The organism is Desulfacinum infernum DSM 9756, assembly GCF_900129305.1.
GTDB classification, from domain to species: Bacteria; Desulfobacterota; Syntrophobacteria; order Syntrophobacterales; family DSM-9756; genus Desulfacinum; species Desulfacinum infernum.
Genome location: NZ_FQVB01000004.1, coordinates 1 through 56313 on the forward strand (window position 1 = coordinate 1; position 56313 = coordinate 56313).

The window sequence follows — 56313 nt, forward strand, 5'->3', positions numbered from 1 at the left end:
GGACCCGTTTTGTCACCTGCTACGGGTTGGTCAACGAATTGGTGGAGGCCAGGCAGGAAAGGTTGCTCCAGCGGCTGATTCAAAAATACGTTCGTTACGACCTGCTGATTCTCGACGAGCTGGGCTACATTCCGTTTTCCAAGGAAGGTTCGGAGTTGCTGTTCCAGGTCCTGGCGGAACGTCACGAGAAGGGGTCGGTGATCATCACAACGAACCTCGGGTTCGCCGACTGGACCCAGGTCTTTGGGGATCCGACCATGACGGCCGCCCTGTTGGATCGTCTCACCCACAGAGCCTACATCATCAACTGCAGTTGGGAGAGCTACCGCCTGAAGCAGAGCCTGAAATCCAAAGGCGGAGCCCGAAACGGTCTGCAGGGAGGGGACAAGGGAAAAACGATGCTCCCCAGGCGCAAGATTACGGATCCTATCCCGGGCCCTGAAGGGGACCAGCGGGAACCCACATGAGTCACCAAGTTGAGCTCCGGGGTGGACGACTTGGGTTTATCGCTTTAGGAGCTCAAGAGGGGCAGAGACCTTTTACCACACCGGGGGCTCCCCGAAAAGGATGCGCCAGGAGGCAGAGGCCGGAGAAACTTCGGTCGCCCTAAGGGCTCCCTTCGTTTCTCCGGCAGTTCACACACGGGTGGAAGGCAGGATGATTCGCCCCTTCTCATCCTCAATGACGCATGGCTCAGGGTGGTCAAAATTGGGTTATCACAGATGGTCAATTTTCGGTTGTCACTCCGACCAGAGTCATGACGGCATTTTTGAACTGGAATTCAGCGCCTTTGGGACCCTCAACCTTTGACGTGATCACCATCAGGGTTCTGGCAATCACGGACATGATGACCACCGCGAACAGTTCCTGCCGGATGCTGTTAGGCGTTTTGCCATGAAACTTCTCGATCTCGAGCACGACCTTCTCGCTTCTGTAGTGGTCTTCTATCGCCCATCGGCGGAAATAAAGCTCAATGATCTCCTCTTTGGGGAATCCGGCTTTGTGGAGCAGATTGGTGAGGAGCACCGAGATCTTTCCTTCGGGGCTCACCAGCCGGATCATTCGCAGTTGGATGACGCCGGCTTTCTTGCGCTGCCGGGTGCTGAGCCCTTTGAGGTAGTTGTTGGAAGGGGTGATGCAAATGTAGTCTTCCTGCCGGCCGCTGCGAACGAAAGCCTCGACAGCTGGGAAAGTGCCTTCGGCCGGACACCGGAACAGGAAGTAACCGTCGTAGTTGTCTCTGAGATAGCTGATGAAATCGAAACTCGGGTATCCGCGGTCGAATAGCAGCACACACCCGGACGGGACAAACGGCAACAGGTCCCGAGCCTGTTCGCGTTCAGATCCATGGATGCTCACGACACTTCTGGCGATGGGAAGACGCCTGAAGACATCATAGGCGGTGGTAACCAGGCACTGAGGACAATGACCACGTCCTTCATGCTGGAGGCCACTTTTGGGATCGAACTCACTTCTCATCTCCTCTGTTGCCGGAAGGTCGTACTTGGAGCCATCGAAAGCGATGACCGACATGGAATGCCACAGATACGAAGGATGACGAGGATAGAAGCTGTAGGCCAGCTCAACGGCACTTTGCAGGATGTGCCTGAAAAGGGTCCAGCAAACCTTTTTCCGAGCCTTAGTGAGGCTGCTCCTATGGATTTGATCGGCTTCGGGCCAAAGGCCGCTTCTCTTGGCAGCCCTGAAGAATTCACCCGATTTGATGTCCACTCCCTTGCTCTTTCCACCGCCTACCAGCGAGAGGATAAAGACGATGAGCTTGGGAAAGGGAAGCTTGCGAGACCGGGTGAAATCTTTGGCGGAGCGTTTGGCATCGGGGGCAATCTTTTTGGGGATAAGGCTTAAAAAACTCGCAAGAACAGAGGCGATTTGGCATGCATTTTCATGGCAGGTTCTGTGCCATGATGCTCATCTCCTTTCCCAATTTTTTACTGTAGGATCGATGTCTTGCTGCCGTCTTTGACAGAAACCAGTATTGCACATTTTGTGGAGAATTGCAATGAAATATTTATGCATTTCAGCGTCTTATGAAAATTACACCCTTAGCGCTGACCCTTAAGTCAACAGCATTGGCCCCCTGCCGCCAGGGGCATGTTTGCCGTTCAGATCGTTCTCGGCATCCTGTTTCTGGCCTTCGGGCTGGTTATCCTCTTTTTTGCCTCTGAAGGCGAGGCCCGGCCTTTCATGGCCTTGTTCTCAGTGATATGGACGGCGAGCTGCCTTGCCATCATTTTCAACGCCGTCCGCGCCTTGCGCTTGGTAAGAAAGGGCAGGATCCAGGTAGCGGAAATGGAAGAGACCGAGCGGCAAGACAGCCGAGATTTCGCCAGGAAACTGCGGGAGCTGGAGGCCCTGCGGGCCGAGGGAATCCTGACCCAGGCGGAATACGAAAACAAGCGGGCCCAGATCATGGGGGAACGGTGGTGAGGAAGGGTATTCCAACGGCGCACGGGTCCTTGGGGCAAAGGGTGCTCTTTTCCGCCTTCGCAGTGCTGGTCGCGGTCATGGTGAGCGCCTGCGCCCTCAACGCCAACTTGGAAAATGCCAGGCAGGAGGCGTCCCGCCGCAATGCGGCCCTGAAAAAGAAGCCTCGGCAAGACGAGGGCGCCAGCACCGCCATCCACAGCCACTGGAAGGAGGAGGTGCTCGGAGTGACAACCGAAAATTGACCATCTGTGATAACCGAATTTTGACCACCCTGAGCCATGCGTCATTGAGGATGAGAAGGGGCGCTTCATCCTCCTTCCACCCGTGTGTGAACTGCCGGGGAAACGAAGGGAGCCCGTAGGGCGACCGAAGTTTTCTGTCAGGCACTAATGACATTGATTTGTTCCTAACAAACCTTCCAAGAGTCCTTGACATTTCAGTCCGGTGGGTGCTAGACGGGACCCGTTAGCCAACCCAACGGTAGGTAGAATTATGGAGCCCCATCTCTTCTCCCCCGCCCGCAACCCGTCGGACAACGTCACCAAGCGCGAACTCTACCGCGTGGCCGCCCGCCTCTTTAAGGAAAAGGGCTACCGCGCCACGTCCATGCAGGACATCGCCAACGCCCTGGGCATCCAGAAGGCGTCCATCTACTACTACATCCGCACCAAACAGGACCTGCTCACGGCCATCGCTCGGGCCGCCATGGAGATGCTCGTGGCCGAAGGGGAGCGGATCGCCGCGGCGCCCCTCCCCCCTGAAGAAAAACTCCGGGAGCTCCTCCGAAGCCACGTACGGCTCATCTGCAGCAACTTGGACCTTTTCACCGTCTCGCTTCGGGAATTCACCCCCGTCAACGCCGGGGACCACTGGCGTGAGGTGGTGGCACTGCGGGACCGCTACGAGGCGCTGCTGCGCGCCATCCTCCGGGAAGGCATGGAAAAGGGCGTCTTACGGCGCCTGGACGAAAAGCTGGTGGGCTTCGCCTTCCTGGGCATGGTGAACTGGACGATCCGCTGGGTGGATCCCGCCGGCGAAAAGAGTCCGGAAGAGATCGCCGCCGCCTGGGAGGACCTTTTCCTGCACGGGGTCAGGGCTGAAGGGGGCGGAGCCGCCGTTCCGCCCAACGCCCGCAATGGGTGAATGGGCCCGCCGAAATCACCCCCAACAACAGCCTGGGAGCGGAGGGGAGCCATGAACTACCAATACCTGGACGTGGAACGCGACGGCCATCTCCTCACGGTCACCATCGCACGGCCGGAAGCCATGAACGCCCTGCACCCGCCCGCCTGCCGGGAACTGGACCGGGTCTTCAACGACTTCCAGGACGACCCGGACCTTGTGGGTGGCGATCCTCACGGGCCGCGGCGACAAGGCCTTCAGTGCCGGAAACGATCTCAAGTGGCAGGCGGAACACGGCGCCGCGGCCCTTCGCCGCGAGATCGACTCGCTGCGGGGCGGCTTCGGCGGCATCACCCGAAGGACCGACTGTTTCAAGCCCCTCATCGCGGCGGTGAACGGCCTGGCCCTGGGGGGCGGCTTCGAACTGGCTCTGGCCTGCGACGTGATCGTCGCCGCCGAACATGCCCAGTTCGGCCTGCCCGAACCGAGGGTGGGGGCCATGGCCGCGGCGGGAGGCGCCTTGAGGCTGCCGCGCCAGATTCCCTACCACGCGGCCATGGGCTTGCTGCTCACGGGCCGCCGTCTTTCGGCCAAGGAGGCCCGGGGCCTGGGCCTGGTGAACGAGGTGGTGCCCGCGGCGGAACTCATGGCCTGCGCCCGGCGGTGGGCTGAGGACATGCTGGCCTGTTCGCCCCTTTCCCTGCGGGCCACCAAGGAAGCGGCGCTCAAGGGGCTGGAGATGCCACTGGGGGAGGCGCTTCGAACGGTCTTTCCCGGCATGGAGGTGCTGCGGTCTTCCGAGGACTACATGGAAGGGGCCCGGGCGTTCGCTGAAAAGCGAAGGCCCGTCTGGAAGGGCCGCTGATCCCGGGGCGTCTTTTTTTTCTTTGCTATTCTACCGTATGGTCGGTCGTATCACGCCGGCCCCCAAGAATCTCGCACAGGAAAGGATGCGCACCCATGGATTTCACCATCCCCGAGAACCTTCGCATGATGCAGGAAACGGTCCGCCGGTTCGTGGAACGGGACCTGGAGCCCATCAGCCGGCAGGTGGAAGACGAGGACCGGATCCCGGAAGAGACGGTCCGGAAGATGCGGGACCTGGGCCTTTTCGGGCTGGCCATCCCCGAGGAATACGGCGGCTTGGGCCTGGGCGTTCTGGGAGAATGCCTCGTCTACCAGGAACTTTCCAAGACCAACGCCTGCTTCCGGAGCCGCATCGGCACCAACAACGGCATCGGAAGCCAGGGGATCGTGATCGACGGCACGGAGGAGCAGAAACAGAAGTACCTGCCGAAGCTGGCCAGCGGGGAATGGACCGCCTGCTTCGCCCTCACGGAACCGGAAGCGGGATCCGACGCCGCCGCCATCCGCACCCGGGCGGAACTTAAGGGGGACCACTGGGTCCTGAACGGCAAGAAACACTTCATCACCAACGGGGACATCGCCGACGTGGCCACGGTCTTCGCCGTGACGGACCCCCAAAAACGCGCCCGGGGCGGCATCACCGCCTTCATCGTGGAACGGACCTTTCCGGGCTATTCCGTGGGGACCATCGAGCGGAAGATGGGCCTTCGCGGGAACCACACGGCGGAGCTGGTCTTCGAAGACTGCATCGTGCCCCGGGAGAACGTGATCGGCGGTGAGGCCATGGTGGGCCAAGGCTTCAAAACGGCCATGAAGGTCCTGGACAAGGGACGCCTCACCATGGGGGCGTCCGCCGTGGGAACGGCGGAAAAGCTTCTGGAGCTTTCCATCGACTACGCCAAGCAGCGGGTGCAGTTCGGAAAGCCCATTGCGGAGTTCCAGGCCATCCAGTTCATGCTGGCGGACATGGCCACCCAGATCTATGCGGCCCGCAACATGCTTTACCACGCCGCGTGGCTCCGGGATCAGCGCGGCACGGCCGTGGTGCGCGAAGCGTCCATGGTCAAGCTCTTCTGTACCGAGATGGTCAACCGGGTGGCGGACATGGCCGTCCAGATCCACGGCGGCATGGGCTACATGAAGGACTATCCCATCGAACGGTTCTACCGGGACGTGCGGCTCACGCGGATCTACGAGGGAACCAGCGAGATCCAGAGGCTGGTGATTGCGCGGGAGCTTCTCAAGTAGGCGAAAATCGACACGGAGAAGGACAAGGCCATGGAAATCAAAAGGATCTTCGTCATGGGGGCGGGCCTCATGGGGAGCGGCATCGCCCAGGTGGCCGCCCAGGCGGGTTACTCGGTGAGCCTGTGCGACGTGAGCCGTGAGGCCCTGGAGCGGGCCCTGAACAACATCCGCTGGTCCGTGGGAAAGTTTGCGGAAAAGGGGCGGGTGACCGAGCCCGTGGAGACGATTGTCGGGCGAATCGAGCCCACCCTGAAGGTGGATCCCGCCGGGGAAGCGGACTTGGCCGTGGAGGCGGTCTTCGAGAACCTGGAGGTCAAGCGGGATGTCTTCCTGCGGCTGGACCAGGTCCTTCCCGCCCACGCCCTCCTGGCCACCAACACCAGCGCCATTCCCGTCACCCAGCTGGCCGCAGCCGTTTCGCCGGGACGGAGGCCGAAGGTGCTGGGGCTTCACTTTTTCAGCCCGGTGCCCATGATGCAGGCCGTGGAGGTGGTGCGGGCCATGACCACCAGCCAAGAGGCCTTCCTGGCCGGGCGGGATTTCGTCCGGAGCCTGGGCAAGGAGCCCATTCTGGTGCACAAGGACGTACCGGGCTTTCTCCTCAACCGCATCAACTTTCCTGCCACGCTGGAAGCCATGCGGCTGGTGGAGGCGGGCGTGGCCACGGTGGAAGACGTGGACAAGGGGCTGCGACTGGCGGCGGGCCGGAAGATGGGCATCTTCGAGACCGGGGACATGGTGGGGCTGGACGTGACCCACGGGGCCCTTCTGGCCATCTTCGAGGAAACCCGGGATCCCCGCTGGTATCCGCCGGCGATCCTGCGCCGTAAGGTCCAACTGGGCCAGCTGGGCAAGAAGACCGGCCGGGGCTGGTACGTCTACGACCAAGAGGGGAACCGGATCGGACCCGCCGACGTGTGAGGAGGATTAGAGGATTAAGGATTAAAGGATTAAGGGGCGGGGCGTCATGGCCAGAGCTTGAAGATGCCCATGAGAACGGTGAGGAAGGAAAAACCGATTCCCAGGGTCTATTGGACGGTGAGGAAATGCTTGTCCATGGCCTGGAACCATTGATCCACGGCCTCGAACCGGGCATTCATTTGCCTTTGGAGGGCTTCGAAACGTTTGTCGATGACCTCGAAGCGCCTTTCTGCGGCTTCGAATCGGGCCACCTCGATTTCCCTCAGGTCCATAAGGGAAAGCTCTCTGGAACGGCGTTCGTTTTCCTGGATGAAGGCAGCGATCTTCTCGGCGAAAAGCTCGTCCGCTTCTCTTCTCAGGATCTGCTGCACGAGGACGGCGATCTTTTGCTCCAGCCCGGCGTCGTCTGTTTGATGGGATACGGCCATGGATGCCTCCAGCGGGGAAATACGTGCAAGTCGGTGGATACACACTCGAGCTATGCCACGGAGGGCCGCGTCCGGCAAAGCGATCGAGCGAGGGACCTCCGTCGCCGCACAACGAACAAGAAAATCCGAAGACAGATAACCGGCAACCGGTCACGAATCACGAGTTACGGAAGATAGCTCACGGATTACGGACAACGGAGAACGGTCATGAAAGACGTGGTGGTGGTGAGCGGGGTGCGGACGCCGGTGGGCCGCTACTTGGGAGCCCTTCGGGACGTGGAGGCCTACGACTTGGCGGCGGTGGTGCTCCGGGAAGCGATCCTCCGGGTGGGGATCGAAGCGGACCAGGTGGACGAGGTGGTCCTGGGGCAGGCCTACCAGAACGGCGAGTACGTAAACATCGCCCGCATGGCGCTCCTCAAGGCCGGCTGGCCCGAATCCATCCCAGGCATCACCCTGGACCGGCGCTGCTGCACCGGCCTGGACGTGGTGCGCTACGGCGCTCTCCTCATCCGCTCAGGAGACGCCCGGGTGGTGGTGGCGGGCGGCGTGGAAAGCATGAGCAACGCCGAATTCTACCTTCCCGGCCATATCAAGTGGGGCGTGGGAGGCCGGAAGGGCATGCCACGGGGTCACGGGGATTTGTCCATCTGGGGCCTTCCCTTCTACGACCGGATCCAGCGGGCCCGGGTCATGTCCCAGCCGGAAGAGCGCTACGGCATCCTGCCGTCCATGATGAGTTGGGCGGAGACCGCGGCCCGGGAAGAGGGCATCAGCCGGGAGGCGTGCGATGCGTGGGCCGCCGAGAGCCACCGAAAAGCCTGTGCCGCCTGGGACCAGGGGCGGTTCGCCCGGGAGGTGGTGCCCGTGGAGGTGCCGGGTCCCAAGGGGCCGCCGGTGGTGCTGGACCGGGACGAAACGCCCCGTGCCGACGCCACCCCGGAGAAGCTGGCGCGGCTCAAGCCGGTGCTGGGAGGCGTCTGCACGGCCGGCAATTCCTCTTCGGAAAACGACGGCGCCGCCGCGGTGGTGCTCATGGACGCCCGCACGGCGAAAGAGTGGGGGCTTCGGCCCATGGCCCGCGTCGTCTCCTGCGCGGTGGCGGGGTGCGATCCCCGGCGCACCTACGAGGCGGTGCCCAAGGCCGTGAACATGGCCCTGGAGCAGGCGGGGCTCGACCTGGAGGCCATGGATCTCATCGAGGTCCAGGAAGCCTTCGCGGCTCAGGTGTTGGCTGACCTGAAGCAGATGGGGATCGGCCCGGATCGATACGACCGGGTGAACGTGAACGGCAGCGGCATTTCGCTCGGCCATCCCATCGCCTGCACGGGCGTGCGCGTCCTGGTGACCCTGCTCCACGAGATGCGCCGGCGCGGCGTGCGCTACGGCCTGGAATGTATCTGCGGCGGCGGGGGGCTGGGCATTGCGGCCATTTTCGAACGGGTTCCGAGTTGATCAGGCTTGTCTGATCGATCTGGTCTAAGTATTGTGGACCCCAAAAATGAGACACCATGTTAAGGTGTATCTTGCGGAGAAAGGGGGGTCCGATGAAGCGGAAAAGGTTCAGCAAGGAATTCAAGGCGAAAGTGGCCCTGGAAGCGCTCAAAGGCCAGCGGACAGCGGTCGAACTGGCTCAGGAGTTCGGGGTCCATGTCAATCAGATCAATCTGTGGAAGAAACAGCTGGTTGAAAACGCAGCCGAGCTCTTTGACCGTCGGGAGGCCAAGAAGGAAAAGAAAAGGGAAAAAGAGCGCGAGCGTCTTTACCAGAAGGTTGGCCAGCTGCAAGTCGAGGTGGACTGGCTAAAAAAAACGACCGGGTATCTCGACTGAGTGTGTCCGAAAAGCGAGCACGGATCGAACCCGATCATCCCGAACTGAGTGTGAGCCGCCAATGTGAGCTTTTGGGGCTTTCCCGTGCGAGTTACTATCGCCGGCCGAAGGAGGAATCGGCGAAAAATCTTGAGCTTATGTGTCGTATCGATGAGATCTATACAGCGTATCCTTTCTATGGAAGTCGCAAGATCCGAGATCACTTGCGCCGCATGGGTTACAAGGTGAACCGCAAAAGGGTGCAAAGACTCATGGGCGAGATGGGCCTGGTTGCGGTGGCGCCCAAGAGGAAAACGAGCATTTCGAATCCTTCTCACAAGATATACCCGTATTTGCTGAGGAATCTTGAGATCAACCGGGTCAATCAGGTTTGGTGTAGTGACATCACCTACATACGGCTTTCCGGAGGGTTCGTCTACCTGACCGTGGTGATGGATTGGTATTCGCGCTATGTGCTTTCGTGGGAGATTTCGGTGACGATGGACGACAGCTTTTGTGTCAGCGCCCTGGAACGGGCCTTACGACGGCACGGCTGCCCTGAAATTTTCAACACGGATCAGGGCTCGCAGTATACGGGCGACGCCTTCACGGGTGTTCTCAAAGACCACGGGATCCGGATCAGCATGGACGGCAAAGGGCGCGCCATGGACAACATCATGGTGGAGCGATTGTGGCGGAGCCTGAAGTATGAAGACATTTACCTTCGTGATTACGAGACGGTGGAGGATCTCATCCAAGGACTTCGGAGGTACTTTGAGTTTTACAACAACGAACGTCCCCATCAGAGCCTGAAGGGCAGAACACCGGCGGAGGTTTACCAGGGGAAAGCCCTAGAGAATGCGGCATGAATGGAGCCTTCCGAGCCGTCGCGGAGGGCCGCCTCCGACGAGCCACGGTTGGGCCCATTCTCGGCGCCCCTCCGCGACTCGGTCTTCTGGCAAGGGGACGTCCCTTGGGGCACATTGAAAAGCCGGGTACTCAATCCGAGACCAGGTGCAAAGGAAACAGGAAGCGGGAGCGTCAAGAACCGAGACAACACCTTAAATTTCTCCAAACGTTGTCTTGACAATGGGGTCCACCTTAAAGAGGCAACATAGCGAAGCCACCAAAGAAGGAGAACGAGCATGTCTGACGTAGTGTTGATGGAATACCGAGACGGGGTTGCATGGATCACTCTTAACAGAGAAAAACTGTTTAACGCGATCAATACGGCCATGATGAAGACCCTGGTTTCCCGTCTTAAAGAAGCGGAAGCGGAAAAAGATGTGGGGGTAGTAGTGATTACCGGAGCCGGCAGAGCCTTTTGTGCCGGCGGCGACCTGGAGGAGATAAACGCCCTTGGTACCGCCCCGATTGATGACCGGCGAGGTTATTTGAACCTTTTTAGGGAAATGATCGTAACCATCAGGAGCCTGTCCAAGCCGGTGATCGCCGCCGTCAATGGCTATTGCATCGGAGGCGGAAACGAACTGAACGTTGCTTGCGATCTAAGTATCGCATCAGAAAAGGCCAAATTCGGCCAGGCTGGGCCGCGCGTCGGATCGGTGCCGCTGATGGGAGCTACCCAGATCATGCCTTTGCTGGTTGGTGAAAAACGAGCCAAGGAGATCATCTTTCTGTGCCGAACCTACAGTGCGCGGGAAGCGGCAGAGTTGGGCTGGGTTAACAAAGTAGTTGCCCACGATGACCTGGTACCAGAGACGCAAAGGTGGTGCGATGAGCTTCTGGTTATGAGTCCCACCGCATTAGCTATGGCTAAGAGAAGCCTCAACGCCTTTTACCAGCTGGCCTACCAGTCCATGGAAGAGGGTATGGAAGGACTCGCTTTGTTTTGGGGAACGGATGAATCACGGGAAGGAATACTGGCCTTCAAGGAGAAACGGAAACCGCAATTCAGAAAATATCTTTGAGGATGCGAGAAAAGATCATGAAAGTTGTTGCGATCAACGGTAGTCACCGGAAAGGGAAAAACACCGCTGCCATGCTGCACCTTGTTTTGGAGGGGACTGAAAAGGGCGGTGTTAAGGCGTAATTACTGGAATCTGTGGATTATCGGATCGATTACTGTACATCGTGCAACCAGTGTTTGCGCAAGCCGCAATGTTCCATCGAGGATGATGACATGGTGCAACTGGCCGATAAACTGCAATCCGCGGATGCCATCGTTAGCGGCTCTCCCGTGTATTTCCGCAATGTCACCGGCAGACTCAAGGTATTTATGAATCGAACCCGTTGGCTCCACATGAAGAAGAACCTTCTCGAAGGCAAACTCGGGGCGGCGATAGCTCACGCGGCATTACGAAAATGCGGCCAAGAAATGACCCAGCTACTTATCGAAGGTTTTTTGCTCTCCCACGGTCTTCACATCGTTGAAGCATGCGAACCGAACCGGCCGATCTAGAATTCGGCAATAATGGGAACCATGTTCGATGGGCTGAACGAGGGCCGGTTTCGCTGGAAGAAAAACGTGTTGGAGGATGAGTTGACGGTGGAAATGTGCCGGGCGCCGAGGCGAAATCTCTTGGGCAAGTCAGGCTTATTGAAACAATAAAGAGCCGGGAGAGGGCGTAACAACATCCGACATGATGGGGTTAGCGGAAAAGGGGGTGTGATGATGTTTGAACTTAATGGCAAGGTGGCCATTGTGACGGGAGCGGCACGTGGCATCGGCAAGGCGATTGCGCGGGTACTTGCCGTCCAGGGGGCGCAGGTGGTTGTGGCGGATATGCTGGAAGAAGAAGGACAGCAAACGGTGAAGGAAATAACTCGCGACGGCGGGCGGGCCAAGGCTGTTGCCGTCGACGTGACGGATCTTGACCAAGTGCAGGCCATGGTGCGCCAAACCAGGAACACCTTCGGCCCTGTGGATATCCTGGTCAACAATGCAGGCTGGGACAAGATGCAGCTCTTTACTGAGACCACGCCGGAACTCTGGGACAAAATCATCGCCATCAATTACAAGGGAGTGCTCAACTGTGTTTCCGCCGTGCTGCCCGAGATGATGAAAAGAAAGCAAGGAAGAATCATCAGCATCGCTTCTGACGCCGCCCGGGTGGGAAGTACGGGAGAAGCCGTCTACGCTGGAGCCAAGGGAGCGGTGATCGCCTTCAGCAAATCCATCGCCAGGGAAGTGGCCCGCTATCAAATCACCGTCAACGTGGTCTGTCCCGGCCCGACCCCGACCCCTCTCGTGGAAGGAATGATCCAGGAAAGTGAACTGGCCAAAAAGGTTTTTCCCGCCATGGAAAAGATCATTCCCCTGCGGCGCATGGGAAAGCCAGATGAGATCGCTGCGGCCGTCGTGTTTCTCGCTTCCGACGATGCCGCCTTTATCACCGGGCAGACGCTTAGCGTCAGCGGCGGCCTGACGATGGCGTAATCTTCTGCCCCAGTTGGCGAATAATCTTCCCGTCAGCAATGACTTTGCCGGGATTACTTTTATGGAGGGCTCCATGGATCCATTGTTCAATCCACGATCGGTGGCGGTTGTAGGCGTTTCGGCGTCAAAAGACAATCTCGGCAAGAACATCATCAAGAATCTTTTGAATTTCGGTTATCAGGGGAAAATCTATCCGGTAGGGACTCGAAGCGGTGAGGTAGAGGGATTCCGTATCTATTCTGCCATTACAGAGATTCCCGACGCCGTCGACGTGGCTGTCATCCTGACACCGGCTCGATTTGTTCCAGAAATCGTGGCGCAGTGCGGCAGCCGGAACGTTCGTTGGGGTGTCATCCAGACGGCGGGCTTTCGGGAATCGGGTACTGGCGGGATCGCATTGGAAAAAAAACTCGTTGACGCGGCCAATCGCCATGGAGTCCATTTCGTCGGCCCCAATTGCCTGGGAGTGATGGATACCACCACGGGGTTTTCAGTCCCGTTTATCGTTTTGCCCTCCGTTTATCGTACGGGGAACGTGGCAATCATGGCGCAAAGCGGCGGCATGGGGCTTTCCCTTGCCGAAAGGTTGAACACCTCCGGCGTGGGGTTCGGAAAGTTCGTGAGTCTTGGAAATAAACTCAACCTCGACGAAGTGGATTACTTGAAATATCTCATGGAAGACCCGAAAACGAATATCATCTATTTTTATCTGGAAGATTTTAAAAGGGGTCGAGAATTCGTCCAACTGGCTGTCGAAAGCTCGAAGCCCATCATCCTTCATAAGTCCAACACTTCGCCTGTCAGCCGAACGATTGCCCAGTCACACACGGCTGCCCTGGCCACGGATGACCGGGTTGTGGACTATCTCACACGGGCCGCAAACATTGTCCGGGTCAATTCGGTATCAGAAGCGATCCAGGCAGCCAAAGCCTTCTCCATGCCGGAGCTTAAAGGGAAAAACCTCGCCGTGCTTTCCCGTTCCGGCGGCCACGCCGTGGTGGCGGCGGATGCCTGTGGCGAGTTCGGCTTTTGCTTTCCGCCGTTAGGAAAAGAGGTGCTCCAAGAGATTCGCCGTCATGCCAGAGCAGGTGTGATCCAGCTTGGGAATCCCCTGGACTTGGGAGATATTTACGATCTGAACGTCTACTTCGGTATCGTTGAACAAGTCTTGGAACAACCAGATATCGACGGCATTGTTCACGTCCATGTGTCGCATATGGCTGAAGAACAAGATGCCACTCGGAAACTGCTGGGAGAGTTGGGGCGGCTTGCCGATAAATACCGAAAACCCATTGCCGTTGTTCTTGAGATACCGTTCGACCAACGAACAATGATAGAAAAGAACGGTGATTACCCCTTCTTTTTTGATGTTCGTGAGGCCGTTCAGGCGTTGGCCATTCAGCACGAGCATCATTCGAAACGACAGAAGGAGCCGTTGTTCGTGGTAGGAGAAGGAGATAAACATCTCTGGTTTGACGAGGCAGCGGCGTGGCTGAAGTCTCGTCAAGAATCAGGACAGCAACCCATGGCCCACGATGCCCTTGAGCTTCTCGAAATCCTGCAAATTCCCACAGCACCATGGAAACTTGCGACATCCCTGGAGGGGGCGCGGGAAGCAGCCGAACAAGTGGGCTATCCGGTGGTGCTGAAAGCGGTTGGTGCATCTCTCCTCCATAAAAGCGATCGAGGCGGCGTGGTCGTCAACGTTGAGGATTCGGCCGCTCTAAAAAGAGCTTGGGATGAACTGATTTCATCGTTCAATGACCTAGAAGGAATCCTTGTTCAGAAAATGATTTTCGGGATGCGGGAGATGATTGCGGGTGCCAAACGCGATGCCACCTTCGGTCCGGTAGTGCTCACAGGGTTGGGGGGGATCTGGGTGGAGGTGCTCAAGGACGTTTCCATACGTCTTGCGCCCGTCGACCGCAACCAGGCTATGGAAATGATCAGCGATCTTTCCGGTGCCGTCTTGCTCGAATCTTATCGCGGTCTGAAACCGGCCGACACAGCCTTGGTCGCCAAGGCCTTGGTGCGCATTTCACAGCTGATAGATCGTTTCCCCGAGATTCGGGAAGTAGAGATCAACCCCATCCTTCTATGTGATCAAGACGGAGCCGGCGTAGCCGTGGATGCGAGAGTTCTGCTGGAGATGAAACACGATGAAAATCCTGTTCTGTGATGCTGCCTTTGAAGATGCACGAAAGAATCTGGAACGCTACCTTCCCGAGGATACCATACTTTATTGCCCGAAAGAGCAGATCTATTCCCTTATCGACCAGGTGGATGTCGCCATTCCCCTCATGTCCAGACTAGACAGGGATCTCATTTACAAAGGCGGCAGGTTGCGCCTGATACAGCAGTTTGGGGTTGGCCTTGAGGGCGTAGACCTGGCGGCGGCAAGAGAAAGGGGGATCTCCGTTGCCAACGTTCCCAGCGATAAAACCGGCAACGCTGCATCGGTGGCTGAGTGGGTTATTTTTCTGATGCTTGCTCTTGCCCGGGATTTTCCCAGCCAATTGAAAAATATTGCGGAGAGAAAACTGGGAGTACCGACCGGGAAAACACTCTTCGGCAAAAAAGTCGGGATCGTGGGCATGGGTAATCTCGGCAAGGCCATCACGTTTCGGCTTAAGGCGTTGGGTATGCAAATCCTGGCGCTCAAAAGGCATCCCGGAGAATGTGAGAAGCTTTACGAACTTGTCGATTTTTTAGGCGGTCCAGATGATCTCGACAAGCTTTTACAGGAGGTGGATTTCCTTATTCTCGCCGTTCCCCTCACTGCGGAAACGAAGAACCTGATCGGCAAATGCGAATTCAGTTTGATGAAGCCGAACGCCTACCTCATCAATGTTTCAAGAGGGCCGGTCGTCGATTACCTAGCTTTATTGGAGGCACTCGAAAATCGTCAGATCGCCGGGGTCGGACTCGATGTCTTTTGGAGCGAACCCATAGATCCGAACGATCCTCTTTTTCGCTACAATGTGATCGTCTCCCCGCACATTGCCGGTGTTACCGACCTGTCCCTCGACTCCATCGCCAAGGAGGTGGCGGAAAACATCGATCGCCTTAGACTTGGTAAACCACTCAACTATGTGGTTTCTTGAAAAGAATACTGGGTACGCTGATTTTTCGTGCGATAGCCTGGTGGCATAGGGGAACCATCGGTTGCCGTACGATCGTATACTTGGTTCATTTTCGGCTCTTTGCTGTTTTGTGTGGAAATCGGCAAAAGACCGATGCTGTCAATGGCTAATTATTTTGACCCTTTTGGGGACAACCATTTTGACCCACTTAGGACGAAAAAATCAGCCTTGTCCTTTTTGTCTCAATCGATAGCTATCCCCTCCCACTCCGATCAATCGGAATGAACGGTGGTTGAAAGCGGTTTTGGCTGCCCTTACATATGGTGATTGGCGCCTCCGGAGTCCCTGCAAAGTGCCGAAAGTATAGCTCTTCGTATCAAATGTATTGCGGAAGCACCCGCTGCCGGTAGGCGTGCCGGATTGATCGGCCGAGAACAGGGTCTTCCATCTCGAACTCGAAGAGTTCACCATAAACGATGCCTTCGAGGGCCGGAAAAGTCCCGCAAAAAAGGCACAGGGAATCGAGGCCAAGGCCGTCACCCGTGGGGATCCCCTCGAGGATTTCCAAGACACCCAGGTTGTCGCCCAGCGTTCCTTCCTGATAGAGCCGTCGATTGCCTTCACAGGTCATCCACGACCTCAGAATGATCCGATCCAAGTGATTGCGTACATCTTCGAGATCCCAGACACCCGGCGCCACGGGCTTGGCGCACATCTGCTTCGATGCCGGAATGCCGTATTTTTCGAAGTCACGGTCCGTATGGTCAGAGCCGACTCCCACAAAGATTCGATCCTTTTTTCGAAAGAGGACGCACTCCACCTCGCCTGAAGCCATTCCGCCGATCACGTCGATGGTTTCGCCGGTGGTGAGCAGCATGGCAGAGAGGTTCATGTAGGTGGGGGTTCGGGAAGGTGCCGGGACGCCGAGCTTACCCAGTTCCTCGATGTGCTCCTGAAGGCGGGCTTTGTCTTTACCTACCCAACCGGCGACGACGAGCCTCGAAATGTCCAGGGAAAGGGCTTCTTTTCCGCGAAGAGTTTCCAGTTCCAGGCGCAGGGATTTGTGAGTCATGCTAGGTTTCCTCCCTTGTTGGGTGAGCACGGCTCTGAATCGCCGTTGGAGAAAGCGGCGACGGACCGTCAGCCGACTGTGCGGGCGAAGTGGAGCGCCAGGCCCGGGAAAGCGACCAAGACTCCGATCATAACCAGGATCATCAAGACAAATGGAAAGGCTCCGATCATTACATCGCTGATGGAACCGCTACGCCGCACGCCTTGTACGACGTAGAGGTTGAGCCCCACGGGGGGTGTGATGAGCGCCATCTCAATCAAGAGAATCAGCAGGACGCCGAACCATACGGGATCGTAGCCCGCTCCCGTGATGACCGGCGTCACAATGGGAACGGTGATGACCATGAGCGAAAGGGTTTCCACGAAAAGTCCCAGCACCAGGTACAAGGCGATGATGACCAAAAGAGTTTTGAAAGGGGAAAGTCCAAGATTGTTGACAAACTGCCGAAGCGTCTCGGCCAGCCCTATGGAATCGAGGATAAAGTTAAGAAAGTTGGCGGCGATGAGGATCAGCATGATCATGGCGGTGGTGCGCATGGTCCCTTCAAATACGCGCTTGAAAAACCCAAGAGAAACCGCCCGGTAACGAAACGCAAGGAGAAGGGCGGCGATCACTCCCAGAGCCGCCGATTCCGTTGGGGTCGCCCAGCCGGCATAGATGGACCCGATGACCACGAGGAAGATGAAAAGAACCGGCAAGAGGTCCTTGAGGCTCTCGATGCGATCAGACCAACGCGCGGAACGGCGCGAGCCGCCGAGTCTGGGGTTTATGGAGCAGGCGATGAGAATGCAGATCATGAAGAGAAGAGCAAGGATGAGGCCTGGGACGATCCCGGCGATGAACAACTGCGGGATGGAGGTGTTGGTCAAAAACCCGTAGACAATAAGATTGATCGAAGGAGGAATGAGGATCCCCAGGGTGCCGCCTGCCGCGATCGAGCCGGCAAAAAGTCCCTCCGGGTATCCATACCGGCGGGCCTGGGGGAGGGCCACGGTGGTAATAGTGGCTGCCGTGGCCACGCTGGATCCGCTCGTCGCGGCAAACATGGCGGAGGTGCCGATATTGGCGTGCATGAGGCCGCCGGGAAGCCAAGAGAGCCACAAGTCAAGGGCTCGATACGTGCGGGCCGCAATGCCCGCCTGAAGGAGGATCTCTCCCAAAAGCACAAACAAAGGAATGGCGAACAGAATAAAATCCGTGCTCGCTGTCCACGCAATCTCACCCATAGCCCTGTAAAGGGGAAAGGGCGAGAAAATCTGTCCCACAAGGAGACCCAGGGCGGCCAGAGCTGCAGCAACCGGGATGCTCAACAACAAGAGGCCAAGTAGAAAGACAAGGATCGTGGTAATCATGAGATCTCTCCACCCATCGAAGCGCGCGCTGCTCTGCTTTCGTCCTCGATTTCCTCATCAAGCGTGGAGGCTCCGTACAATTTTCGGGCAAGATCGCTATTCCCACGAAGGAGGGCCGAAAGCGTGGCAACGAACAGAACCAAGATAATGAGCGTAAAGAGAATAAGCCCGGCAAACCAAAGACCCTGGGGAATCCACAAGGGTGTTGCGAGGGGCGTGTTGGCCATGGAATTCTTCAAGAAAGAAGTCTTCACCACCTTATAGGAGTAATGACTCAAAACGATCATAATGAAGAGAAAAAGGCCAAGCGAGGCCAGGTCCAGAGCGTGTTGAAAGGGGCGGGGGAGGCGAACATAGAGAACGTCAATCCGTATGTGCCCCTTCTTCAAAAGCGCGAACCCCAAGGTCCAGCTGCAGCAGATGGCCAGTGTGTAGCTGGATATTTCGTCAGCGCCGCCCATGGAAATGGCAAATCCTTTCCGGAGTGTCACTTCCACTGCTATGAGGACCGCCGTCGCCAGCAGGAGAATTCCACTGATCCATGCTGCGCCCGTGGCGATCTTCTCGCTTATGCTCAGTAGGCGATTCATCGGGTTTCCCTCGTGGGCAACGTCGTGAACATTACGAAGGGCTAAGTGGACAGCCGTTTTGATTCGGACTGCAAAAATGGAAATCGCCGACGCCCAGCGGCCACTCTGAAGCCCTGCCGCCGGGCATCGGCGAGAAACGCTTGGTTACTATTCGATTTTGAATCCTACCACCTGACCGATGGTCTCATTCCATTTGCTCACGGCGCTGGAATCCACCTTCTTGGACCAGGCAGGAAGGACGGCCTCCACGAGCAACTTCTTCGCCAGTTCCCGATCCCCTTCGGAAATGGGAACCAGTTCCAACTTGTTGGGCGTGCCGTGGGGACACTCACCACCGCTAAGGCAATCAAGGCCCTCCTGGGTTTCTTTCTTGGTGACCTCCCATGCGGGGTCTTCCAGCTTTTCCTTGATGAGGCTTTGCAGCTTGGCCTGCTGGTCAGGGCTCAGCGAATTCCAGGTTGCTTGGCTCATGGTTCCGATCACGTAGTCCCAGCCACCTATGGGAAGCGGGTAGACGAAATTGGAAACTTCGCCCCAGCCCGCCGAGTAGCCTGAAAGGCTTCCGGTCACGGCGCAATCCACAACGCCTCGCTGCAAGGCTTGGGGCACCTCACTGAAGGAGAGGGTCACACCGGTCGCCCCCACGGCGTTGACAAACTCGGACGTGGTCCAGCCGCTGGCGCGGATCTTTTTGCCCTTCAGGTCCGCCAAGCCGTTTATGCGATCCCTGCAGAAGATGACTTGTGCCGGGTAGGGGGCGACGCTCAGGAGTTTCGCGTCGAAATCCCTGGCGAGGTATTCTTCCAATACCGGGCGGTAGGCCTCGACCACTTTGCGCGCATCGGCAATGTCCGTTGCGAGTGCCGGGAGATCGAGACCGGCGAGGGCCGGTGAATCGTCCACCACATAATCGACGACCGTATGGACGGCGTCAAACACGCCCATGCTCATTTGCCGAAGCACAGCAGGGCCTTTGAGAGTTATCTGGCTCAGAGAGGTCATGCTGGTTTTCAGGCCGAGTTCGGCAGGCACCACTTCGGTCCAGAAAGGCATTTCGAAGTTCTTGTACATGGTGAGGCTGTTCCAGCTTCCAACGACACGAAGTTCCTTGGTTTGTGAATGGGCCGGCGAAAGAGCCAAGAACATGAAAAGTGCCAACATGCCGACGATCCAAGTAATTTTCTTCTTATGCATCGCACTACCTCCTTGGTTGCCCGTTAGGCGTTGACCTGACCTGCCACACATCCCATATTCCGAAAAGCCGAATCTTCCTGAATGAGCTTCCTGCGGTAATTTTCGATGTGACGACGCACCGCTTGCTCTGCCGCATCGGATTGCCGTGCTTCCAAAGCGTTAATGATAGAAAGATGTTCGCTCAGCGTCTCCAGAACTTCTTCCCTCGTTCTTCGAGAGAAGGAGAGAAACCATGTACGAAACATCTGGTCGTAAATCTTTTCGGCCGCCTGACTGATAAAGGGGTTTTCAAGAACAGCCACAATCTGGAGGTGAAAGCGCCGGTCGGTTTCCAGCAACTCCGGGATTCGGCGCTCTGCCGCCCATTGTTGGGCTCTCACCAGAAGGTCCTTGAGGGAAAGGATCTGTTTGGGGCTCGCAATGGAAGCGGCGGTTCGAGCACAAAAGACGTCGATCATCAGCCTGGCTTCGATGAGCCGTTGCAATTCCCAGAAGTTGATGTCGCTTACGAAGATCCCGCGCCTCGGAATGATCGAGACCAGCTTTTCGGCGGCCAATCGTTGCAGCGCCTCACGTACGGGCGTGCGCCCGATGCCAAGTTCCTCGCAGATCTCTTGCTCCACCAGCTGGGAGCCGACCGGATATTCGAGGGTGACGATTTTGCGTTTGAGGAGAGCGTAGGCCTTTTCGCGAAGCAGTTTCGGTGCCGCCTTCATGGCACTTGTCCTTCCTGGGCTCTGATGGCTACCTGCAGCACCCGCGCGCGAACTGCTCGTTTTTCAAGTCTCCGACGAACATGTGTCCGGGAGCATGGGTGATTGCAAAGGGCAACTTGGCCTGTAGCAGAACGTTTTGCGGGGTGACCCCGCAGGCCCAGAACACGGGTACTTCGTCTGAAAGTATCTCGACGGCGTCGCCGTATTCTGGTTTTGAGATGTCCCTGATGCCGATCATGCCCGGATAACCCACATGCACCGGGGCACCGTGAACGTCCGGGTACCGGCCCGTGATGATGCAGGCGTCGGCGACTCGGCTCCAATGGATGGGGCGCATGCTCACCACCATTTCGCCTCGGAACGGGCCGCTCGGTTCCAACGGGATGCGCGTCCGGTACATGGAAACGTTTTTTTTCTGTTCCACATGGCGCAGTCGAATGCCGGCTTTCATAAGGGCTTCTTCAAAGGAAAAGCTGCAGCCCAGCAGAAAAAAGACCAGGTCTTCCCGATAAAAGGCGCTGATCTCCTTGACTTCATGGCGGCATTCCCCGTCGATCCAGATGCGGTAGCGGGGGAGGGTGTTGATGAGATCCGCTCCGGGAGCCAGTCGGGATGTCAGCGAGGTTCCGGGGCCGACGACCTCGAGGAGGGGACAGGGTTTGGGGTTCTTTCGGCAAAATGCTTCGAAGTCGGCTGCGTAGCGTTCGGGAAGAGCCACCAAGTTGGCTTGGACGTAGCCGTCACAATATCCGGCGGTAGGCCTGTCAAACGATCCCTTCTCACATTGCTTTCTGAGTTCTGCGGGAGTCATTGACGCCCCTTTCCCTAAGGATTCACAAGTTCGACGATTCTGGCTTGGAACCATAGCGGAGGCCGTGATATAGGTCAAGTATATTTTAGATATATTACACACGAGCACTCGAAGACGGAGGCGAAATTTTCCATGGATGCAACCCTGACCATCGCGCTGGCGCAAGTGAAGGGAAGCGAGGATCCCCGTAGGAACCTCGCTACGGCTGACCACTACGCACAAACGGCGGCGGAGCGTGGAGCACGGCTCATCATCTTTCCAGAAATGTTCATGGGGCTTCCGGCGCCGCACCGCCCCCCGATACAGTACCTAGAGGATCAATCGATTGATTTCTTGGGAGGGCTTGCCGGTGTCGCGCGGAGGTACCAATTGGCCATAGCCTCCGGTCTCTGGGAGCGATCACCCGACCCGGAGCGGGCCTTCAATACGGCGGTCGTTTTGAATCCCAACGGCGAGTTGATTGCCCGTTACAGAAAGATTCATCTCTTCGATGCCTTAAGTGTTCGCGAATCCGACACCATGTTTCCCGGCGACGGCCTTCCGCCTGTGGTGTCGATTGATGGTCTCAGCGTGGGGGTCGCAATCTGCTACGACCTTCGATTCCCTGAAATTTTTCGCCACCTGGCCGAGGGCGGCGCCGACCTGGCCCTTGTGCTATCGGCCTGGTATCAAGGCCCCATGAAGGAAGATCACTGGTTGACCCTTCTTCGGGCGCGCGCCATTGAGAACACTTTTTATGTGGCGGGGTGCAACCTGATTGGGCCTTCTTTCTGTGGAAGGAGTTCGGTTTTCGATCCGTTCGGAACGCCTGTTGCGTCGGCAATCGAAACCGAGGACTGCCTGGTTGCGACCATCTCGAAGGGGCGCGTCCACTCAGTTCGTGAAAAACTGCCTGCTTTGGAGAATCGGCGTAAAGATATATTTGGGGGGTGATGCATCGGGAAGAAAGGAAGGTTTGGGGTGTCGGCAATTTGTCCATTGCCCACCCATGGCGGAGTTATCAGGTCTTAGAGGGTGCCAGGGGTTGATTGAGACAGCCGTTCCGGTTCTTTCTTTGACGGAAAGTGCGGGAGATGCGCACGACTCACGGGTGGCAAGATTGGTTGGCAGAGGCTTCGAGCGTCGATGATCCTCCTTAGCGCTACTTCAATTGTTTCGGTAGGGGCACCTGAAAACCAAGTCAGGCAACAATAGGAGATGCCCCGAATTTGGTTGCGGATAGGTTGCGGATTGGCGCGATTATGGCGGGTTTATCGGGAAATCCGCCACAATAAAATCAATGAGTTATACCATGCATTCTATTCTCCGGAACCAAAGGTCCCGGGTTCGATCCCCGGGTCGCCCTCCAACTCCTGCAATCTCACCTGAAGCCGAGCTTGATCATATGGCCGGAGCGGAAGGCCTGATCGGGGGCGGCTGTCGGCTATCGCTTGCCGGCCTGTCCAATCCATCGACTGAGTGCGCTTTGATCAGCCTTTTTGCAAATCACAGGCGAAAAGCTCCGCGGGACCCTCATCCGGTTGGAAATCATGTGAAGGCATCTTGCCATTTCGCATGATTCCAAAGGTGGTCGCGAATACACAGGAAGGGCCGACATCGCAGAGATGTTTCCCCCATCGGTAGAGGGCGGGCCATGAAATCCGTCAAGCGCCCATGGAAAAGGGCCAGGCTGGCCGGGGGCCTTTATCTTGCCATTATCTTGTGCGGTGTTTTTGCGGAGGGGATGGTTCGGTCCGGCGCGGTGGCCCAGGGAGATCCGGGCGCCTTGGCTTCGAGGATCCGCGAAAGTATCTGGCTCTTTCGGGCCGGGTTCGCCGCCGATGTGGTCATGGTGGCTTGCGACGCGGCCGTCGCCCTCCTCCTCTACGAGCTGTTTCGACCGGTGAGCACGACGGTATCAAGCCTGTCGGCAGTCTTCCGCCTCCTCGAGGCCTCGATCCTCGGGTTGAATCTACTACACTACCAGACCGCACTGATGGTCGTGAGTCCGGATCATGGTTCGTATCCCTTGTTCCGGGATGCCGATGCGGCGGCCGTGGTTTTCCTCGGCCTCCATGCCCGCGGCTATGATCTGGCGCTGTTGTTCTTCGCCGTTTCGATCTTCGCCCTGGGCCACCTGGTGCTTTGCTCATCGGGTTTCCCGAGGATCCTGGGCCTGGGCTTGCTCGTATCGGCGCTGGTCTATGCCGCAGGAAGCATGCTCCGCTTCTTCGCTCCCGGCCTCCTGGGTCCTTTCCAGCCGACCTACGTCGTTCCTCTTTTGGCCGAAACGGCCTTCGCGCTGCATTTGTTGTTCAAGGGGCCCGACGGCGCGGTACGCCGTTGAGGCCTGCCCTGGGATCGCGGCATTCCTGCCGGGAAACCGTATGGCTTTTGGACACCGGAGAGATTATGCAATCCGCCCCGTCATGAAATGGGGGAAGATGCGGGCTTGTCTTGTGCGGCCGACTGGACTAAGACAACGCTCGGCCCGACGCAAGGGCCCCGTCCGCCTGATGCCGGAGAGGGAAACGGAGAAAAAGGCAGATAAGGAGTGTCCAGGATGCGCGCGTTGCAGATCGTCGGACCGGAAACCGTGGTGGAAGTGGACGTTCCCGAGCCGAGGCTCGAGCGGGAGGGAGGCCTTCTGGTGCAGCTCCAGCACGCCATGGTGTGCGGTACGGACCTTCCCTTTTATGCCGGGGAGCAGACGGAGCTGGACTATCCCCTGGCGCCCGGCATGTTCATCCACGAATGCACGGGAATCGTCGTGGAAAGCCGTTCGTCCCGTTTCGTTCCGGGGGATCGCGTGGTGGCTTTGCCCCGGGACGACAGGGGGTTGTGCCGGATTTTCGAGGCCGTCGGGAAAGAAGCGGTCCACATTCCTGAGGACCTTGGGGACATGGAACTGGCGGTGCTCGCCCAGCCGCTTTCCACGGTGCTCTTCGCCCTGGATAAGCTGGGGGATGTTCGGGGTCTTCGCGTGGACATCGTCGGGGGCGGGCCCATCGGGTTGTTGGCATGTTGGGAGTTGCGCCGGCGGGGAGCCGGGTTCCTCCGGGTGATGGATCCCGTGGGCGGCCGTTGCCTCATGGCCGAAAGGCTGGGGGCGGACCGTGCCATCCGGGCCACCGCCGCTCAGGTGCTGGCCATGGAACGCAGCGGCCTTTCAGCCGGACCTGCGGCGGACATCTGCGTGGAGGCGGTGGGACACCGGGAGACGGCGCTCAACGACGCCGTGGCCCTTACGGCCAAGGGCGGCACCGTGCTGGCCCTCGGCGTTCCTGAACCATCCGCCTACGCCTTCGACTATGAAACCTTCTTCAGAAAGAACCTTCGGCTGGTCGCATCCATCACGCCGCCCTGGGTACCCTATCTGACGCGCGCGGCGGAACTGGTCGGCCGCCATGCCGAGGAACTGGGGCCGCTCATCACCCACCGGCTTCCCGTGCAGCGGGTCCAGGAAGCCTACCGCCTGGCCAAGGATCGTTCCGACGGGGTATGCAAGGTGGCCCTGGACGCCCGAACCTGGGAATGAATTCCGCCCGAATCCGGCTATCCCATTGCCGGATTCCCTCAATGGCCAGAGGCAATCTTCCCATTGGGGTTCCCCGGAAAGGCCCGGCGGCGCGCGAAGGCGTGCAGCCGGCCTACAGAGCCCTCCAGCCTTGACAACCCACCGGGGCCTCCCCTAATCTCACGGCGCCGCGGGCAGGGGGCCCGTGGCTTTGCCTTTTATGACGAGGAAGTAGGGAGTGGCCGTCGTGAGTGAACACCGCTGCGAGTCCAAAACGCGAAAATGGTCGGATCATGATGTCTTTCAGCCCAAGAGGCCCATCCCCAGAAACCTCTATCTAACGTTCAGCCTGACGGGATTCTTCATCTTGCTCACAGCGTGGGTGACGGTGACCGCGGCCCACTGGATCGACCCCATGTTCCTGCCGAGTCCTTGGAGCATCCTTCAGGAAGGGTGGCGGATGGCGGCCGGCGGCGAGCTCTGGGAGCACACGGTGGCCAGCGTGACCACGATCCTGATGGGATTCGCCCTGGCGGCAGTGGTGGCGGTGCCCCTGGGGATCCTCATGGGAAGCTTCAAGTTCGTCGAAGCCCTTGTGGAACCCCTGGGCAACTTCATCCGTTACCTTCCCGTGAGCGCCATGATACCGCTGCTCATTTTGTGGCTCGGCATCGGCCGCATGGAAAAGGTGGCGGTGATCTTTATCGGCACCTTCTTCCAGCTGATTTTCCTCATCGCCGACGTGTCGGCCAACATACCCAGGGACCTTCTGGAGTCGGCCTATACGCTGGGGGCCCGAAAAAGGGACGTGGTCTGGCGTGTGCTGATCCCGGCCGCCATGCCGGGGATCTTCGACAACCTGCGCATGACCCTGGGCTGGGCCTGGACGTATTTGATCGTGGCCGAGCTGGTTTCGGCCCAGCGCGGGCTCGGCTACATGATCCTCCAGTCCATGCGGGGCCTCAACACCGAAGCCATCTTCGTGGGCCTGGGGGTCATCGGATTTCTCGGGCTCGTCACGGACCAATCCTTCAAGCTTCTGACGCGGGTGCTGCTTCCCTGGTCCGAAAAGGCGGGGTACTGATCATGGCAGAGAAAAAACTCATCATCGAAAACGTGTCCAAGGTCTTCCACACCCCCGGGGGCCATCCCATCGAGGCGCTCACGGACGTCAACGCCTATGTGGAGGAAGGCGAGTTCGTCACCATCGTGGGGACGTCGGGGTGCGGCAAGTCCACGCTCCTGCGCATCGTGGCGGGCCTGGACGCCCCCAGTGGAGGGAGAATCCTGCTGGACGGCAGGGAAGTGGGCGGACCGGGAGCGGATCGCGGGATGGTCTTCCAGTCCTACACGCTCTACGAGTGGCTTACCGTTTATGACAACATCGCCTTCGGCATGCGGCTCCGGGGGGCCAGCCCGTCGGAGATTCATGACAAGGTCCGGTTTCTCATCGACAAGGTGGGGCTGGCGGGCTTTGACGACGTCTATCCAAGGTTCCTTTCGGGGGGAATGAAGCAGCGTGTCGCCATCGCCCGGGCCATGGCCAACGACCCCAAGATCCTCCTTCTCGACGAACCGTTCGGCGCGCTGGACGCCCAGACCCGCACCATCATGCAGGAGTTGCTCCTGCAGGTGGCGGAAGAACAGAAGATCACGGTGCTTTTCGTGACCCACGACATCGATGAGGCCATCTTCCTGGGCGACGCGGTTTACGTCATGAGTTTCCGGCCTGGGACCATCAAGGAGGAAGTGAAGATCGACGTTCCGCACCCGCGGGACCACGAGGTGCGGACCTCGCCCTTTTTCACGGAGATCAAAAGGCGGATTACCCAATCCATCCGCGAGGAAACCCTGAAGGCCGTCGAGGCTTCCGACGCTTCCGCCAGGGGGCTTTCCAGGCGGGGCCGGTCGTGGCTTGCGCGTCTCTTCGGATGACGGGGCCGCCCGTTTGCGGGCGGAACCACGTCGTGGCTAACGATCATGGCGATGTTCGCCGCGCCGCATGGATGAAAGAATTCGCGGCTTTGGTCACTCCCACATGCCGTTCATTTCCAGTGGCGTTGATTCGGGTTCATTCGCGGTTCTGTTTCACATCAACCGGGACGCCAGCCGTGCGATCCTTCGGCAGGCCTCGTCCAGAACCTGATCGCGCTTGGCGAAACAGAACCTGGCCAGTTGGGATCCCGCCTCGTCGTGGTAGAAGGCTTCCCCCGGCACGGCGGCGACCCCCGTTTCCTGAAGGAGAAACATGGCCTTGTCCTTGGATGCGTCACCGGGCAGTCGCGAGATGTCGGCCAGCACGTAATAGGCCCCCTGAGGGACCACCGGGTCCAGGCCGGCCCGGGTGAGGGCGTCGCAGATCCGGTCCCGTTTTTCCTGGTATTCCCGCGCGATCTGCTGATAGTAGCCGGCGTCCAACTGGAGGAGGCCGCGGGCGACCCCGATCTGGAGAGGGGCGGGAGCGCACACGTAGACCAAGTCGTTGAACCAGCCGATGGGACGTGCCCATTTTCTATCGCATATACAATAGCCGATGCGCCATCCCGTGATGCTGAAGGTCTTGGACAGGCCCGAGATGGTGATGGTGCGCTCCCCGATTCCTTCAATGGCGGCGGGGGGCACGTGGCGGCGGCCGTCGTAGACGAAATATTCGTAGATCTCGTCTGTGAAGATGAAGAGGTCATGGCGGGTTGCAAACCGACCGATGGCTTCCAACTCCTCGCGGGTGAAGACCTTGCCGGAAGGATTGGCGGGGGTGTTCACGAGAATTCCCCTGGTCCTGGATGTGACGGCGGCTTCCAGGTCTTCTTCCGTGAAGGTCCAGCCGGGAGGATGGAGCCTTACGTAGGCTGGGCGGGCCTGGGTTGCCAGCAGGGTGCTGATGTGGTAGCCGTAGTAGGGCTCGAAGACGATGACCTCATCGCCCGGCTCCAGCAGCGCCAGGCACGCACAGTAGAAAGCCCCGGTGGTGCCCGCGCTGACGATCACTTCCCCCTCCGGGTCGACTTCCAGGCCGTTGAACTGCTTGTGCTTATGGGCGATGGCTTCCCGAAGCTCCTGGAGGCCGTCGTAGCGGGTGTAGACATTATAGCCTTCGTCGATGGCCTGTTGCGCACCCCGGCGTACGGGCTCGGGGATTTCCAGATCGCACACCCCCTGGGACAAATTGATGCCGCCCAGCCGCTCACATTCTATGGACATGTTGCGGATTTCCGACTGCGCCACCCATTCCAGTCGGCTGCTCACCTTGAGACTCATTGCTGTGCTGTCCTCGTCATGTGTTTTCGTGATCGATGATGATCAATCCGGTTTTCCAGCCGATCCAGGCGTCCGGAACGCCCGGGTTCCAGAACGAGCTAACCTATTCAGAATCGGTGCGGCCGTCAACAACCCGGTTGGGGCCGGGGATCTTTTCCGGAGGCGGATTCCGCCGGCTGGCCATCAATTAGGAGTCGAAGGGAGATGGCCCAATGTGGTAAGATTCGTGCCCTTGTCAAGGAAATGCGGCTCCGAGAGCCGAAAATCCAGGTAGATGCTGTCGAACAATGGAAAGGAGTTGGCATGATGAATCGCAAGTGGCTGATGGTGTTCGTACTGGTTTTGGCGGCGTTCGGGGTTGCCCGGGTGGCGGTGGCGGAGCCCCTCAAGATTTCCATGCCCACCTGGGTCGGCAACGGGCCGCTTTTCCTGGCTCAAGAAAAGGGCTTTTACAAGGACGAGGGGGTGGAGGTGGAACTGTCCATCATGGACGACATCTCCATGCGGTTCGCCGCCCTTTACGCAGGGCAGTTGGACGGCATGAGCACCGCCATGGCCGCCTTCATCCTCAACGCCAAGGAGGGGGCTCCGGCCAAGGTCGTTCTCATGCTCGATGACTCCAAGGGCGGGGATGGCATCGTGGCCAACAAGGACATTCAGACCATCAAGGATCTGAAGGGCAGGAAGGTGGCTTTCAAGCAGGCCTCCATCTCGGAATGGTTCCTGGGCTATCTGCTGCGCCGCGACGGCCTCACCATGTCGGATATTCAAGTCGTCAACATGGAACCGGGCGCCGCAGGCACAGCCTTCATTGCGGGCAAGGTGGATGCGGCGGTGACATGGGAGCCCTATCTGACCAAGGGCAAGCAGGCCCCGCATGGGCATCTGCTCATCGACACCTCCCAGACTCCCGGACTCATTTCGGACGTACTCATCTTTTCGGACAAGGTCGTCCGCGAACGGAAAGACGATGTCCAGAAGGTATGCCGTGCCGTGGCCCGCGCGGTGGACTACTGGAAGGAGCATCCCGAAGAGGCCAACGCATTGATGGCACAGGCCATCGGCGGGTGGCTGAAGGATCCCCAGGCTTTTGCGGAAACCCTGCAGGGCATTCAGTACTACGATCGCGAGATGAACAAGGCGTCCTTCCCCGAGAAGGTGGAAAAGATGATCGCCGATCGGATCGCGGTGTGGAGGGAATTGGGCAAACTCGGCTGGGAACCCAAGGCTCAGGACATGTATGACGCATCCTTCGCCGCGGGCCTCTAGCGGCGGTCGATACGGGGTTTCGCCTGAAAGGGGGGCAACCGATTCTTGGAGTCTCGGACAGGTTTGCTGAAGCCTGTCCGAGAACAGGCTTCAGCCGGCAACCAGCGACGGAATTGCCCCTCCTTCGTAGCCGCGGGGCTTCAGCCCCGCGGGAAGAGGGCTTCGCAACTCCATGAGTCCATGGTCAGTGCTTGAAAGTCCGCCCGTTGTCGGGAAATGCTTTCCGCAGCCCTGAAGGGCTGCACTACGTAAAAGGGGCCATCTCGGCGTTTTCGGAAAGGCGGCCTAGGTTTCGGCAAGGGGCCGGGTGGCCCGTACCCTTTCCTTGGCCAGGGAGAGGGCCGCTTGGCGCGGAGTCGTGCCCCGATCCAAGGCCGACTGAAGAACCCGGGTCGTGTTCGCTGTGATTTTTTCCTCCACCAACGGAAAGACCTCTTCCTTGCCTCCTCCCTTCCACTCCACGTAGGAACTGATCACTCCGCCCGCGTTGGCCACGAAATCGGGAATCACGGTGATCCCCGTCTCGCGGCACAGTTCCTCGGCATCCAGGGTGAGGGGAATGTTGCTCCCTTGGACAAGAAGGCGGCAACTCAGGTGGCGCACATCCCCGGCCTGGATGACGTGGGGCCTGGCGGCGGTGATGAGGATGTCCGCCTCCGCCGTGAAGACGTTCTCGCAGGGGCCCACCTGGCACACGGGGCGGCCCGCGGACGCGTAGGCCGTCACCGAGCCCGTTTCGTCCTTGACCGAGGACAGGACGGAAAAATCGATCCCCGCCCGGCTGGAAACGGTTCCCGTGCTGTCGGATACGGAAACCAGGGTGGCGCCGGCTTCCACCAGAAACCGGGCGGCAAAGCGGCCCACGTTGCCGAATCCCTCCACGGCGAAGGTGGTCCGGGAAAGATCCCATCCCAGAAAGGGGACGGCGGCTCGGACGGCATGAAACACCCCGTAACCGGTGCTTCCCAGTTCGTGCGGAAGGCCGCCCAAGTCTTCGGGCTTGCCGGTGCAGGCGGACCGGTCGCCGTTGGCCTCGGCGAACCAGGCCATTTCCTGCTCCCCCATGTACATGTCCGGCGCGGCGATGTAGAGGGAAGGGCAGAGGGGGCGAAGGGCCTTGGCGAAGCTTTCCACCAAGGCCTTCTTCTTGGCCGGCCCCATGGCCTTGGTGTCCGCCTTGATTCCGGCCTTGCCGCCCCCGAAAGGAAGTTCCGCCAGGGCGCACTTCCAGGTCATGGTGCGCGCCAGCTCCATCACTTCCCGCATGCCCACCGTGGCGGTCATGCGAATCCCCCCTTTGCCGGGGCCCAGCGCGGTGTTGTCGATCACCACGACGCCGCGCATGCCCACCCGGGGGTCATAGACGCTCAGGATCTTTTCCGGACCGAACTCGTCGTAGACCAGCATGGAGGAACCTTTCTTCCTATCGTTCGGGGAATTTGATCACAAGTCTCTCGCCGCCGTCGTCCTTCTTGACCTTGATCTTCAGCTCCAGGCTGCTGTCCCGAATACCGAGAGCCAAGCGGGAAGACCCTTCCGATTCCTCCATGCCCACGATGTGTTTCGCCGCATCCAGGATCTTGGCCCCCACCTCCGATCCGGGGGATCTCAGGGGGGCTTCCCTGTACTTGGCTCGAACGTCCACGCCGCCCTCCGGGCGTCGCGACAGCTCGATCTTCTTGGCATTGGCCGTTACGCCGTGAAGAACGGCCAGAGCCAGCCACTTGAGCGCCGCCTCGTCCTTGTCCGCTTCAGCGGCCACGGTGGCCATTTCGGCCAGGGGGTCCGTTGTGGCGAAACAATCGCAGAGCTCCTGAATCTTCTGGTGCAGGTTTCTCTTGTCTTTCATGGCGTGCCTCCTTTGCTCGAGGACCCGATAGGTTCGTACGGCTTTACAGTAAGTCTTCGGATGCCACAGGCAAGGAGGCGCCGGTCGATGGTAAGGTCGATCCAACCGACGAGGCGGCCGATATGGTCGATGGCCATTGCGGGCATTCAAGAGGAGGGGAGGGTCATCGTTCCAGGGGCAATTTGAGTGGGCCGAGTGGATTTGTGCGACGGCCATGTTAGACTTCTTCCAGGAGGCCGAGCCATGGGCACGTCGCACAATCATCTTTCAGCAGGCGGGCGGCCGCCGTGTCCCGATCATTTCTGTTCGTGCTACGGAAGCGAACGGGAACGCGGAAGCTACCTTCGCGCTTTTGTGCGCGAGGGGCTTCGGGGCGGCGAGCGGATTGTTTGTATTGTGCCGGAGGACCCCCACCGCCTGCGGGACTTCTGCCTGGGGCCCTTGCCGGAAGGAGCGCTGTCGGCTCCTCCCACGGAGCAGGCGGAGTTCCTGCGCCCCGAAAGCGTCTTCATGCAAGAAGACGTTTTCAGCGCCGATCAGGCGCTCTACCAGTTGGAATCCTGCATCCGGCAGGCGCAGGACTTGGGCTTTCGGGGCTTGCGGGTGCTCTTCGACGGGGGGTGGCTCCGGGCCAATCCCCTGGGGATTCACCAGGTGGTGGAATACGAAAGCCGGGTGAACGCCGTCATCCGCAGCCTTCCCTGCCGTGTCCTGTGTCTCTATCCCCGGCGGGTGCTGTCCCGAAGCTTTCTGGTCTACGTGCTTCTCGCCCATCCCTACCTGCTTCGAGGCGACCGGCTCTTTTTCAATCCCTGCCACGGCGACTACGACCTGCTCATGACGGCCGCCACGGCCAAGGATGTGTACTCCAAGATCCTCAAACGCCTCCAGGCAGTGCCTCGTTAGCGCTCTTCCGGCGGCCGCCGGGAGGCTTTGTCTCGGCGGCAGGGCGGATGCCAAGCAGGACCCGCGTTTGGGCCGAAAGCCGCCGTGCGTTATGAACGGACGGCCTCACACAATGGGCCTGCCGTCGGGCCGGTAGCCAAAGGGCTGTTTTTCCAGTTTCATCCTGCCATCCGCACCCTTATAGATGTTGATCCAGGCCCGCCAGTTTTGGTCATCCATTTCGGGATAGTCAGCCGGTAATGGCTCAGGCGACTTTCCGTGGGGAATGGCGCGGCGCGCAGTTTCATCTCGGCACTGAGGGTCATGTTTTTCGTCTTATGCGCCAGCCGGAGTTCATGCAGGTCCTTGGCGATCAGCATGGGGACATGATGATCCCGAAGTTCTTCCACGTAGGCCAAAGCCGCCTGCAGAATGGCTCCCCGTTTGATATAGAGGGCGAAGTTGGGTATCAGGATGCCCTGCAGGGTTTGCGTGACCCAACCCGGGCTTAAACCGGATTCTCTTTTCACGGGGCGCCAGAATTTCATTCTTGATCTCGTCCAACGTCTCCTCGGAAACTTTTTGAAAGACGGCTCTCTTTGTAAAGTCGGCCGCTTCCTTACCGGCAACGGCGCCTTGAACAGCGGAGCCCGCCAATGCCGAACGGATCTGTGTGTAGATGCCGCCGGACATGTGGGTTCCCGCGGCGGCTTGCCATGCCCTGCGGGAGTCCTTCTTTCTCCTTCCTTTGGGCGTGTTCGACTGAATTCTTTCGGCACATAGGGTCCGCCTGAAATAAGGAAGGAGGCGGTGGTCGAGGGTGTTGTGGACTCAACCGGCGAGCCGGTCGAGGAGGCGTTCCAGGATGCCCTGGGCCTGTGGAAGATACCGGGCCGTGAGCTCGCGGATGGTATCGGGGTACTGCATGAAAGGCCCTTGGCGAATTTCGTGGGCGCAGTTTTCCAGGAGGAGGTCCACGCTCTCGGTCGTGCTCTCCAGGTGAAACTGAAGGCCCACGACGCGATCGTCCCAGCAGAAGGCCTGGCTTTCGCACGCTTGGTTGCGGGCGATGTGAAGCGCTTGGGCGGGGATGTGGAACGTGTCCCCGTGCCAATGGAAGGCATGGAAGCGGGCCGGAAAGTCGGCAAAGAGGGCGGAAGACGACGCCTGTTCGATGAGTTCCACCGGAAACCACCCGATCTCCCTGTGTTCTCCCCGGTAGACCGGGGAGCCCAGGGCGTCGGCCAGAAGCTGGGCGCCGAGACAGACCCCGAGTACCGTCTTTCCGCCGTCCAGGGCCTTTTGGATGAACAGCCTCTCCTGGGGCAGCCAGGGATGGAGATCGTCGTCGTAGATGTTCATGGGCCCGCCCATGAGGACGAGGAAATCGAAGGCTCCCATGTCGGGAAGCGGCATCCCGTCATAGAGCCTCGTGATGTGGACCGGGTATCCCTTGGCAGCCGCCCATCGTCCGATGTGGGCCGGGCCTTCGAACGGAACGTGCTGGAACACTTGGATGCGCATGTTCGTGCCTCACTCAATCTCTACATGGTCCCCGTTGCCGGGCATTGTCGCAACGGGTGGTCCGGGTTCCGAAAAGGGAGCCCCCGTTCGGCGCGGGGGCTGCATGCGGTTACAAACCGAGTTTCCTGCGGTTCTTTTCTATCTGGGCCAGAAGGGCGTCCGCGGCCTCCCGGGGGTCGGGGTTCACGTTGAGAAGCCCGCCGGTCACTTCCGTCAGTTCCTCCGTGAGCAGCTTCACCAGGTTGGGCGCGCCCGTCACGTTGGGGATGGGGTTCACATACGTGTAAAGGCCGAAGGCCAAAGCGAAGATGGCATCGATGGTGGCCTTCTGCTCCATGTACTCGGGGGCCACGGCCACCACGGGCAAATCGGGAATGGCCACGCCGCCGAGCGCCGCCGAGACCGCCGCCACCAGGTCTGCGCACCGGCCTGTGTCGGTGCAGGTGCCGTAACTGAGAACCGGAGGGGTTCCCAGAGCCTCACACACGGATTGGAGTCCCGGCCCCGCCAGGTCCTTGGCTTCCGGAAGGCACAGGCCCGCCACCTGGAGCGCCGCGTTGCCGCAGCCCATGGAGAGCACCAGGATGTCGCGCTGGATGAGTTCCTTGGCCATGCGCACACTGTGCACGTCCTGGCCGGTATCCCGCAGGGTGGTGCAGGAGACGAACCCGGCCACCCCGCGGATGGCGCCCTTCTTGATGGCGTCCAAAAGCGGATCCAGGCTGCCTCCCAGGGCGTCCAGGATGCTTTCCGTGGAAAAGCCCACCACGGCCTCGCCCGTTCGAAGTCCGGTGACGGGTTCCACGTTCTTGCGGCGTTCGGGGAAATTGGCGATGGCGATCTCCAGGAGCTTCGCCGCCTGTTCCTTGGCCTTTTCCGGTACATAGTCCAAGCGTTCGCTCACCCCTTCAAAGGCCACCAGGTCGCTCACGGGGATGAGCTTGAAACGGTATTTTTGCGCATAGAGCGGATCGATGGGCATGGAGCAGTTCATGTCGCAGGCGAAAAGATCGACGCAGCCGCTGGCCAGCACCGCCTCCTGCATGATCCAGTTGCCCGTGAATCCGTAGAAGGCGTCGTCCATTTCCCAGCGCTGGATCATTTCCTGGCCGGTTTCGATGGAAGCGATCACCCGGAGGCCCTTGGCGCCGGCGGCCCGGGCCTTTTCCTGCCACCGGGGATCCCGGGCGAGCTGGACCATGGCAAAGCCCAGGAAGGGTTCATGGCCGTTGGGGACCACGTTCACATAATCGGGGTCCAAGACGCCCAGATCCACGCGCATGCGATGGGGACGGGGGATGCCGAACAGAATGTCCTGGCAATATTCGTTGATGATCTGGCTCTGGTAGGCCATGGCGATGCCCATGCGCATGGCCTTGAGCGCAAGGCTCACGTAGTAGCCGTCCACGTTGGTGAGGCACGAACTGGTGGCCCGAAGCATCTCGCCGTAGACGCCTCCGGGAAAGATGCCCAGCTGCTTCCAGCGCTCCTTCCGGTCGGCAGGGGCGAGGCGCTCGACGATCAGGCTGGGCTCATGGGCTGGCCGTTGAAAGTCGGCCTGGGCGAAGTCGCAAAGCCGAAGGGCCACATCCTCCGTGGATCCGGAGGTGTCCAGCCCCAGACGGGAGGCGAAGCTCAAAAGCTTTTTCGGTTCGGCGATCCCAAATGGGGTCTTTCCTTCCACGGTGGCCCGGAGGGTGCGCAGGGTCTGTTCCGTGTGGTAGTGGTACGTGGAGGTCCCCATGACGTTTCGGAGAACCATCATGCGCATGGCCATGCCGTCGGCCTTGATCCCGCACACGCCGCGCTTGTCCTTTTCGGCGTCCGCCCGGCACGGCCCGTTGGAACACAGATCGCACCGCACGCCGCCCATGCAGAAGGGACAGCGCTTGTCCGGGTCGTTTCCCAGTCCTTGGGCCGCGAAGCGGTCCCAAATGTTGGTCATGCCGTCGGCGCGGATGCGCTCCACCATCTTTTGAACCGACGCGTGATAGGACAATCGTTCCTTTTCCATGGTCATCCTCCGTGCTATGTAAGCAGGTAACAAAGGGGGCTCCGAGAGCCTTTCCGTATGTGAAACCCTATTCACTATGGGATCCGAGGTGCGGGGGTAAGTCAAGAGAAAAGACGCTCATGATGAGAGCGCCGGGGGGCTTCCCGCGAACCCACATCACGGAACTTCTCGGCAACGAAGGATGAAAGGCCGCTGGTGGGGCGAGTTGTTGTTCGCCCCTGTGCGGGTGCAGGGGCGGTGAAGGATCGGGCTCCGGATGAAATTCTCCTTTGACAGAATGGAAGAGCTTGTCTAAAGTGAAAGGAAGTTCACGCTCTGTGTCGGAATCAAAAGATCGCCTCGATTCGAAAACGAGAAGAGATGAAATCGCGGAGGCGGCCCTTCGCCTCGTCAACCGGGATGGCCTGAAGAAACTCAGCCTGAGCCGCCTTGCGGCGGAAGTGGGGGTGGTGCCGTCGGCCCTCTACCGGCACTATCCCAACAAGGACGCCATCCTGGATGCGGTGCTGGAGCTGATTCGGGACCGATTGACTGAGCACGTGGAGAGGGTGCGAAAGGAGCACTTTTCGGCCCTTTCGCGCCTGGACGCGCTCCTCGCCCGCCACGTGCAAATGATCACCTCGCAGCAGGCCATTCCTCGGATCCTTTTCAGCGAGGAGATCGTGGGAGACGCGGAGGAGCGGCGGGGCCGACTGGCGGAGGTGATCCACGAGCACGTCATGCGGCTCGCGTCTCTCGTGGCCGAAGGCCAGGCGGGCGGGGAAATCCGGCCGGACGTGAGCCCGGAATCGGCAGCGGTCATGTTTCTGGGGATCGTGCAGCCGGCGGCCATCTTGTGGCACGCCAGTGGAGGCCGCTTCGACCTGACGGAACATGCCCGAACCGCGTGGAACCTTTACCGGGAGTGCCTCACGGCGAAAAGCTGAGTGCAGCGGAGGAAAGGAGGGCGGAGATGAGGCGTTGGGTCAAGGCCTTGCTTTGGATCAGCGTGGGCATCGTGTTGGGGTTTCCGCTCTTTTCCATGACCTACTACACCATGGTGCGCACCTCCACCCCGCAGTTTTGCGCGTCCTGCCACGAGATCCGGTTCGCTTACAACACCTGGAAGACGTCCACCCATACCAACAACGCCCAGGGCTTCGTGGCCGACTGCATGGACTGTCACCTGCCGGCGCCCCACGACACGGTGGAGTTTTTCTACGCCAAAACCATGCACGGCATCAAAGACATCTTCGTCCACTTCACGGAAGGGCCCGACGCCTACGATCACGCCAAGGCCCGGGAAGCCGCCTATGCTTCCTTCAAGAACGACCAGTGCCAAAAATGCCATCGAAACATTCTGTATCTGCCGCAAAAGCGCGGCGCCATGCTGGCCCACCGGTCGGTGCTCTACCCCAGGCCGGGCTACGAAAAGCGGTGCGTGGACTGCCACCGCAACCTGGTGCATGTGGCCCGGGATCGTTTCGCCTACAAGCAACTGGAAGGAAATTATAGGGGATTGGGAATGTAGTTTTTCTTGAGCCGTGTTGGTCGCAAGGGGGGACGGGTCATGAAGAAGAGACGAGACTTTTCACGGATGTGGCTGATGGTCGTCGTGATGGCCGGCTTGGGTGTGGCGGCCGTCGCCTGGGCCCAGACGGCGGTGAACTCGCCCAAGGCCAAGGAATTTCGCATCGAGCGAAGCATGCCCAAGGAGGCCGTGGCCTGCATCGATTGCCATCGGCGGGAAAGCCCCGGAATCTTCGCCGACTGGGCCCACAGTCGTCATGCCAGCGCCAACATCACCTGCCTGGACTGCCATCAGGCCGAGGAATTCGACCCGGACGTGAGCCAGGAGCACTACAAGCAGTATGAACGCTCCGACGTGCCCTACGGGACCAAGGAATACCGGGTGCCGGTGGCCGCCGTGGTGACCCCCAAGGACTGCTCCCGCTGCCATCCCGACGAGGCCAAGCAGTACAGCCGCAGCAAGCACGCCAACACCCAGGAGATCATCTGGAAGATCGACCCGTGGCTGAAGCTGGGGACGAACAGCGACACGGAGCGGGAGGCCGGCTGCTTCCACTGCCACGGAACGGTGCTTCGCATGAAGGACGGCAAACTGGATCCGGCCACCTGGCCCAACGTGGGCGTGGGCCGCGTCAACCTGGACGGCAGCAAGGGGAGCTGCACCAGCTGCCACACCCGGCACCGGTTTTCGGTGATGGAAGCGCGCAAGCCCGAGGCCTGCGGCCAGTGCCACCTGGGTCCCGACCACCCGCAGATCGAAATCTACATGGAATCCAAACACGGGGACATCTACACGGCCTTCGGAGATGAATACAACTGGAACGCCGCTCCGGGCACCTGGACCCCGGGCGTGGACTTCCGCGGTCCCACCTGCGCATCGTGTCACATGAGCGGCGCCGGCACGGTGCTCACCACCCACGACGTGACCGAGCGCCTCTCCTGGGAGCTCCAGGCGCCGCTCACCGTTCGGCCGTCGGAATTCAAGCCCTTGCCCGCCCAGACCAACTGGGAGGTGGAGCGCGAGAAGATGAAGGTCATCTGCATGCAGTGCCACGGCAAGACCTGGGTTCAGGATCACTACGTGAAGCTGGACAAGGTGATCCAGGAGTACAACGACGTCTACTTCAAGCCGGCCAAGGCCATGCTGGACGAACTGTACGGCAAAGGGCTCTTGGATAAGTCGAGGTTCTTCGACGAGCGGCTGGAGGTGGAATACTACGAGCTGTGGCACCACGAGGGGCGGCGGGCGCGCATGGGTGCCGCCATGATGGCGCCCGACTATTCCTGGTGGCACGGCTTCTACGAGTGCAAGAAGCGCTACAACAACTTCATGGAAGAGGCGCGCCACCTGGTGGAGACCAACCAGAAGGCCTACAAGGCCACCGATTATCCCAACGCCACCGGAAACACCGAACCTCCCAAGGAGGTTTTCGGAAAGTCGGAATGAACCCCTTTGTAGGGGCGGGCTTTATGCCCGCCCTTCAGGGCTCACGCAAAGACGCAAAGGCACAAAGAAAGCATCATGATCAGAAATGAGGGAGTGGGACATCTTGTTGTGAAAACAACCTTGGCTTGGGTCTCTTGTGTGGGAGCGGCGAAAGCCGCGATGAGGGCGGCCGACCATGCAACGGGCGGGCGGTGACTCACGAACATTAATCAACATTAGGATACCCTCTTTCGCCCCGTAGGATCTCCGTCAAACGCCCTCCCTCGAAGCGGAGGATGTGGATGAAGTCGGTGGGGCCGAAGTTGTAGATCCAGTCCTCCAGAATCTTCTTGTCGTAACCCCACGGGGTTCGGATCTTGCGCTCCCCCACATACTGCTCGTAGAGGGGCGGTCCGCACTTGGCCAGCACGTCCACCTTGAGGTCCCCGATCCGCACCATGTCGACCCGCACAGCGCAGGGCAAAGACGGAATCTTGCGCACGTGCTGAAAGGGCGCCGGATAGGGACAGGGTCAGAAGCAGTACCAGGGCGATCCGCCGGAAACCGGCGCTACAGCGCGCATCGAAATTCTGTGCGAGTATCATGTCAAGACCTCTTCGAGCGTCTCCCGGAAGGGCTGCAGGTCCAGGGGCTGCACATCAATGGGGATTTGAACCAGATCGTAAAAAGCGAGGATCTCTTCGTCTTTCAACGGATTCACTCCGGGATCCAGCAGCAGGATCCGGTCGTAGCGCCCGAGTTGGATGCGTACGTCCACCTCGTTCCAACCCATGGCCTCCATGATGCCGTGCCAGGCGCGCACCCAGCCCGGCGTCATGATCATCGTGCGATTTCGTTCCAACTCCTGGGTCCGCTCCCGACAGAACGCTTCGATGCAGTTCTTTACCGGTGATAGGGGCACGCCGAAACGAGCTGCAAGCCGTGCCAGCTCCGGATGGCAGCCGACGCCGTAGAGTAGGCGGACCTCGCCGCCCGCCGCGGCGGCCTCGCTCAAAGCTCTGCTGAGGGTTTTTTCCAACAAATCCAAGTCGGCGTGCAGACCGGCTTCGACCCACACCACCTCCAGCTTTTCGTCCCAAGGGAGACAGGCTTTCAGTTCATCCTCAAAAACCCTACAGGCAATGAGCACCTTCATGAGGTGGCACCTCCAATCCAGTGCACCACATCCTTTTTCCGCGGCGGTGCCGGCGGCGCCTGGTTCGGGAAGCCGATGGGGATGATGGAGACAAGCTCTCGTCCCTCCATGCCGAGCAAGGCATTGATTTCCTCTTCCATGTACTTGGGGCCCGTCATCCAACAGGTGCCGAGGCCCTTCTCGTAGGCCGCCAGGAGCAGGTTCTGAATGAGCGCTGCGGCGCTCAGCAGCCGGTTGAAACGGTCGAATTCTTGATGGTAACGGCCCTTGGGATCGGCCGAGGGTTGGATTTCCCTGCGACTTTCCGGAACATAAACGAGAATCACCGCTGGAGCTCCCCCCAGGTTCTTGAAGACCTGCAGGGAGATTTTGATGATTTTTTCCGAAAACAGTTCCTGCAGATGAGGCAGGATATGCTCCTGAGAGCGGGATACCACCTCGAGCAGCCGATCCCGCATCTCTCCCTGGACGACCACGATTTCCCAGTCCTGCCGGTTCATCCCCGAAGGGGCCCAGAGAGCCAGATCGATCACCTCGCGCAAGATATCCTGAGGAATCTCGCGTTCCTCATACTGACGGATACTGCGCCGTTCGCGAATGGCACGTCCCAGTTCCATCGTTCCCTCCTTTGGACTCGTCCGAAAATAGTTTGCTCCCAGGTGGTGTCTTCTCCTTCGTGGTTCAGGTTTGATACGGGCGCTATCCCAGAAGGTTAGGCAATTCAAGAAGATTGGCAATTGTAAAATGCGGCTTGCCGGGAAGCCGCTCCTTGCTCTGGCCGAAGCGATTCACCCAAGTCACCTTGAATCCAAATGCAGCTGCGCCGTGGGCGTCCCAGGCGTTGGATGACAGAAAAACGATTTGCTCAGGCCGGATTCCCAAGCCGTCGACAGCGATCTGGTAGACTCTAAAATCGGGCTTAAAGATGCCCACTTCCTCCACGGAAAAGTTCTTTTCGATGAATTGTTCAATGTTCGAGTTTTTCACCGCCGCCTCCAGCATCGCCGGCGTACCGTTCGACAGAATGGCCAACCTGAAACCACCATCTTTGAGCATGGAAAGGACCTCCGGTACCTCGGGATAACAATCCAGCTTCAGGTAGGCCTCCATGAGGTCTGCGCGAAGCTCCGGATCGTTGATGCCGTGCCTGTCCAAGGCAAAATCCAGAGCGTCTTGAGTGACTTTCCAAAAATCTGCATGAAGCCCCATCAGACTGCGAATCCAGGTGTACTCCAGTTGCTTCGTGCGCCAGAGCAGAGAGATCTGGTCTGCACGGCCTCCCAGTCGATGCTGATGTTTTCCGATGGCGGAATGGACGTCAAAAAGCGTTCCATAGGCGTCAAACACGCATGCCTGGATGCCCTCCAGAGCGTCACTTGCGGGCATGGGATCCCCCTTTCAGGTACGGGACGGACTGAAAACGACCACCTGAATTTGGATCCTACGGCTTTTCGGAGGTTCGTAGGATCATCCCAGGACCTTTCTCACAAATGCCTTGGCATTTGCCACGTCGTCCTCGTTTGGATGTCCGGTCATTTGTTTGACCATATCCGCCCATTGCTGATCAGACATGTTTAACTTCTTTTGCACTGCCGCGTGCATGGATTCGGTCAGCGCCCCCTGGCAGTCAAAGCAACCCACATACTCGATGCCCTTTTCCTTGCAGGCTGTCTTAAAGGGTTCGGTGAACCCCTCCATATCCTGCTCCGGATAGGCGGGGGCGAAATGGGTGATGAAACCCGCCAATTTCTGGCCCGAGCTTGGCTTTAGCAGGGCCAAACAGTCTCTTACCTGTGCGGCCAATCCGCCGGAATGGAGTGGGGATCCGATGAACAGGACATCGTAGCCCGCCGCTTCATCGGGGGTGATATCCTCTAGTTTCTTCAAATCTGCCTGATTCTCTTTGGAAGCTTCCTCATAGATAGCTTTGGCGATCTTCTCCGTGTTTCCGGTTTGACTGAAATAAGTGATTAGCACTTTCATGGCTCTACCTCCTAGTCTTGGGCCCATGATCATCTCAGCCTGGTCTGTGCCGACACCAAATACGGGGCGCTGCCGGTCGTTCGGCAGCTGGTCGAAAGGTGTGCCGATTAAGACCGGCTGCCGTCCGTCTGTTTCATCTTTTCCTGAAACCCCTCGACGGGCGCTCCCAGGGCGTCAGCCATGCGATCCATGAAATTGAAGAGCGAAGCCACGGCGATCGCTTCGAAAAGCTCCTCATCGGTACAGCCCTGGTCACGGAGTTCCTGCAGAGTCCCTTCCCAGATCTTATAGGAATTGCGGGTGACGGTTTCGGCAAGATGAAGAAGCCGCTTGGTCTTGTCATCAATCAGAGAGGAGCCGTCAATGTTTTCCAGGACGCTCTGCACCTGCTCCTGCGTGAAACCTTGCGCCATCACCATGGCGCTGTGCGCATCCGTTCAGTACGCGCAGGAATTCAGCCTGGAAACATGGGCGGCGATGAGTTCCTTGGTGCTTCTCGGCAACGCATGGGTTTCGATCATCAAGCGGTTGACATACTGAACGATAGGTTCCAACAGATCGGGGCGAATGCTTTGTGCCACGAAGATCTTAGGCACGGTCTGAAACATCGTTTGCAGCCTCTCATAGCTCTTCTGCAATTGACCATCTGCGTGTTCCGGTTCCGTGACCTTCAAAAAATAGCTCATGGTCCCTCCTCCTGCCTTGGACTTGTGGGTGTTTCGGAAAACGGGGCTACATCAGCATCTGCTTTTGCAGCCGAGCTCGGATTTCCAAGCCCAATGTCTTGGCCTGCTGCCAGGTTTCCCGCTGGTCTTCGACTTGGCAGAACATGTCCGGCGTCACCTGGGTACCTTCGCCGAATACCCAGGGAAGGGCGCTCATCGGGCAGGTATCGCCGAATCCGCAGACCATGCACTCGGAGTTGCCGATGGCCTTCAACCGGCCCAAGACTTCCATGCCCTCAAGGCTCAGGGCGTGAGCGATTTGGGCGCTGGCCTCTTCCAGCCCGGGCACCCCGCGTCCGATACCGGTGGTGACGACCACGGCGAGTTTCCCTCGGTTCAGGCCGTTTTGGTGACGAAGGGAAAAGAGCCGCTCCAGAAAGGCTTTGGTAAAACCATCGACCGCGCCGTAGGGGGAGTATCCTCCGACGACAAGGGCCCCCGAATGACGAACCTTTTCAGCAAGTTCCTGGAAATCGTCCTTGGGCTTACAGATGTTGTCTTTCTTGCAACCGAGGCAACCGATGCATGGGCGGACATGGATCTTGCTGAGTTTGACGAACTCTGACCGAAGGCCGCTGCTGTCAAGTACGGCCTGGACCAGGCGGTCCGTGTTGCTGTTCTTGATGGGACTGCCGGAGATGCCGAGAATCTGAGGTCTCATAGTCTTTGCTCCTTGTGACCGTAGTTAAGTTGATCGTACTATAACCGTTGATCATGGAGCGGTTGGTAGCGGGTGCTACATCATCGGAAAAATCTATTGAATAAACGTCGTCCTCGCGGGTGGAAGATGCAATGCCGTGATTCGTGCAAGCGGTCACGATGACGAGTTGCGATAACCGAGGTTGAGAGTCCAGCAACTTCAAGCCGCCAAGAGACTTACGTGAAGAGGGACTGGCAACGGTCCGGGGGGCTGCCATGGGATGTGTGTGCGAAGAATTGCTCGGCAAGGATGTGCCCGTTAGTCCCGAGTGCATCGGCAACCTTTGGCTCTTTAGAAACTTGGAGCAGGAGGACGTTCTGGCGCTGGTTTCGGCGGCGGAGCGTCGGATTTACCAGGCGCGCGAGGTGATTTTCCACCAGGGAGATCCGGCACACCGCATGTTCTTGATCAAGGCCGGGCGGGTCAAGCTTTCCAAGGTGCACGAAGACGGCCATGAAATCACGCTGGACATGCGTAAGCCGGGCGATTTTCTCGGCGAGCAGATGCTTTCCGAAGAAACCGATTACCCCGTGAGTGCCGTCTGCATGGAGCGCACTCTGATCTGCGGGTTTACCCGGGAGCGCTTCGAGGCCCTGGTGCGTGAGCGCCCCAACATCGGGCTTCAGGTGATTCGAAACTTGAGCGAGAGGATCCATCTCCTGACGGATCGTGCGGAGAGTCTGTCCCTTTCGAACCTGGAAGACCGTCTCTACCGGATCCTGGTCGCCGTGGCCAAAGAGCACGGAAGGCGCACGGCCAGGGGGTACGCCATCCATTTCCCGCTGACCCACGAGGAGCTGAGTTTCCTTGTGGGAGCGCACCGGGTGAGCATCACGCGGGCCATGGGAAAGCTTCGCGAAACCGGCCGGATCTCCAGAGAAGGGCGAACACTCCTGATCTGCGAAGAGCCTTGGTCCTAGAGCCTTGTGTGGAAATGCCGGGAGTCATCGCATTTCTCGTAGCGCAGCCCTTTGGGTCTGCGGAAGGATCCCCGGATGTCGGATGGCCCATCGGGTATCGCCTGTCAGTTCAATGGGTTATGATGGTCTTTTTTCCGCTGGGCTTAAGCTCCGCGGCTACGAAAGAGGTCAGACTCCTCAGCGGTTCCATAAACCGTCACTCCCGAGCAAGCGGGAGTCCATAGGTTTCCGGAAATCCTGGATCCCCGCTCCCCGTTCAAGCCGGGGACAAGCTTCGCGGGGATGACGGATGGAGACAAAACGAGGCAAAGAACCCATTCTCGGACGGGCTCCTAGAGCCTTCCTCGCGGTTCTTCCCTGGAAGCACGCAGGTCCCCATCCGGCACCTTCCCCGAACGTCGCCTTGGAATCTTCCTGTCGGGAGCCAACCGCCCGCCCAGCTGAAGAATTCCCGCTTCAGATCCGCTTTCCTCGATGCCAGGCCAGGATTCGGGTGAGGATCTTTTTCATCCGCGGCGTGAGCCGGGATCGGTTGTAAAGATCGCCCACCTTGCGCAGGGCTTCGCCCACGGTGGGGTAGGGGTGGATGGCGGAGGCCAGGCCCTTGAGGCCGATCCGGTGGGTCATGGCCAGGCTCAGCTCTCCGATCATGTCTCCTGCGTTGGGTGCCACGATGGTGGCTCCCACGATCCGGTCGGTTCCCTTACGAACATGAACGCGAACCAACCCTTCTGCCCGGCCTTCCAGGACGGCCCGGTCCACATGGGAAAGGGGCAGGGTGAAGGCCTGAACCTCCCAGCCGCGGGCCCGGGCGTCCCTTTCATAGAGGCCCACATGGGCGATTTCCGGATCCGTGTAGGTGCACCAGGGGATGGTGAGTCCGCTCGCCTTGGCCCGGCCCCAGAAAAGGGCGTTTTGGATGACGATGCGCGCCATGAAATCGGCCGCGTGGGTGAACTGGTAGGGGGAACAGACGTCGCCGGCCGCGTAGATCCTCGGATTCGTGGTCCTTAGATGATCGTCCACGACGACGCCCTTGGGCGTGGCGGCCACCCCCACGCGGTCCAGGTCCAATCCTTCCAGATTGGGAGCCCTCCCCACCGCCACCAGAACCCGGTCCACCTGCACCCGGGTCGTGCCGCCGTGGGAATGAAGTTCCATGAGCACGGAACCGCTCTCACCCGGCTCCAGGACCAGGTCCCGCCCGCAGCAAAGGAGTTCCACACCGTCCTCTTCCATGACCTTCCAGACGATGGAGGATGCGTCCGGGTCCTCCCGGGGGAGGATCCCGTGCATGGCTTCCACCAGGAAAACCTTGGACCCGAAGCGGGCGAAGGCCTGGGACATCTCGCAGCCGATGGGGCCGGCCCCAACGATGCCGAAGCGCCGGGGAAGTTCGGTGAGAGAAAAGAGCGTCTCGTTGGTGAGGTAGGGCACCCGGTCCAGGCCGGGGATGGCCGGAGCGGCGGCCCGAGCTCCGGTGGCGATCACGGCCTTCTGAAACCGGAGCCGCGTTCCGTCCACATCCACCGTTTCCGAATCCACGAAGCGGGCGTTTCCGAAAAAGACGTCTACGCCCAGTTCCGTGAGGCGCCGGGCGGAATCGTTGGGGGCGACGGATGCCCGCAGGCGGCGCATGCGCTCCATGACCCTTGGAAAGTCCACCCGGGCCCCTTCCGGCACATGGATCCCGAAGCGGTGAGCATCCCGGACCGCGGCGGCGGCGCGGGAGGCCGCCAGAAGCGCCTTGGAAGGCACGCAACCCACATTGAGGCAGTCTCCGCCGAGAAGGTGCCTTTCCACCAGGGCCACCTTGGCTCCCAGTCCTGCGGCCCCTGCGGCGGTCACCAGCCCTGCGGTCCCCGCCCCGATGACCACCAGGTTGTAGCGGGATGCGGGCTTTGGGTTCTTCCAGTGCGCGGGGCCAACGAGGGCGGCCAGCTCCCGGTTCGCCTCATCCCACGGCTCCAACACCGCCGACCTTTCTTCCGGGTCTCTCATCTTCTCCGTCCTCGATTCTTGATGTGAAAGAGAACCGCGAATGAACGCGTATGGACGCAAATGGAAATGACCGGTGCGGTGGGCCCGGCTCATCGCGCCTTGCGGCGCTCCCACAGGCCCGCCAGCGCCGCGGTGCAGGTTCTTTCATCCGATGCGGGGTGGGAATTCCGCCATCACCATTTTCGGCCCCTCACTCCTCACTCCTTACTCCTTACCCATCCCCCATCACTCATCACCCATCACTCATCAGTCCTCTCACGCCGAAAGGCCCTGGCCGGCGCGTCCGTTGAGGCTCCTGAGCACCGGGCATCGGGCGCCCGAGCATTCCCGGTTTTTCGCCTGCTGTCGGCACTTGAGGGTGTGATCCGCGCAGAGTTGTCGATCCAGGATGCGGCCGGAGAGCTGGGCGGCCTTTCTGAGGGCGATCCAGGAGTCCCTTTGGCAGCATCGGGCGGCGTCCAGGGAGGCGATGTCCGCCAGGGCCTCTTGGGTCGCCTGCTGGGCCAGGCGCCGTTCCGGTCCCTTGACCGGATTGGCTTCCAGGAGGATCGAAAAGGCGATCCCGACACCCACGGCCGCTCCGCAGCAGCCCATGAACCCGCAGGAACCTCCCGGAACGCGGGAACCGCGGCGAAGGGCGGAGCGGATGGTCTCCTCGTCCACCGGTGCGCCGGCATTGCGATACGCGGCCACCACCACGGCGGGCACCAGGGCGTGGTGTTCGGGCCCGTGAACCGGCATGGCCGGATGGCGGCGGATTTTGTCCATGAGGGCGATGAGGTCGGTTTCCGTGGAAGAAAGGCAGAGGTGCTCGATCACCGCGAGAGCGTCCCGGGAATGACAGGCGTCGCAGACGAAGTGGTCCTTGACGCACCGGGCCGACGAAAGGAAGCGGCCTTCGCAGTAGATGCACGTTTGCAGGGCTTCCGAAGATTCGTAGGAAAGCGGCTCGCCGCAGACCATGCAGCCGGAACGGCGCCGGAGCGGGATGCTTTGGCCGGTCTTTCGGCCGGATGGACCCGGAACGCGCAACGTGGGCGGAGCGGGATCCGCGGCCGGCTGGTCATCCGGCGCGGCGCAGGCGCAGCAGCTTTCGCCTTCCCGGTTCGTCACGGCGCCTGCATCGTCCAGGATCCACAGCTGGTCTTCCAGGATCCGGACTTCCCATCGCGGGATGCGGTGGATCGGTCCGGGAGTGAGCACGGTTCCCCCGAAGGTTTGGACGGCCGCAAAGGGTCCCGGATAGAGGACGGGGACGGCGTCCACGGCGGTTTCTTTCCGAGCCTCGAAAGTGAGGCTGTAAAACCGGTGGCCGCGAACCGTGCGGTAGGGAAACCTCTTGAGGAAGCGAACCGCCCGGAAGCCGGATTCTTCCAGTATCCCCGCCAGGTCCCGTTGGGTGAGCGCGCCGCCGATGCATTCTCCGTGGAGCACGGGATCGTTTCGGATGGCCGGATCCGGGTCCTCGTCGCAGACCACGTCGGAGACCACCAGGCGACCGCCGGGGCGGAGGATGCGGTGGATCTCCCGGAAGGCGCGGCGCTTGTCGCCGGAAAGGTTGAGCACGCAGTTGGAAAGCACCACGTCCGCGGTGTGATCGTCCAGGGGAAGGTCTTCCAGGAGGGAATGGAGGAAGGTCATGTTGTCGTAGCCCAGCCGCTCGGCCGTGGCGCGGGCTCCAGCCCGGGCGCGTTTCAACATGGCTTCCAGCATGTCGATCCCGATCACGCGACCGTCCGGTCCCACCTGCTTGGCCGCCATGAAGCATTCCACACCGCTTCCGCAGCCCAGATCCACCACGGTCTCGCCCTCTTGAAGCGCCGCATCCACCACGGGACTGCCGCACCCGTAGCCGCGAAACCGGTATTGCTCCGGGATGTGGGCCGTCCATTCCTCGGGATAGGTCACCGGATTGAGGATGTCCAACTTGGGACGGGCCGCGGCGTCGGAATAGAAGTCCCGTACCACGGAAAGGCTCGACGGGGAGGCGAGAGCCAGCAGGCAATTGGAATGGACGAAGGAAACGCCGTGCTCTCCGCTTCCGCAGCTCTGAAGGATGTCCCCCATCTTGAGGCGAAGGGCCGGTCGGGTGGTGGCGACGGACTGGGGGGCGCGGCGGGCGATGAGCCAGAGCGCCAGGTTCCGATAGAGATCCTGATAAGGATCGGCTCCCACGAACCGGCCTGCGGCCAGGTAGCTGTGATCGGGATCACCTCCCCCCAGAATAAAGCGCAGCGGATCCTCGAGCCGAGCGGCGGTTTGTCGCCGGATCTGCTCGAAGACGGGGCTGTCCTTCCAGGCCCTTTCCAGACCCCGGGGCCAGGGCACGGCCAGTTCGGGGACGTCCACCAGGGCCGCGGAAGGATAGAGGTTTCCGTCGGGGCCCAGGGCCAGGGATTCCCAGGCCGCGCCGCCCCCGTCGTAGCGGGTTCCCGGCGGGGAAAAGACCTGGGAAGCCAGCGACTGCACGTTGTCCACCGAGACGCCCGAATCTTCGGCGCGTTCGGCGGCGCAGCGCACCGCGTCCAACAGTTCGTCGGGAGGCACGAATTCCTTTGAAACGGCACGCCCCCGCACGAAGTACCACATGAAGTGGATGTTGGACGCGCCCGCGTCCCGTGCCGCATCCGCCATGTGGGGCACATCGGCCAGGTTGGAGCGGGTGGGGCACATGGAAAGGGTGAAGGGAATTCCCATGCGGGAGAGCGCCCGGAGTTCCCGCAGGGTTCTCTCAAACGTTCCCCTGCCGCGCACGGCGTCGTGGCTTTCTTCCAGCCCGTCCAGGCTCACCTGCAGATGGAGCCGTTGGGGATCCCACGGGAGCCTTTCCAGGACGGACCGAGCGGCCAGGCCGTTGGTGAGCACCGCCACGTGGGCGTCGGGAAGGGCCAGCAGGCCTTGGAGGATGCGGTGGATGTGGGGGTGAACGAAGGGCTCGCCGCCGGTGAGGGCAAAGAGCCGGCATCCCAGTTCATGCGCCTGGCGGGCGGATTCCAGCACCCGGTCCGCCGGCAGCTCCCGGGCCCGGGTGGGCGAGGAGGCGAAAAGACAATGCAGGCACGCCAGGTTGCACCGGTCGGTGAGATGGATCCAGAATTCCTTCAGACGATGCGGTTTGAGTATCTCCGCTCGACCCGCATAGCGGGACGGGGACGACTCGGGAAGCCGCCGCCAGAAGCGGGCCGCGTCGTGGCTCAGGGGAATGTCGGGCTTTCTCAAGGCCTCTTGAAGAAGGCGATCTCCCGTCTCGTTGGGGACGAACCAGCAGGGGGGATCCGGTCGAACGTAGATGGGTGTGGCTTCCCAGTCCATCCGCACCCACTCTCGTGGATCAAAGGGCATGGTGAACTCCTCGCTTCCGTTCCGTGCACGAATTACCTCGTTCAGAGGGCTCCCTTCGGCGTCATCCTGTGGGGCCGATCCAACCCGTCACGAGCATCCATTTCAACGATCTCTTCCACGCTGCGAACTCTCCTATCCTAGTCATGGTTCTTTGCCATGGGAATGGGGAGATCCGTAAACGCCCGGGCCGGTCACATCCAGCCGGGCAAGAAAGGAAGAAGCCGCGTCGTATCCCACCCGAATGAGGGCCTCGCCGCGGGAAAAGTCGTAAGCGGGTACATCCTGCGGGCATGGGGCGGGAAGATAGAGGACGGTCGTTTCCGGATCCAAGCCGGAAAGAAGCCCCGTGACCTGGCGATGCAACATCAGGGAAAAGGCATGGAGGGCGTTGTCCACAAACCCGCAGGGGCATTCCCGGATGTGACAGGCAAATCCCACGTCGAACACCACGAGGGTGCGTGGACCGAACCGTTGGGCGGGCACGATGGGCACGTGGGCTGAAACGGAGCCGTCCACGTAAAGCACGGATCCGATGGTCACGGGGGGAAAGACCACCGGAATGGCGACGCTGGCCAGAAGATGACGGCGCAGATCCCCCGACGTGAAGACTTCCGTCTTTCCCGTGAAGTAGTCCGTTGCCACCACACCCAGTGTGGCCTGAAGACCCTCGTAGGAAAGCGGCGCATGGGCCGCGATGAGCCTTTCCAGGGCTTCTCCGGAAGCCAGGGAGATCCGGCGAAAGACCACATGAAAAAGGCGGCGGGGTGTGAACCTCCCGAACACGTCTTCCTTTCTGAGATTTCGCCAGATCCGGCCCAGTTCTTCCACCCTGCGGATCGAAATGTCCTTGGCGAGAAAGGCCGCGTTCAGCGCCCCGGCGGAACTTCCCAGCAGGTGATCCGGCCGGTTGCCCGATTCGAGCACGGCTCGAAGCATGCCCACCTGGACCGCCCCCAGGGAAACGCCGCCGGAAAAGACGAACGCGATGGGTCTTGGTAAGTCGGCGGGGGAAAAGGCCATCGGGTTTTCCATCTCTTCTGGAGAAAAGATTTCAGAGGGAGGCTGACAGCTCGGGCTGATGAGAACCTAACAGTCATGGCGGCCCTTCCGCCACCCCTCATGGATGAAAGAGTGGGCCGGGGCAAGGACCTTCCTTTCCATTTGCGTCTATTTGCGTTCATTCGCGGTTCTTCACATTCAATGACCGCTCTAGCGGCGCAGGAGGAAGGCGGCCAGGGCGTCCTTGTCCGCCTCGGGAAGATCGGCGAAGGCGGGCATGGCCCCGTAGGGTGTATTCAGTTGGGCCTTGATGTTTTCCACCGTCGCTGAGCGCTTGCTGGAAGGCAGGATGCCCCGTTGCGCCAAGCCGCCAAGACCCGGCCCGATCTTGGTTTCCTCCTTGTCGCTGTAGTGGCAGTCGGCGCACTCTTCGACGAAGAGAGTTTGTCCCGAAGCCGCCCGCCCTTCGGCGGGAGGACGAAGGGCCGTGCGCCCGGATGCCGTCAGATGGACTCCCGCCGACAGGGTGAGGGTCGTCAAGAGCAAAACAAACGACACCAGTCCCAATGGAACCACCAGATGGAAGAGCTTTCGGTAGAACCGCGCGATGCAGATCTTTACGGCCAAGAGCACCACCAGGAGCACCGCCGTCAGGGAATGGACGGCGCCCCTGGAGGTCATCTCGCCTCCCGACGCCCGAAGGATCATGAAGCACAGGACGGAAATCACGATGATCCAGGAAAAGGCGATCCGGCCGGCCGTTTGGTGGATTCGGCGAAGCCTTTGGGCGTCGAAGCGTCTTTCCGGCCGGCCCAGAAGTTCCAGGGCGGTGACGAGCTGGATCACGCCCAGCCCCAGAATGGGCATGGAAAGCCAGGACTTGAGTGTCAGGGAGATCATGGTGTCTCCAACTTGCGCGGCGTCAGAGGGGATCCGTCCGACGCGTCATTTGGCGTGGAGGAAGCGCCAGTCCTTGGTCTTGTGCACGCTGTGGCAGCGGATGCAGCCGTCCACCTTGCCGGCGGCCATCACTTTGCCGTCCGGACCGTACTTGCCCCAAAACCAATCGCCGCCCTCCGGGTTGTATCCCTTCACCTTGTACATAGGGGTGACGGCCATGAGGGTCTTTTGGTCTTTCCCGTAGTTTTCCTTGACGATGATGGCCCCTTCGGGCATGGGCCGGCCTTCCTTGGCCGCTTCGTAGGCGATGTCGTTCACGTAGACCTTGAGGTAGGCTCCGTGGGGACTCTGCCCGGGGTAGATCCCCTCCTTGCCCGGGAAAAACTTCCATTGGGTGTAATCGTTTTGCCGGGTGATGTAGGTCCAGAACTCGCCGGGGTCCGTGCCGGGAAGGTCGGCCGCCGTAAGAGCGCCCACCGTCCCCAGCGCGAAACAAAACGCCAGGCTGACGATGATTCTGTTGCGCCGCATGTCAAACCTCCTTATGGGCAAGCGCTTTTCGGCGGGAGGCGAATTGTGATGTGGGCCGACCCGGGCGGTTCTCCGGAGAGGGATCGCCCGGGCGCAGGCCTCCCGCCCACGGGCGGACTACTCTTCGATGAGGATCGCTCCCGGGGCGCATTCCTCCGCCGCCTGCCGGACCTTGGCTTCCAGATGCGCCGGGACGGTGTCCACCAGCACCCTGGAAACCAGTTTGTCTTCATCATACTGGAACACCTCGGGGCAGACGGTGTTGCAATTGCGATCGCCCATGCAAAGATCGTAGTCAATCCGAACCTTCATGATGCGCCTCCCTTGTGGATGGAAAGGTTGGAATACTTCCGTAAGAGCTAGCATGCCGGCCACGCGTCGACAAGGACTCGAGGCATGGTGTCCTCAAGAGCACCGCCCCGGCTTGTCGTGAGCGATTCTGCATGTTACGTGGCCCGAAGAGCCTTTCGACCGAAAACCCCCTCGATCGGCGTGCAACCGAAGAAAAGGAGAGTCGTGATGCCGCGTGTGCCCATCGAAATCACCTCACCGGTGGAATACCTGTCCATCCTCAAGGAAGACGGAACGCTGGACAAGGCCTTGGAACCGGAAATTCCCGAAGATCTTCTCCTGCGCCTCTACCGCACCATGGTCCTGGGGCGCCTTTTGGACGAACGGATGCTCCAGCTCCAGCGCCAGGGAAGAATCGGCACCTTCGCGCCCATCAAGGGGCAGGAGGCGGCCCAGCTGGGGGCCGTGGCCGCCCTGGATCCGGGCGACTGGGTGGTTCCCTGCTTCCGGGAGACGGCGGCCCAGCTTTGGCGCGGGACGCCCATGGAAAACATCCTCCTCTATTTCGGCGGCTACGAGGAAGGAGGGCGCATTCCGGACGATCAGAAGACCCTTCCCGTGGCCATCCCGGTGGCTTCCCAGCTGCTGCATGCCGTGGGCCTGGGCTGGGCCGCCCGTTATCGGAAGACGGGTGAGGTAGCCATGACTTTTTTCGGGGACGGTGCCACGTCCGAGGGCGACTTCCACGAGGCGCTCAATTGCGCCGCCGTTTTTCAAACGCCCACCGTGTTCGTCTGCCAGAACAACCAGTGGGCCATTTCCGTGCCCCTTTCCCGCCAGACCCGCTCCAAGACGCTGGCCCAGAAGGCGGTGGCCTACGAAATGCCGGGGATCCGGGTGGACGGAAACGACGTGCTGGCCGTTTACGCAGCGGCCCGCGAGGCGGTGGAGCGTGCCCGGGCGGGGGAGGGGCCCACCTTCCTGGAATGCGTCACCTATCGGCTGGCCATGCACACCACGGCCGATGATCCCACCAAGTACCGGAGCGAAGAGGAGGTGGCCCTGTGGGCTCAAAAGGACCCCATTCCGCGCTTCCAAAAGTACCTGTTGGAAAAGGGGATCTTGACGCAGGAAAAGGTGGAGGAGAACGCTGCCTGGGCCGGGGAGGCCATCGGCAAGGCGGTGGACCGCTACGAGGCCATGCGGGGCGAACTGGGCGATCCGCTGGAGATGTTCGAACACCATTTTGAGACGCTTCCGCCCACGCTCCAGGAACAGCGGGAGGAGCTGAAGAGAACCCTGGAAGCCGAAAGGATGGAGTCGCACGATGCCTAAGATGACCATGGTTCAGGCACTCAACCTGGCGCTCCGCCAGGAGATGGAGCAAGACGACCGCGTGGTGGTGCTGGGAGAAGACGTGGGGCGCGACGGCGGCGTCTTTCGGGTCACGGACGGTTTGATCGACCGATTCGGCGAGGACCGGGTGCTGGACACTCCCTTGGCGGAATCGGCCATCGCGGGGATGTCCATCGGCATGGCCGTACACGGGCTTCGCCCGGTCTGCGAGATCCAGTTTTCCGGCTTTTCGTACCTTAACTTCCACCAGATCGAATGCCACGCTTCGCGCCTCCGGTGGCGCTCCCGGGGCCGATTCACCGTGCCCATGGTGCTTCGAACGCCCTACGGAGGCGGCGTGCGGGCGCTGGAGCACCATTCCGAAAGCCGTGAGGCCTTCTACGCCCACATGCCGGGCCTCAAGATGGTGATCCCTTCGGGGCCGCGAAACGCCCGGGCTCTTTTGGTGAGCGCCATCCGGGACCCGGATCCCGTAATCTTCTTCGAACCTAAGGCGGTCTACAGGGCGTTTCGCGAAGAAGTTCCCGAAAAGGAGGAGACCTTGCCCATCGGCCGGTCGGAGTTGGTGCGCGAGGGCCGGCACGTGACCCTCATCACCTACGGCGCCATGGTGCGGCCCACGCTGGAAGCGGCGGCGCAGCTCAGCGAAAAGGACGGCATCGAGGCGGAAGTCATCGACCTGCTCACGCTGGCTCCTCTGGATGACACGCTGTTCACGGCATCGGCCCGGAAGACGGGGCGCGTGGTGGTGGTGCACGAGGCGCCCCGCAGCTACGGACCGGGGGCGGAAATCGTGGCGAGGCTCGTGGAAAAGGCCTTTTATCACCTGGAAGCCCCCGTTCGGCGCCCCACGGGCTACGACTTGATCTTTCCCTTGTTTTCCCGGGAACAGGCCTATCTGCCCAATGCGGCGAGGATCGCACGCGCGGTGAAGGAAACGCTGGCCGTCGAGGCCTAAGGGGGAGGAGCGAAGCGATGGGACGGACCTTTCGGCTTCCGGATTTGGGTGAAGGCATTCATGAGGGGGAAATCATCGACGTGCTGGTTTCCGTGGGCGAGACCGTCACGGAGGGCCAGGTGATTCTCATCGTGGAAACGGACAAGGCCGCGGTGGAGATTCCATCTCCCTTTACCGGCGTTGTGGAAGCGGTCCATGTAAAGGCCGGGCAGGTGGTGCACGTGGGGGATCCGCTGCTCGCGGTGGCGGGGGAGGAAGAAGAACGGGAAGCGAAGCCGGAAAGAAGGGCGGAGGCGACAGCGCCGGAACCGGCTCCGGAAAAAGCGGAAAAAGAGGAAGGGGTCCCGCGGGAGGCGGAACTTCCGGTGGCGGCGTCTCCGAGCACGCGCAAGCTGGCACGCCAACTGGGGGTGGATCTGCGAGCGGTGAAGGGAACGGGACCCGAGGGAAGGGTGACGGCCGAGGACGTGCGTCGGGCGGCGGATCGGGCGAAGGCGCCCGCCGCGCCGGTTGAGCCGTCAGCCGCCCGGGAGCCCTCCCCGGCCGAAAGGGAGGGTGTGGAGCCGGGGGCCGGCGCGGCCCGGGAGCTCCGCCCCTCGGAGGTCCGGGAAAGGGTGCCCCTCAAGTCGGTTCGCCGCTCCATCGCCAGGCGCATGGCTCTTTCCTGGAAGATTCCCCACGTTTCCCACCATGACCTGGCGGACATCACCGACCTGGAAAGGCTTCGCCGCGAGGTGCTCGAGTCCCCGGCCCTGGAGGGCGTGCATCTCACCCTCACGGCCTTTCTCGTGAAGGCGGCGGGGGCCGCTCTCCGGAAATTTCCCTCTTTCAACGCCTCGCTGGACGAAGAGGCGGAAGAGATCCTTATCTACCGGTCCATCCATGTGGGTGTGGCCATGGACACCCCGAGGGGCCTGGTGGTGCCGGTGATCCGCGATGTGGAGGGAAAAAGCCTTCGGGAGGTGGCCGAGGAGTTGGAGGAGCTGGGCGGAAAGGCGCAGGAGGCCCGCCTGAGCCCCGCAGATATCCGGGACGGGACCTTCACGGTCACAAACATCGGGTCGTTGGGCGGCCGGGGGTTCACCCCGCTCATCCACCCGCCCCAGGTGGCCATCCTGGGTGCCGGCCGTGCCTCGCTGGAACCGGTGGTGAAGGGAACCCTGGAAGACCATCGGATGGAGGTCCGGCTGATGCTTCCCCTGGTGCTGGCCTTCGACCACCGCGTGGTGGATGGAGCCGACGGCGCCCGTTTTCTCAACCACTTGAAGGCGCTCCTGGAAGATCCCAAGCTGCTCTTGGTATCCATGTGAGGAACGTGGGGAGAGACGAGGATTATCTGCGAGAAGGGCTCGGCGGCTCAAGATGCCTGGGGACTTCCGTTGTCTTCGTAACGGGAAGGGGCCATCGCGGCGAAGCCCGCTCCAGTAAAGGACCGAAAGCACTGTTCTTTCACATTATCCCTCATCACGGACGGCCCGCGACAACGAAGGATGAAACGCACCTTCGGAAAGCAGGTCGCCGTAGGGGCGAATGATTATTCGCCCCTACGGGCCGTGCGCACGAACAGGACAAGGTCGCGTTGCAGATCAATCGGATGCGCGAGACCTCTATGGGCTCACGCCAAGCCGCCAAAGCCCTATTTTTTCACATGTCCATTTTCGTCCGTTGGTGTTCATTCGCGGTTCTCTTTCATGTCCATCATCGGTGAACGGAACAGGCCGGATGCGCGCTGCGCGTAGGAAGGAGGAGAGAATTTCATGGTCATGGGGGAGTTGACGCAGGAAACCGAAGTGGCCGTCATCGGAGGAGGTCCGGGCGGGTACGCCGCGGCCTTTCGGGCGGCGGATTTGGGCCTGGAGGTGACCCTGATCGAAGCCGAAGCCCGGCTGGGCGGAACGTGCCTCCTTCGCGGGTGCATCCCGTCCAAGGCCCTGCTGCAGACGGCGGAGATCGTCTGGGACGCGCTCCACGCGTCGGAACGCGGTGTGGACTTTCGGCCGCCGCAAGTGGATCTCCACAAGCTGAGGAGTTGGAAGGAGTCCGTTGTGGACAAGCTGTGCGGCGGCCTTTCCAAGCTGGCGCAGCGGCGGGGCGTCCAGGTGCTCAAGGCCCGGGCGGTTTTTGAAGACGAGCGCACCCTGCGCCTGGACGGATCGGA

Annotated in this window: 56 protein-coding genes and 1 pseudogene (1 of these 57 only partly in view); 29 read left to right on the plus strand and 28 right to left on the minus strand. The window is 60.3% G+C overall.

What is annotated here, in order from left to right:
* Positions 1 to 467, plus strand: a 467-nt coding sequence (locus BUB04_RS01065) for an ATP-binding protein (protein ID WP_218588340.1), incomplete at its 5' end; no start/stop codon positions are given.
* A 259-nt stretch (positions 468 to 726) separates the two neighbouring features.
* Here BUB04_RS01065 and BUB04_RS01070 read toward each other — a convergent pair.
* Entirely contained in the window at positions 727 to 1890 is a 1164-nt protein-coding gene (locus BUB04_RS01070) for an IS4 family transposase (protein WP_143156307.1), read from the minus strand.
* A gap of 420 nt (positions 1891 to 2310) precedes the next feature.
* On the opposite strand from BUB04_RS01070, the gene BUB04_RS19550 reads away from it, so the two are divergent.
* The 6 genes and pseudogenes from BUB04_RS19550 to BUB04_RS01100 all read left to right on the plus strand — a co-directional run bounded on the left by BUB04_RS19550 (position 2311) and on the right by BUB04_RS01100 (position 6606).
* On the plus strand, positions 2311 to 2448 hold the full coding sequence (locus tag BUB04_RS19550) for an SHOCT domain-containing protein (RefSeq protein WP_218588341.1): 138 nt from the start codon (positions 2311 to 2313) through the stop codon (positions 2446 to 2448).
* Positions 2442 to 2690 (plus strand): hypothetical protein, encoded by a 249-nt coding sequence (locus BUB04_RS01080; RefSeq protein WP_143156308.1) that lies wholly within the window; start codon positions 2442 to 2444, stop codon positions 2688 to 2690. The genes BUB04_RS19550 and BUB04_RS01080 overlap by 7 nt, the downstream gene beginning before the upstream one ends.
* Before the next feature lie 250 nt (positions 2691 to 2940).
* Complete coding sequence (locus BUB04_RS01085) at positions 2941 to 3591, plus strand: TetR/AcrR family transcriptional regulator (protein ID WP_073036151.1); 651 nt, start codon at positions 2941 to 2943, stop codon at positions 3589 to 3591.
* A gap of 51 nt (positions 3592 to 3642) precedes the next feature.
* Positions 3643 to 4435, plus strand: a pseudogene (locus BUB04_RS01090) (enoyl-CoA hydratase-related protein).
* 95 nt (positions 4436 to 4530) lie between these two features.
* Positions 4531 to 5685 (plus strand): acyl-CoA dehydrogenase family protein, encoded by a 1155-nt coding sequence (locus tag BUB04_RS01095; protein WP_073036153.1) that lies wholly within the window; start codon positions 4531 to 4533, stop codon positions 5683 to 5685.
* Between the two features lie 30 nt (positions 5686 to 5715).
* Positions 5716 to 6606, plus strand: coding sequence for a 3-hydroxyacyl-CoA dehydrogenase family protein (locus BUB04_RS01100; protein ID WP_073036155.1), 891 nt, complete (start codon positions 5716 to 5718; stop codon positions 6604 to 6606).
* 107 nt (positions 6607 to 6713) lie between these two features.
* Here BUB04_RS01100 and BUB04_RS01105 read toward each other — a convergent pair whose 3' ends face one another.
* On the minus strand, positions 6714 to 7034 hold the full coding sequence (locus BUB04_RS01105; RefSeq protein WP_073036157.1) for a hypothetical protein: 321 nt from the start codon (positions 7032 to 7034) through the stop codon (positions 6714 to 6716).
* A gap of 207 nt (positions 7035 to 7241) precedes the next feature.
* Between BUB04_RS01105 and BUB04_RS01110 the strand changes: the two genes are divergently transcribed.
* The 7 genes from BUB04_RS01110 to BUB04_RS01145 all read left to right on the plus strand — a co-directional run bounded on the left by BUB04_RS01110 (position 7242) and on the right by BUB04_RS01145 (position 15349).
* Positions 7242 to 8489, plus strand: coding sequence for a thiolase family protein (locus tag BUB04_RS01110; protein ID WP_073036159.1), 1248 nt, complete (start codon positions 7242 to 7244; stop codon positions 8487 to 8489).
* Between the two features lie 92 nt (positions 8490 to 8581).
* A protein-coding gene (locus BUB04_RS01120) for an IS3 family transposase (protein ID WP_435051093.1) occupies positions 8582 to 9714 on the plus strand; the annotation gives its coding sequence in 2 pieces (ribosomal slippage) (positions 8582 to 8863 and positions 8866 to 9714; 1131 coding nt in all).
* A 276-nt stretch (positions 9715 to 9990) separates the two neighbouring features.
* A complete protein-coding gene (locus BUB04_RS01125) occupies positions 9991 to 10776 on the plus strand; it encodes an enoyl-CoA hydratase/isomerase family protein (protein WP_143156309.1) in 786 nt (261 codons plus the stop codon).
* Between the two features lie 134 nt (positions 10777 to 10910).
* The gene (locus BUB04_RS19555; protein ID WP_218588343.1) at positions 10911 to 11267 is read left to right on the plus strand and encodes a flavodoxin family protein; all 357 of its coding nucleotides are present in this window, start codon (positions 10911 to 10913) and stop codon (positions 11265 to 11267) included.
* Positions 11268 to 11477: 210 nt separating this feature from the next.
* A complete protein-coding gene (locus tag BUB04_RS01135; RefSeq protein WP_218588344.1) occupies positions 11478 to 12245 on the plus strand; it encodes an SDR family NAD(P)-dependent oxidoreductase in 768 nt (255 codons plus the stop codon).
* Positions 12246 to 12318: 73 nt separating this feature from the next.
* Entirely contained in the window at positions 12319 to 14424 is a 2106-nt protein-coding gene (locus BUB04_RS01140) for an acetate--CoA ligase family protein (protein WP_073036162.1), read from the plus strand.
* Positions 14405 to 15349 carry a 2-hydroxyacid dehydrogenase gene (locus BUB04_RS01145; protein WP_073036163.1) on the plus strand — a complete coding sequence of 315 codons (945 nt, stop codon included), beginning with the start codon at positions 14405 to 14407 and terminating at the stop codon, positions 15347 to 15349. Before BUB04_RS01140 ends, BUB04_RS01145 begins: the two co-directional genes overlap by 20 nt.
* Positions 15350 to 15704: 355 nt before the next feature.
* On the opposite strand, the gene BUB04_RS01150 is transcribed toward BUB04_RS01145, so the two are convergent.
* The 6 genes from BUB04_RS01150 to BUB04_RS01175 all read right to left on the minus strand — a co-directional run bounded on the left by BUB04_RS01150 (position 15705) and on the right by BUB04_RS01175 (position 21063).
* Complete coding sequence (locus BUB04_RS01150; protein ID WP_073036164.1) at positions 15705 to 16400, minus strand: DUF2848 domain-containing protein; 696 nt, start codon at positions 16398 to 16400, stop codon at positions 15705 to 15707.
* A gap of 68 nt (positions 16401 to 16468) precedes the next feature.
* A complete protein-coding gene (locus tag BUB04_RS01155; protein ID WP_073036165.1) occupies positions 16469 to 17752 on the minus strand; it encodes a TRAP transporter large permease in 1284 nt (427 codons plus the stop codon).
* A complete protein-coding gene (locus tag BUB04_RS01160; protein ID WP_073036166.1) occupies positions 17749 to 18342 on the minus strand; it encodes a TRAP transporter small permease subunit in 594 nt (197 codons plus the stop codon). Before BUB04_RS01160 ends, BUB04_RS01155 begins: the two co-directional genes overlap by 4 nt.
* Before the next feature lie 147 nt (positions 18343 to 18489).
* Positions 18490 to 19536, minus strand: a complete 1047-nt coding sequence (locus BUB04_RS01165; protein ID WP_218588345.1) for a TRAP transporter substrate-binding protein — start codon at positions 19534 to 19536, stop codon at positions 18490 to 18492.
* A 23-nt stretch (positions 19537 to 19559) separates the two neighbouring features.
* On the minus strand, positions 19560 to 20252 hold the full coding sequence (locus tag BUB04_RS01170) for a GntR family transcriptional regulator (RefSeq protein WP_073036167.1): 693 nt from the start codon (positions 20250 to 20252) through the stop codon (positions 19560 to 19562).
* 28 nt (positions 20253 to 20280) lie between these two features.
* The gene (locus BUB04_RS01175) at positions 20281 to 21063 is read right to left on the minus strand and encodes a putative hydro-lyase (protein WP_073036168.1); all 783 of its coding nucleotides are present in this window, start codon (positions 21061 to 21063) and stop codon (positions 20281 to 20283) included.
* A 132-nt stretch (positions 21064 to 21195) separates the two neighbouring features.
* Here BUB04_RS01175 and BUB04_RS01180 point away from each other — a divergent pair, with 132 nt between their 5' ends.
* From BUB04_RS01180 to BUB04_RS01200, 5 genes are all read left to right on the plus strand, one after another.
* Positions 21196 to 21996 carry a carbon-nitrogen hydrolase family protein gene (locus BUB04_RS01180; protein WP_084075839.1) on the plus strand — a complete coding sequence of 267 codons (801 nt, stop codon included), beginning with the start codon at positions 21196 to 21198 and terminating at the stop codon, positions 21994 to 21996.
* A 700-nt stretch (positions 21997 to 22696) separates the two neighbouring features.
* On the plus strand, positions 22697 to 23389 hold the full coding sequence (locus BUB04_RS01185) for a DUF4386 domain-containing protein (protein ID WP_073036169.1): 693 nt from the start codon (positions 22697 to 22699) through the stop codon (positions 23387 to 23389).
* Positions 23390 to 23605: 216 nt separating this feature from the next.
* Positions 23606 to 24580, plus strand: a complete 975-nt coding sequence (locus BUB04_RS01190; protein ID WP_073036171.1) for a zinc-dependent alcohol dehydrogenase — start codon at positions 23606 to 23608, stop codon at positions 24578 to 24580.
* 217 nt (positions 24581 to 24797) lie between these two features.
* The gene (locus BUB04_RS01195) at positions 24798 to 25643 is read left to right on the plus strand and encodes an ABC transporter permease (protein WP_218588346.1); all 846 of its coding nucleotides are present in this window, start codon (positions 24798 to 24800) and stop codon (positions 25641 to 25643) included.
* Between the two features lie 2 nt (positions 25644 to 25645).
* On the plus strand, positions 25646 to 26494 hold the full coding sequence (locus BUB04_RS01200) for an ABC transporter ATP-binding protein (RefSeq protein WP_073036172.1): 849 nt from the start codon (positions 25646 to 25648) through the stop codon (positions 26492 to 26494).
* 153 nt (positions 26495 to 26647) lie between these two features.
* Here BUB04_RS01200 and BUB04_RS01205 read toward each other — a convergent pair whose 3' ends face one another.
* Positions 26648 to 27817: a pyridoxal phosphate-dependent aminotransferase gene (locus BUB04_RS01205; protein ID WP_073036174.1), complete on the minus strand. Its 1170-nt coding sequence runs from the start codon at positions 27815 to 27817 to the stop codon at positions 26648 to 26650.
* A 303-nt stretch (positions 27818 to 28120) separates the two neighbouring features.
* Here BUB04_RS01205 and BUB04_RS01210 point away from each other — a divergent pair, with 303 nt between their 5' ends.
* Complete coding sequence (locus BUB04_RS01210) at positions 28121 to 29086, plus strand: ABC transporter substrate-binding protein (protein ID WP_073036176.1); 966 nt, start codon at positions 28121 to 28123, stop codon at positions 29084 to 29086.
* A 285-nt stretch (positions 29087 to 29371) separates the two neighbouring features.
* Here the strand turns inward: BUB04_RS01210 and BUB04_RS01215 are convergent, their stop codons facing one another.
* Positions 29372 to 30493 (minus strand): Glu/Leu/Phe/Val family dehydrogenase, encoded by a 1122-nt coding sequence (locus BUB04_RS01215; RefSeq protein WP_073036178.1) that lies wholly within the window; start codon positions 30491 to 30493, stop codon positions 29372 to 29374.
* Between the two features lie 16 nt (positions 30494 to 30509).
* Positions 30510 to 30935, minus strand: coding sequence for a hypothetical protein (locus BUB04_RS01220; protein WP_073036180.1), 426 nt, complete (start codon positions 30933 to 30935; stop codon positions 30510 to 30512).
* Between the two features lie 243 nt (positions 30936 to 31178).
* On the opposite strand from BUB04_RS01220, the gene BUB04_RS01225 reads away from it, so the two are divergent.
* Positions 31179 to 31841: an MEDS domain-containing protein gene (locus BUB04_RS01225; protein WP_073036182.1), complete on the plus strand. Its 663-nt coding sequence runs from the start codon at positions 31179 to 31181 to the stop codon at positions 31839 to 31841.
* A 158-nt stretch (positions 31842 to 31999) separates the two neighbouring features.
* Here the strand turns inward: BUB04_RS01225 and BUB04_RS19205 are convergent, their stop codons facing one another.
* The 3 genes from BUB04_RS19205 to cooS form a co-directional block, all read right to left on the minus strand.
* Positions 32000 to 32368 (minus strand): FAD-binding protein, encoded by a 369-nt coding sequence (locus tag BUB04_RS19205; protein ID WP_073036184.1) that lies wholly within the window; start codon positions 32366 to 32368, stop codon positions 32000 to 32002.
* Positions 32369 to 32651: 283 nt separating this feature from the next.
* Positions 32652 to 33344, minus strand: coding sequence for a type 1 glutamine amidotransferase (locus BUB04_RS01235; RefSeq protein ID WP_073036186.1), 693 nt, complete (start codon positions 33342 to 33344; stop codon positions 32652 to 32654).
* A gap of 109 nt (positions 33345 to 33453) precedes the next feature.
* Positions 33454 to 35358, minus strand: coding sequence for an anaerobic carbon-monoxide dehydrogenase catalytic subunit (gene cooS / locus BUB04_RS01240; RefSeq protein WP_073036188.1), 1905 nt, complete (start codon positions 35356 to 35358; stop codon positions 33454 to 33456).
* A 317-nt stretch (positions 35359 to 35675) separates the two neighbouring features.
* On the opposite strand from cooS, the gene BUB04_RS01245 reads away from it, so the two are divergent.
* The 3 genes from BUB04_RS01245 to BUB04_RS01255 all read left to right on the plus strand — a co-directional run bounded on the left by BUB04_RS01245 (position 35676) and on the right by BUB04_RS01255 (position 38314).
* Positions 35676 to 36284, plus strand: a complete 609-nt coding sequence (locus tag BUB04_RS01245; protein ID WP_073036190.1) for a TetR/AcrR family transcriptional regulator — start codon at positions 35676 to 35678, stop codon at positions 36282 to 36284.
* Positions 36285 to 36310: 26 nt separating this feature from the next.
* Entirely contained in the window at positions 36311 to 36868 is a 558-nt protein-coding gene (locus tag BUB04_RS01250; protein WP_073036192.1) for a NapC/NirT family cytochrome c, read from the plus strand.
* An 87-nt stretch (positions 36869 to 36955) separates the two neighbouring features.
* Positions 36956 to 38314: a multiheme c-type cytochrome gene (locus BUB04_RS01255; RefSeq protein WP_353743173.1), complete on the plus strand. Its 1359-nt coding sequence runs from the start codon at positions 36956 to 36958 to the stop codon at positions 38312 to 38314.
* Positions 38315 to 38519: 205 nt separating this feature from the next.
* On the opposite strand, the gene BUB04_RS01260 is transcribed toward BUB04_RS01255, so the two are convergent.
* From BUB04_RS01260 to BUB04_RS01295, 8 genes are all read right to left on the minus strand, one after another.
* Positions 38520 to 38753, minus strand: a complete 234-nt coding sequence (locus BUB04_RS01260; protein WP_073036196.1) for a DUF2845 domain-containing protein — start codon at positions 38751 to 38753, stop codon at positions 38520 to 38522.
* Positions 38754 to 38894: 141 nt separating this feature from the next.
* Positions 38895 to 39449, minus strand: coding sequence for a DUF1638 domain-containing protein (locus BUB04_RS01265; protein WP_073036198.1), 555 nt, complete (start codon positions 39447 to 39449; stop codon positions 38895 to 38897).
* On the minus strand, positions 39446 to 40066 hold the full coding sequence (locus tag BUB04_RS01270; protein WP_073036200.1) for a nitroreductase family protein: 621 nt from the start codon (positions 40064 to 40066) through the stop codon (positions 39446 to 39448). The genes BUB04_RS01265 and BUB04_RS01270 overlap by 4 nt, the downstream gene beginning before the upstream one ends.
* An 82-nt stretch (positions 40067 to 40148) precedes the next feature.
* Positions 40149 to 40835 (minus strand): haloacid dehalogenase type II, encoded by a 687-nt coding sequence (locus BUB04_RS01275; protein ID WP_073036201.1) that lies wholly within the window; start codon positions 40833 to 40835, stop codon positions 40149 to 40151.
* Positions 40836 to 40916: 81 nt separating this feature from the next.
* Complete coding sequence (locus BUB04_RS01280) at positions 40917 to 41432, minus strand: flavodoxin family protein (RefSeq protein ID WP_073036203.1); 516 nt, start codon at positions 41430 to 41432, stop codon at positions 40917 to 40919.
* A 107-nt stretch (positions 41433 to 41539) separates the two neighbouring features.
* Positions 41540 to 41851, minus strand: a complete 312-nt coding sequence (locus BUB04_RS01285; protein WP_073036205.1) for a carboxymuconolactone decarboxylase family protein — start codon at positions 41849 to 41851, stop codon at positions 41540 to 41542.
* 18 nt (positions 41852 to 41869) lie between these two features.
* Positions 41870 to 42118, minus strand: coding sequence for a carboxymuconolactone decarboxylase family protein (locus tag BUB04_RS01290; protein ID WP_073036206.1), 249 nt, complete (start codon positions 42116 to 42118; stop codon positions 41870 to 41872).
* A gap of 46 nt (positions 42119 to 42164) precedes the next feature.
* A complete protein-coding gene (locus BUB04_RS01295; protein ID WP_073036208.1) occupies positions 42165 to 42818 on the minus strand; it encodes a flavodoxin family protein in 654 nt (217 codons plus the stop codon).
* A gap of 254 nt (positions 42819 to 43072) precedes the next feature.
* On the opposite strand from BUB04_RS01295, the gene BUB04_RS01300 reads away from it, so the two are divergent.
* Complete coding sequence (locus BUB04_RS01300) at positions 43073 to 43777, plus strand: Crp/Fnr family transcriptional regulator (RefSeq protein ID WP_073036211.1); 705 nt, start codon at positions 43073 to 43075, stop codon at positions 43775 to 43777.
* A 456-nt stretch (positions 43778 to 44233) separates the two neighbouring features.
* On the opposite strand, the gene BUB04_RS01305 is transcribed toward BUB04_RS01300, so the two are convergent.
* The 6 genes from BUB04_RS01305 to BUB04_RS01330 form a co-directional block, all read right to left on the minus strand.
* Positions 44234 to 45778: a mercuric reductase gene (locus tag BUB04_RS01305; protein ID WP_073036213.1), complete on the minus strand. Its 1545-nt coding sequence runs from the start codon at positions 45776 to 45778 to the stop codon at positions 44234 to 44236.
* Positions 45779 to 46033: 255 nt separating this feature from the next.
* Positions 46034 to 49120 (minus strand): DUF5714 domain-containing protein, encoded by a 3087-nt coding sequence (locus tag BUB04_RS01310; RefSeq protein WP_073036215.1) that lies wholly within the window; start codon positions 49118 to 49120, stop codon positions 46034 to 46036.
* 141 nt (positions 49121 to 49261) lie between these two features.
* Positions 49262 to 50140: a patatin-like phospholipase family protein gene (locus tag BUB04_RS01315; protein WP_073036217.1), complete on the minus strand. Its 879-nt coding sequence runs from the start codon at positions 50138 to 50140 to the stop codon at positions 49262 to 49264.
* Positions 50141 to 50329: 189 nt separating this feature from the next.
* Entirely contained in the window at positions 50330 to 51019 is a 690-nt protein-coding gene (locus BUB04_RS01320) for a DUF6529 family protein (RefSeq protein WP_073036219.1), read from the minus strand.
* 45 nt (positions 51020 to 51064) lie between these two features.
* A complete protein-coding gene (locus BUB04_RS01325; RefSeq protein ID WP_073036221.1) occupies positions 51065 to 51550 on the minus strand; it encodes a cytochrome P460 family protein in 486 nt (161 codons plus the stop codon).
* A 117-nt stretch (positions 51551 to 51667) separates the two neighbouring features.
* Positions 51668 to 51862, minus strand: coding sequence for a ferredoxin (locus BUB04_RS01330; RefSeq protein WP_073036222.1), 195 nt, complete (start codon positions 51860 to 51862; stop codon positions 51668 to 51670).
* 207 nt (positions 51863 to 52069) lie between these two features.
* Here BUB04_RS01330 and pdhA point away from each other — a divergent pair, with 207 nt between their 5' ends.
* The 4 genes from pdhA to lpdA form a co-directional block, all read left to right on the plus strand.
* Positions 52070 to 53176, plus strand: a complete 1107-nt coding sequence (gene pdhA, locus BUB04_RS01335; protein ID WP_073036224.1) for a pyruvate dehydrogenase (acetyl-transferring) E1 component subunit alpha — start codon at positions 52070 to 52072, stop codon at positions 53174 to 53176.
* Positions 53169 to 54155, plus strand: a complete 987-nt coding sequence (locus BUB04_RS01340) for an alpha-ketoacid dehydrogenase subunit beta (protein ID WP_073036226.1) — start codon at positions 53169 to 53171, stop codon at positions 54153 to 54155. Before pdhA ends, BUB04_RS01340 begins: the two co-directional genes overlap by 8 nt.
* 17 nt (positions 54156 to 54172) lie before the next feature.
* Positions 54173 to 55465: a dihydrolipoamide acetyltransferase family protein gene (locus tag BUB04_RS01345; RefSeq protein WP_073036227.1), complete on the plus strand. Its 1293-nt coding sequence runs from the start codon at positions 54173 to 54175 to the stop codon at positions 55463 to 55465.
* 453 nt (positions 55466 to 55918) lie between these two features.
* Positions 55919 to 56313, plus strand: the 5' end (the start) of a protein-coding gene (lpdA, locus tag BUB04_RS01350) for a dihydrolipoyl dehydrogenase (RefSeq protein ID WP_073036491.1). It continues 1024 nt past the right edge of the window; 395 of the gene's 1419 nt are visible here — the first part of the coding sequence; the start codon lies at positions 55919 to 55921; its stop codon lies off the right edge, out of view.

Coding starts and splice junctions, on each gene's coding strand:
- BUB04_RS19550 (WP_218588341.1), top strand. CDS start 2,311: ATGGAAGAGACCGAGCGGCAAGACAGCCGAGATTTCGCCAGGAAACTG.
- BUB04_RS01085 (WP_073036151.1), top strand. CDS start 2,941: ATGGAGCCCCATCTCTTCTCCCCCGCCCGCAACCCGTCGGACAACGTC.
- BUB04_RS01095 (WP_073036153.1), top strand. CDS start 4,531: ATGGATTTCACCATCCCCGAGAACCTTCGCATGATGCAGGAAACGGTC.
- BUB04_RS01100 (WP_073036155.1), top strand. CDS start 5,716: ATGGAAATCAAAAGGATCTTCGTCATGGGGGCGGGCCTCATGGGGAGC.
- BUB04_RS01105 (WP_073036157.1), bottom strand. CDS start 7,034: ATGGCCGTATCCCATCAAACAGACGACGCCGGGCTGGAGCAAAAGATC.
- BUB04_RS01110 (WP_073036159.1), top strand. CDS start 7,242: ATGAAAGACGTGGTGGTGGTGAGCGGGGTGCGGACGCCGGTGGGCCGC.
- BUB04_RS01125 (WP_143156309.1), top strand. CDS start 9,991: ATGTCTGACGTAGTGTTGATGGAATACCGAGACGGGGTTGCATGGATC.
- BUB04_RS01135 (WP_218588344.1), top strand. CDS start 11,478: ATGATGTTTGAACTTAATGGCAAGGTGGCCATTGTGACGGGAGCGGCA.
- BUB04_RS01140 (WP_073036162.1), top strand. CDS start 12,319: ATGGATCCATTGTTCAATCCACGATCGGTGGCGGTTGTAGGCGTTTCG.
- BUB04_RS01145 (WP_073036163.1), top strand. CDS start 14,405: ATGAAAATCCTGTTCTGTGATGCTGCCTTTGAAGATGCACGAAAGAAT.
- BUB04_RS01150 (WP_073036164.1), bottom strand. CDS start 16,400: ATGACTCACAAATCCCTGCGCCTGGAACTGGAAACTCTTCGCGGAAAA.
- BUB04_RS01155 (WP_073036165.1), bottom strand. CDS start 17,752: ATGATTACCACGATCCTTGTCTTTCTACTTGGCCTCTTGTTGTTGAGC.
- BUB04_RS01160 (WP_073036166.1), bottom strand. CDS start 18,342: ATGAATCGCCTACTGAGCATAAGCGAGAAGATCGCCACGGGCGCAGCA.
- BUB04_RS01165 (WP_218588345.1), bottom strand. CDS start 19,536: ATGCATAAGAAGAAAATTACTTGGATCGTCGGCATGTTGGCACTTTTC.
- BUB04_RS01170 (WP_073036167.1), bottom strand. CDS start 20,252: ATGAAGGCGGCACCGAAACTGCTTCGCGAAAAGGCCTACGCTCTCCTC.
- BUB04_RS01175 (WP_073036168.1), bottom strand. CDS start 21,063: ATGACTCCCGCAGAACTCAGAAAGCAATGTGAGAAGGGATCGTTTGAC.
- BUB04_RS01180 (WP_084075839.1), top strand. CDS start 21,196: ATGGATGCAACCCTGACCATCGCGCTGGCGCAAGTGAAGGGAAGCGAG.
- BUB04_RS01185 (WP_073036169.1), top strand. CDS start 22,697: ATGAAATCCGTCAAGCGCCCATGGAAAAGGGCCAGGCTGGCCGGGGGC.
- BUB04_RS01190 (WP_073036171.1), top strand. CDS start 23,606: ATGCGCGCGTTGCAGATCGTCGGACCGGAAACCGTGGTGGAAGTGGAC.
- BUB04_RS01200 (WP_073036172.1), top strand. CDS start 25,646: ATGGCAGAGAAAAAACTCATCATCGAAAACGTGTCCAAGGTCTTCCAC.
- BUB04_RS01205 (WP_073036174.1), bottom strand. CDS start 27,817: ATGAGTCTCAAGGTGAGCAGCCGACTGGAATGGGTGGCGCAGTCGGAA.
- BUB04_RS01210 (WP_073036176.1), top strand. CDS start 28,121: ATGATGAATCGCAAGTGGCTGATGGTGTTCGTACTGGTTTTGGCGGCG.
- BUB04_RS01215 (WP_073036178.1), bottom strand. CDS start 30,493: ATGCTGGTCTACGACGAGTTCGGTCCGGAAAAGATCCTGAGCGTCTAT.
- BUB04_RS01220 (WP_073036180.1), bottom strand. CDS start 30,935: ATGAAAGACAAGAGAAACCTGCACCAGAAGATTCAGGAGCTCTGCGAT.
- BUB04_RS01225 (WP_073036182.1), top strand. CDS start 31,179: ATGGGCACGTCGCACAATCATCTTTCAGCAGGCGGGCGGCCGCCGTGT.
- BUB04_RS19205 (WP_073036184.1), bottom strand. CDS start 32,368: ATGAAATTCTGGCGCCCCGTGAAAAGAGAATCCGGTTTAAGCCCGGGT.
- BUB04_RS01235 (WP_073036186.1), bottom strand. CDS start 33,344: ATGCGCATCCAAGTGTTCCAGCACGTTCCGTTCGAAGGCCCGGCCCAC.
- cooS (WP_073036188.1), bottom strand. CDS start 35,358: ATGGAAAAGGAACGATTGTCCTATCACGCGTCGGTTCAAAAGATGGTG.
- BUB04_RS01250 (WP_073036192.1), top strand. CDS start 36,311: ATGAGGCGTTGGGTCAAGGCCTTGCTTTGGATCAGCGTGGGCATCGTG.
- BUB04_RS01255 (WP_353743173.1), top strand. CDS start 36,956: ATGGCCGGCTTGGGTGTGGCGGCCGTCGCCTGGGCCCAGACGGCGGTG.
- BUB04_RS01260 (WP_073036196.1), bottom strand. CDS start 38,753: ATGGTGCGGATCGGGGACCTCAAGGTGGACGTGCTGGCCAAGTGCGGA.
- BUB04_RS01265 (WP_073036198.1), bottom strand. CDS start 39,449: ATGAAGGTGCTCATTGCCTGTAGGGTTTTTGAGGATGAACTGAAAGCC.
- BUB04_RS01270 (WP_073036200.1), bottom strand. CDS start 40,066: ATGGAACTGGGACGTGCCATTCGCGAACGGCGCAGTATCCGTCAGTAT.
- BUB04_RS01275 (WP_073036201.1), bottom strand. CDS start 40,835: ATGCCCGCAAGTGACGCTCTGGAGGGCATCCAGGCATGCGTGTTTGAC.
- BUB04_RS01280 (WP_073036203.1), bottom strand. CDS start 41,432: ATGAAAGTGCTAATCACTTATTTCAGTCAAACCGGAAACACGGAGAAG.
- BUB04_RS01285 (WP_073036205.1), bottom strand. CDS start 41,851: ATGGTGATGGCGCAAGGTTTCACGCAGGAGCAGGTGCAGAGCGTCCTG.
- BUB04_RS01290 (WP_073036206.1), bottom strand. CDS start 42,118: ATGAGCTATTTTTTGAAGGTCACGGAACCGGAACACGCAGATGGTCAA.
- BUB04_RS01295 (WP_073036208.1), bottom strand. CDS start 42,818: ATGAGACCTCAGATTCTCGGCATCTCCGGCAGTCCCATCAAGAACAGC.
- BUB04_RS01300 (WP_073036211.1), top strand. CDS start 43,073: ATGGGATGTGTGTGCGAAGAATTGCTCGGCAAGGATGTGCCCGTTAGT.
- BUB04_RS01305 (WP_073036213.1), bottom strand. CDS start 45,778: ATGAGAGACCCGGAAGAAAGGTCGGCGGTGTTGGAGCCGTGGGATGAG.
- BUB04_RS01310 (WP_073036215.1), bottom strand. CDS start 49,120: ATGCCCTTTGATCCACGAGAGTGGGTGCGGATGGACTGGGAAGCCACA.
- BUB04_RS01315 (WP_073036217.1), bottom strand. CDS start 50,140: ATGGCCTTTTCCCCCGCCGACTTACCAAGACCCATCGCGTTCGTCTTT.
- BUB04_RS01320 (WP_073036219.1), bottom strand. CDS start 51,019: ATGATCTCCCTGACACTCAAGTCCTGGCTTTCCATGCCCATTCTGGGG.
- BUB04_RS01325 (WP_073036221.1), bottom strand. CDS start 51,550: ATGCGGCGCAACAGAATCATCGTCAGCCTGGCGTTTTGTTTCGCGCTG.
- BUB04_RS01330 (WP_073036222.1), bottom strand. CDS start 51,862: ATGAAGGTTCGGATTGACTACGATCTTTGCATGGGCGATCGCAATTGC.
- pdhA (WP_073036224.1), top strand. CDS start 52,070: ATGCCGCGTGTGCCCATCGAAATCACCTCACCGGTGGAATACCTGTCC.
- BUB04_RS01340 (WP_073036226.1), top strand. CDS start 53,169: ATGCCTAAGATGACCATGGTTCAGGCACTCAACCTGGCGCTCCGCCAG.
- BUB04_RS01345 (WP_073036227.1), top strand. CDS start 54,173: ATGGGACGGACCTTTCGGCTTCCGGATTTGGGTGAAGGCATTCATGAG.